We start from the raw sequence: 57671 nt of genomic DNA on the forward strand, positions 1-57671 counted from the left end.
TGGCGGTGGCGGGTCCGCCGTCGGAGACGTACCCGGCTTGGCCGTTGCCGGCGACGGTGGTGATGATGCCGCGGGTGTCCACCTTGCGGATGCGGTTGTTGCTGCAGTCCGCGATGTAGAGGTTTCCGCTGCTGTCCACCTCCACCCCCGCGGGCTGGTAGAGCTTGGTCGCGGTGGCGGGCCCGCCGTCGGAGACGTACCCGGCCTGCCCGTTGCCCGCGACGGTGGTGATGATGCCGCGGCTGTCCACCTTGCGGACGCGGTGGTTGCCCCACTCACCGATGTAGAGGTTCCCCTGGGGGTCGACCGCCACTCCGGTCGGCGTGTTGATCTGGGTGGCGGTGGCGGGTCCGCCGTCGGAGACGTACCCGGCTTGGCCGTTGCCGGCGACGGTGGTGATGATGCCGCGGGTGTCCACCTTGCGGATGCGGTGGTTGTTGATGTCCGCGATGTAGAGGTTGCCCGCGTCGTCGACCGCCACGGCCGAGGGGCCGTTGAGCGGGGTGGCGGTGGCGGGTCCGCCGTCGGAGGTGTACCCGGCCTGCCCGTTGCCCGCGACGGTGGTGATGATGCCCTGCGGGGTCACCCTGCGGACCCGGTGGTTGCTCCGCTCGGCGATGTAGAGATTGCCGTCCTTGTCCAGGGCCACACCGTGCGGCCAGTTGAGCTGGGTGAGGGTGGCGGGCCCGCCGTCGGACACGTACCCGGCCTGCCCGTTGCCCGCCACCGTGGCGATGGCGCCCTGGGCGAGGCCCGCGGGCTGCGGGCCGCTTCCCGGAGTGGTCTCGGTAGCCATGAGAACTCCTGTCGGGGTCAGAGGACCTGGGCTGACAGCTGTACGGGCGCGAGGCGGCCGATGACGGCCTGGCCGTCGTCGGGCCGGGCGCCGGGTGTCGCGTTGGGCAGGGCGCGGATGCCGATGGTGTAGATCAGCGCCGTCTTGTCGGTGGTCCCGGTGTTCAGATGCGGGTTGGAGCTGATGACGAGGGTCCGGTCGCCGTCCTCCAACTGCGCCTCCAAATTCCCGGTCACGTACGGCGTCACGAAGTAGTAGCCGTACGAGGCACTGCCGGTGAAGGCGAAGCCGGTGGGGGCGGTGAGGCGCTGCTCGACGGTGCCGGGGTTGACCGGCTGGTTGCCCAGCGACCGCAGCTCCAGGTTGAACGTGGTGTGCTGGCCCGGTGTGGCCGCGGGGACCGACTCCTGCACCACCCGCAGCGCCGTCTCGTCCTGGACGGTTCCCGAGATGACGCCGGAGAGCTGGACCGGGGTGTGCCGGCCGACGCTCGCCGAGCCGTTGTCGTACCGTCCCGGCAAGGCATCGGTGCGGGCCCGCACCGGAAGGGTGTAGATCACCGAGCCGGTGTCGCTGGTGGTGGTGTTGACGTGCGGGTTGGCGGTGACGAGCAGCGTCCGCCCGCCGTCCAGGACGCTGTGGGACAGGTCCCCGGAGATGACGCCGTGGATGGTCTCGTAGTACGCGTAGGTGGGCCGGCCGGTGAAGACGAACCCGGTCGGTGCGGTGAAGCGCTGGACGATCGTGCCGGGGTTGACCGGCTGTCCGGCGGCCGAGGTGTAGCGCAGGTTCAGGACGGTCTGCTGGCCCGGCGCGACCTGCGGGACGGTGTCCTGGAAGATCGTCAGTGCGGTCTCGTCCGCCACCGGATCGGGCACCACGATCGTGACGGGCAGGGTGTACGCGTTGTCCTTGAGGTTGAGGTCGCCACCGTACTGGATCTCCAGCATGGAGAGGTAGGTGCCGGGCGGGGTGCTCGCCGGTGCGCTCACCCGGAACACGCCGTCCAGCGAGCCCTGTTGGGACAGCAACTGCTGTGCGGAGAAGGTGCGGGTGAGGCGCCGGCCGCTGGTGCCGGGGCCGCCGACGAGGCCGTCGGCCAGGTTCAGGACCACGGTCACGTACTGCCCGTCGGCCGGGTTGGGGCCGCGGTTGCGGATCCGCACGCCCAGGTCGAATTCCTGCTCCCGCTGCACGCGGTAGGGGCTGACGACCTCGCCGTACAGATCGGCGGCCGGCGGGGGCGGCGGCGTCATCTGCGCCACGGCCGTCACGCCGCGCACGCGGTGGTTGTGGCTGTCCGCGATGTACAGGTTGCCGCTCCGGTCCAGGGCGATGCCGTAGGGGTGGAACAGCCGGGTGCCGGCGGCGGGTCCGCCGTCGTCCACGTAACCGGCCTGTCCGTTGCCCGCGACGGTGGTGATGATGCCGTCCGAGGTGACCTTGCGGATGCGGTGGTTGTGCCCGTCACCGATGTACAGGCTCCCGGCCTCGTCCAGCGCCAGGCCCCACGGGTAGTGGAGCCGGGTGCCGAGGGCGGGACCACCGTCGGAGACGTACCCGGCGGTGCCGTTGCCCGCGACGGTGGTGATGATGCCGTTCGGGGTGACCTTGCGGATGCGGTGGTTGTGCCGGTCGGCGATGTACAGGCTGCCCTCGCCGTCCGCCACCAGCCCCATGGGGTAGTGGAGCCGGGTCGAGATCGCGGGCCCGCCGTCGGAGATGTATCCGGCGGTGCCGTTGCCCGCGACGGTGGTGATGATGCCGTTGGGAGTGACCTTGCGGACCCGGTGGTTGCCGTAGTCCGAGATGAAGAGGTTGCCCGAGCGGTCGACGGTCAGTGCGTGGGGGTAGTGGAGCCGGGTGGCGAGGGCCGGTCCGCCGTCGGAGATGTACCCGGCCTCGCCGTTGCCCGCGACGGTGGTGATGATGCCGTTCGGGGTGACCTTGCGGACCCGGTGGTTGTTGGTGTCCGCGATGTAGAGGTTGCCCGCGTCGTCCACGGCCACGTCCGCGGGGTAGTGGAGCCGGGTGGCGAGGGCGGGCCCGCCGTCGGAGATGTATCCGGCGGTGCCGTCCCCGGCGACGGTGGTGATGGTCCCGTTCGGGGTGACCTTGCGGATGCGGTGGTTGTACCGGTCGGCGACGAACAGGTTGCCGTTCTTGTCGACGGCCACCCCATGGGGGTAGTGGGTCCGGGTCAGCGCGCCGTGCCCGCCGTCGGAGATGAATCCGGCCACGCCGTTGCCCGCGACGGTGGCTATCGATCCGTCGAGCAGGCCCGCGGGCTGCGGACCGGCGCCTGTGCTGGATGCGGTGGTCATGAATGCTGCTCCTGTCGTGGATCGGAGGACGTACGGGGACAGCGGTACGGGTGCCGGGCGGCTGACGGCGGTCCGGCCGACGGCGGTCCGGGGGGGCGGTGGCCCGGTGATGGCCGGGCCGGGTGCCGACGGGCTGGATGCCGGGGGCCGGGTGCCGCTGGGCCGGGTGCCGTGCCGGGCAGGGCGTGGACGCCGGCCGTGCGGACCGGCGCGGCGGCGGCAGGGGTCATCGCGTCTCCTCGGCCGGGATGTCGGACGGCCTGGGAGTCAGGCCCAGCAGCCAGCCGCAGGCGGCGGCGCAGCGCCGGGCGGCCCGCCCGTCGCCGTACGGGTTGGGCCGGGGGAAAGGCCGGTTCGGCTTCTTGGTGTCCAGCACGCCCTCGCGGGCGAATTCCTTTTCCGCCGCCGCCACGATCTCCGCCTCGTCCGTACCGACGAGCCGGGCCAGACCGGAATCGATCCCTTCGGTCCGCTCGGTATTGTCCCGGGTCACCAGAATCGGCAGGCCGAAGGCGGCCGCCTCCTCCTGAATTCCGCCGGAGTCGGTGATGGCCAGAACGGACCGGGACAGCAGGCGGGCGAAGGTATCGTACGGAATCGGGCCCGGCAGACGGACATTGGGGCGGCCCCGCAGCGATTCCTCGATCGCGGTACGGACCGAGGGATTCATGTGCGCGGCGACGACGAACGTCACCTCGGGATATTGGCGGCTCAGCGCTGCCACCGCGCGGCCCACCCGCCGGATCGGCTCGCCCCAGTTCTCCCGCCGGTGTGCGGTCACGACGACCAGCGGAGCGGAATCCTGTTCGATTTCGCGGAGTTCGGGTACGGTGCGGTGGCGCGGATTCCGGCTCGCCGTGACGACGGCGTCGATCACGGTGTTCCCCGTCACCACGATCCGGTCGGCCGCCACTCCCTGGGCGAGCAGGTTCCGGCGGGCGGCACGCGTGGGCGCCAGGTGGAGATCGCTCAGCTCGGCGATCATCCGGCGGTGGGCCTCCTCCGGGAACGGGCTGCGCGCGTCGCCGGAGCGCAGCCCCGCCTCCACGTGCACGACAGGGATCTTGGCGAAGAAGGCGGCCATCGCCCCGGCCAGCGCGGACGAGGTGTCTCCCTGGACGAGCACCGCGTGCACGTCGGGTGTGCGCAGCCGGTGGCCGAGCCCGCTCAGCAGTCCGGCGGTCAGCTCGGTGACCGGCCCGGTAGCGGCCGTGCGGCCCGTGATGAGCGGTGGGTCCAGTTCGGCTTCGGGGCGCAGCCCGAAGCAGGCGAGGGTGTCCCGTACCACCGTGCCGTGCTGACCGGTCGCCAGCACGGCCGGCTCGGCCCAGCGCGTCCGCCGCAATTCCCGGACGACCGGGCCGAGTTTGATGGCTTCCGGGCGGGTGCCCACGACAATGGCGATGCGCTGTCGGCCGCTCAATGCCGAGTCGATTTCGTGGCGGGGACGGGAAAAGGGATCAGGCGCATGGAGACACCGTTCATCGCGTCGGTATACGGCAGATTCGCGTAAGGGCGCGGCAACTCATGGACGTTGAACGTGTGACGTGTTACACCTGTGGCAGGCGATGGCGAGGAATACAGGTGGTGTCCGGCACCCCTTCGCGTCCGCTGACGCTAAGCGCCGGGGCATAACGTGGGCAATGGTTCGCGAGTCATGGGATTGGCCGGATCGGGCCAATATGCCTGCTGAGGTAATGGAAAAGCCCAGGTGCGCACGGCCGCCCGTGATTTCCGGTCCCCGGGCCATCGACGCAAAACCGTCTCCACCGGTCACCGGGCGGCGCCCGAGCGCCATGGCAGGGTCTGGCCATAGCCTGCCCGGTGATTCACAGTGGTCACCACCCAGTGGCCACTCCCCACCCTGCCGCTCGCCCCGGCGCCCGATCTGCCGCCTCGACCCGCTGCCCGGCCCGCGTACCCGCCCGCCCGCGCACATCTCGTCCCGCCGCCCGGAGGTGCCGTCCTTCCATGTACCTGGGAACCACCTGGCCGTTGGCGGGTGGCGTGGCGGCGGCACGCGCCGGCACGTCCGGTGGACGGGGTGTCCTCACGGCCGCCATCGGCGCGGCCGTGGTACCGCTGGGTTTCGTCCTGGGCCGGGAGATCCAGCGCAGACTGGGGCGCGACGGCCGCCCGGTTCCCGCACATCTGCCCCCGCCCGGCCGCCCGAACGCGCCGAACCGCCCACGGCCGGCACCCCGCACGCCCGTCAGAGCCGCCGAGGCCCGATACCGCAAGGGGAGACGCCCGGGTGAAACGCGCCCTGCTCAAGACCGTTGACACCATCGGCCACACCGTCATCGGACTGTCCGCCGGCTACCTCGCCCTGGCCATGGGCGCTGGTCTGCTCGAACTGCGCCGCCAGAGGGCCAAGTTACGGGTCCAGGGCGACACCACTTACGGCCGCCCGCACCTCGGCCGCCGCGACCGCCACCACCTCTACGTCCTCGTTCCCTGCCTCAACGAGGAGTCGGTGATCGGCGCCACGGTCAGCGGCCTCCTCGGCCCGCGTACCACTGTCGTGGTCGTCGACGACGGCTCGGAGGATGCCACCGGGGCGGTCGCCGAGCAGGCGGGCGCGGCGGCCCGCGCGGACGGTCAGCAGGGCGAAGTGACCGTACTGCGGCGGGAGCCGCCCAACGCCCGGCAGGGCAAGGGCGAGGCCCTCAACCACGCCATCCGTGTGGTGCGCGAGCGGGTCGCGGCGCGCGGGCAGGACCCCGCACGGACCGTGGTGTGCGTCATGGACGCCGACGGCCGCCTCTCCGACCGGGCGCTGTCCCACGTCCTGCCGCTCTTCGACGACCCACGGGTCGGCGGGGTCCAGCTCGGCGTCCGCATCCGCAACCGCCGGGCCAACTTCCTGACCTGGTTCCAGGACTACCAGTTCTGGGCGATGGCCGCCGTCACGCAGTTCGGCCGCAACCTCACCCAGACCGTCAGTCTCGGGGGCAACGGCCAGTTCACCCGCCTCTCCGCCCTCGACGGCCTCGGCGAACGCCCCTGGTCCCAGTCCCTCACCGAAGACCTCGACCTGGCAATCAGCCTCGCCGTACGCGGCTGGCGGCTGCGCACCACCGCCCATGCCTCCGTCGACCAGCAGGGCGTCAGCGACCTGCGCCGCCTCGTCCGCCAGCGCACCCGCTGGTACCAGGGCCACATGACCGCGATCGGACGCATGGGCGAAATCTGGCGCGCCCCGCGCATGGGGCACCTGGCGGCCCTGGAGATGTTCGCCTACTTGCTGGTTCCCTGGGCACTCGACCTGCCCTGGTCCCTGCTCTTCCAGTACTGCCTGTACTGGTTCCTCCGCAGCCCCGACGTCCTGGTCCTACGCGGCAAACCAGCCACCGCGGTCAACGGCACCTGCCTACGCCTCCCCCTCAACCTCCTGGCCTGGTACCTACTGGCCTTCGCCCCCGCCCTGATCACCTCCTGCGCCTACCTACGCCGCGACAAATCCGTCGGCCTACCCCGCGCCCTGCTCCTGGGCCACTCCTTCGTCGTCATGAACTACATGTCGTTCCTCTGCGCCTGGAGAGCCCTGTTCCGCATGCTGCGCGGACAAACGGGGTGGACGAAGACGAGCCGGGAGGTGGAGGGGGCGGGGGCGAGCGCTGGAGGCGTGCCTTCGGCTGCGTGAGGGAGGGCGTACTGCTGTGACCGGGCGTGGAGTTGAGGTTGGCCGGTCGAGGGGGTTACCCCGCACACGCGGGGACCACGGCGTCAGGCCCGGCAACGACTTCTTCAGCCCGGGGGTTACCCCGCACACGCGGGGACCACCGGAGGAGCGTCTCGGCCGCCTGCTTGATCTCGGGGGTTACCCCGCACACGCGGGGACCACAGGCCGTGACCAGCGCGTTTTTCGGGGGCGGCGGCGTTTTTTACTCACTTCCTTGGAAAGCGGCATATCCGGCATTGACTGACTCCGCTCAAGCAGGTCTCAAATGGGGACCGTCAGGCATCAGGGCCCAGGTTAAGGCGAACCGCCAGGGTTCGCGGCGCGTACCCGTTGACCTCGACTCGCTCCCCGAGGCAGCAGAGACCCCACGCGGCCTCGATCGACGCCGGATTACCGCGCCCTTCGGTGCAACGACCAGATCGCGGCCGAACAGCGGATGCGCGGAGGCACTTCCGGAGGCTCCGCCGCGGTCGTGGCGCTGCCGCACCCGCTGATGGGCGAGCAGACCTGCGCGTGCGTGGTGTTCCGCGACGGCGGACCCGGACCGATGTTGCGTCAGGTGCAGGCGGTCCTGCGGGAGCGCGGGGTCGCCGCGTACAAGCTGCCGGACCGCCTCGTCGCGCTGCCGCGGATGCCGCCCACCCGCGTCGGCAAGATCGACAAGGAGGCGCTGCGGGACGGCCTGACGGACTGAGGGCCGTACGGCACGAAGGACCCGGGGCTTCCGCTCCGGGCCCTTTCCGCGGGTGCGTACGGCGGTGCGGCGGGTCAGGCGGCCTGGGCCAGCAGGCCCTCGACGACCGCCTCCAGCCCCCGGCGGTGGGTGTCCCGGACGGTCAGCTCGTTCCAGCGGGGGCCCAGCGAGGTGATGAGGGGGAACTCCCCGGGGTCCAGACCGGTGATCTGGTCGCGGTGCGGCGGCCGGTCCAGGTGCGCCAGGCGGCGCTCGCGGTTGAAGCGGACGGTCAGTTCACCGACGGTGTAGTACCAGATGACGCGGTAGGCGTAGACAGCGTCCTCGGGGGTCATCCCACTCTCGATGGCGGCGTCCAGGATGTTCTCGACGATCCACATCGCCGAGACGGCGAAGAGGTCGTCGGAGGCGAGGACTTCGACGATCCACGGGCAGTCCACCAGGATGTCGTGCAGGACCTGGGCGGCGGCGAGGAGGCGGGCGCGCGGCTCGGCCGGCAGCTCGGGCCGGGGGAACTTCGCGGCGTGCTCCTCCAGGAGGAGCAGCAGCAGCTCGTCCTTGTCCCGTACGTAGTGGTACAGGGCCATGGGCGTGCTGGACATCTCCTTGGCGAGACGGCGCATGGAGAGGTTCTCCGCGCCCTCCTCGTCCAGAATGCGCTGGGCGGCGGCCAGGATCGCTTCGCGCGCCAGCCGGGGCGGGCGGCCGGTCCTGCCGGTACGTCGGGTTCGGTGCTGCATCCGTCCATCTTCCGTCACGTCCCGGTCCGCGCGTACGGGGCTCCGCACCGCGCACGCGGGGACACCACGGCGCCCGGCGCACCGGCCGCGCGGTCGTCCCGCCCGGCCCGTTCACTGTCCCGTACCCGTCCGGGCGGTTTCTGGACGCCTTCCGGGCCGGTACGGGGAGGCGTCGGCGGGCCCTGTCAGGAGGGCGCCGGGGTCTGCGGTCCGCTCCGGCCCAGGGTGCGGAAGAAGCCGTCGAGCAGCGCTTCGAGACCGGCCTCGTGCGTGTCGCGTGCGGTGAGCACGGGCCAGCGGTCGGCGAGGGCGGACAGCCGGGGGTGGGTCCGCGGCTGGAGTGCGGCCATGGCGTGCGACCGGTAGGGCGGGTGGTCGAGGTGGGCGAGGTGCCGCTCCCGGGTGAGGCGGAGCAGCAGTTCGCCGCCGGTGTAGTGGGCGACGGCGCGGTAGAGCGCGGCGGCCTCCTCAAGGGTGAAGCCGCAGCCGAGCGCCGCCTCCAGGACCGCCTCGGTGACCCACCGGCTGGAGGCGTTCAGCAGCTCCTCGGAGGTCAGGATCTCGCCGAGGAACGGGCATTCGGCCAGGACGTCGTAGTGGAGCTGGGCCGCGGCCGTCAGCCGTTCGCGGGGGTCGTCGGGCAGCGTGGGCCGTGGCTGGTGCCGTGCCTTGGTCTCCAGCAGCAGCCGCAAGAGCTGGTCACGGTCGCGTATGTGGTGGTAGAGCGCCATCGGCGTGATGGACAGCTCCCGTGCCAGCCGCCGCATGGAGAGGCTGCCGTCGCCTTCGGTGTCCACGATCCGCTGGGCCGCCTCGACGATGGCCGGCTGGGACAGCCGGGAGGGGCGTCCGACCTTCTTCCGGCCCGTGGTGACCGGTTCGTCCGACCGCATCCCTACCCGCCTTCCGTGCGCGTCCCGCGGCCGGGGCACAGCGCCTCCGACCTGCACCGGGTGACAACCCAGCGGGTCCCGGCTAGAGTTTTCTTACGCGTATTTGATACGAGTAAGAAAACTCTGGAGGGGCGGATGTCCGAAACGGCCTTGAACAGGGGACAGGCGTTGGTGGCCGTCGCCCTCGCCCAATTCATGGTGACCCTCGACATGACGGTCGTGAACGTGGCGTTACCCGACATGGGAGTCGGGCTGGGCTTTGAGCCCGCCCAGCTCCCCTGGGTGGTCAACATCTACGCCCTGTTCTTCGGCGGCTTCCTGCTCCTGGGGGGCCGGGCGGCGGACCTGTTCGGTCAGCGGCGCGTCCTGCTGTGGGGGACCTGGTCCTTCGCGGTCGCCTCGCTCGCGGGCGGGCTGGCCCAGGAGCCGTGGCACATGATCGCCGCCCGCGCGGTCCAGGGCGTGGGCGCCGCGGTGATGGCGCCGTCCGCGCTGGCCGTCCTCACCCTCACCCAGCGCGAGGGCGAGGAGCGCACCCGGGCGCTCGGCGTGTACGCGGCCGTCGCGGCGGTCGGCGGCGGCGCCGGTGTGCTGGTCGGCGGCCTGCTCACCGAGTACGCCGGCTGGCGCTGGGTGATGCTGGTGAACCTGCCGATGGCGCTCGCGGTCGTCCTGCTGGCCCTGCGCAGCGTCCCGGCCGGCACCTTCGGCAACCGCCGGGGCAAGCTCGACGTGCTCGGCGCCATTCTGGCCACGGGCGGGGTGGGCCTGCTGATCCTCGGCATGGTGCGCACCGAGGAGCTGTCGTGGGCGTCGCCCACCACCGTCGTCACGCTGGCGGCCGCCGTCGTCCTGCTCGTCGCCTTCGTGCTGTGGGAGAAGTACGGCCCGATGACCGACCCGCTGATCCGGCTCGGCCTGCTGGCCAGGCGCAACGTCGCCGGTGCCAACCTGTACATGGCCCTGCTGGCGGCCGGTCAGCTCGCGGTGTTCTACTTCCTGTCGCTGTATCTCCAGCGCATCCTGAAGCTGGGACCGGCCGAGGCGGGCGCCGCCTTCCTGCCCCTGTGCCTGACCGCGATGGTCGCGATCCAGGTCACCACCCGCGTCCTGCGCCGCCAACGGGCCGGAATCAAGACCCTGTTGGTGCCCGCCGGGCTGATCGCCGCCGCCGGGTTCGCCTGGAGCGGTATGGCCGACCCCTCGGGCAGCTACCTGGGTGACGTGCTGCTGCCGTCCCTGCTGGCGGGTCTCGGTGTGGGGATCGCCTTCGTCCCGCTGACGGCCGCCGCCACGGTCGGGCTGCCGCCGCAGGAAGCCGGTACGGCCTCGGCCCTGCTGAACGCCTCGCGGCAGGTCGGCGGCGCGCTCGGCCTCGCGGTGCTGGTGACCGCGGCGACCACGCGCACCGACAGCCGCCTGGCCGCCGGTGTCTCCCCGGACGAAGCGGCGGTCGACGGGTACTCCCTCGGCTTCCTGCTGGCGGGCGGCTTCCTGGTGCTGGCCGCCCTGGTGGCGCTCTTCGTGCTCCCGCGCCGCCCCCGGCCGGCTGCCGCGCCGGCCGCGGCGGCACCGCGGTCCGGTGCCGGGGCTCCGGCCGCGGCCGGTGACGCCGATGCAGGCACCCCGGCTCCGGCCGCGGCCGGTGACACCGATGCCGGGGCCCCCGCTCCGGACGTCGCCGCCGGCGGGATCACCCCGGCGGGGTGAGCAGGTGTCGGCTCCGGCAAGTGCCCGGCGCACCGGAGCCGATGGACGCGGTGGCGGGGGTTCGAATCCCCCGTGCGGCCTCCGCCACCGCGCGTTCACCCCGTACGCTATGAGTTTTCGGGCGCCCGTCGAGTTGGCCGGAAGACTTCGCAGGAAGTCTTCTCCTGTACTTGTTGCTGCTGTCACCTTCACTGGGTGGATTGAGCATCGGTCACTCGGCCTGACAATCAAGGCCGATACGCGCATCTTCAAATCCGAGGTTTGCGATGTTGCGAGAGCGTGCACCGCGAGGGATTACCGACCCCAGGTCAGACGGTGGGTCATGGCAGGTGTCCGTGTGATGGCCCGTTTATCAATTGCTTTACCGGTATTACGTATTCCGGATTGCTGATACCTATTGTCGGCAGCCTTCCGTTGCTTCCTCGCAGGGTGTCGTCTCCCTGTGTCCCCCTCTTTGTGCTGCGTAATTGCCAGTAGGTGGCCGCTGCGTCATTCCTTTGCTGTGCGTGCTTTCTGTCGGTGGGATCACGCGGTTCTGCGCCTGCTGGCCGCGGTTCGGTGCTGCCGTCCGCGGCATTCTCGGCAGCGTTCCTCCTCGGCTCGCATCCGCCTTTTCGGTCAAGCGAAATCGGCCGAGACGGAAACCGGCCACGAACCGCTGGACACCGCGGTGGCAGCGACTGGCCGTTCTCGCTGGCGGTGGCAGAGCGCGTCACATAGCCGACGCTGATCGTGCCCTTGACGGGCTCCTTGACGGTGGCGTCCCCTCGATGACGACCGCGCCCAGCTCCCCGGCCCGGTCCAGGATCAGCGAGTTCAGGTCGGCCCGCCGGGTGCGGAAGGCGTATTCGTGCCCGCCGCCTTCGATCAACGAGAAATTCTACGGCACCTGTTTGCCGCCCCAGACCAGCGTGCCGCCGTATTTCCGCTCGAATCCCCGGGTGTCCATGCGTTCGGTTATGTCCATCTCCTGCATGGGCCGCATGAAGGTCGGGATGAGCGATTCCCGGCTTTGTGGTCGCGTCCAGAAGCCGGAAAGGGAACCTTCGTATCCGGCCGGAACGCGCAGCCAGTGTGCAGGAGCCGTTCTGCAAGGGGTCTACATGTTGTCTGGAGCCTTTCTGGGGCGGAGGAGGCCCGGACTCGGAAACGCCGGGCGACGGCAGGCGCACCACGGGTTCGGTCGCCCTGTTGCCGGATCTGCGGCTGCTGTCCGGGCCCCGTCCGTGATATCGGTGAACGAGGTGAATGGCCGGTGTGCCGGACCTCCGGCGGTGCCGGGCGGTCCGGACGGACGAAGGGCGTCAGCGCATGGAGCAGCCGTGACCAGGGCCTGGGAAGTGGCCGTCGCCGCGCCGGCCCGGCTCGGTGAGGGGCCCACATGGGACGCCGGCGCCGGGCGGCTCATCTGGGTGGACATCCTCTCCGCCCGCGTCCACACCTTCGACCCGGCCACCGGCCGCCGTACCGTGCTGGCCACCGAGCAGCACGTCGGCGCGGCCAAGCCCCGTACCGGGGGCGGACTGGTCGTCAACCTGCGGGACGGCGTGGGCGCCTACGACGCGGCGGGCGCCTTCACATGGCTGTGCCGCGAACCCGTGGCGGGGTGCCGGGGCAACGACGCGGCCGTGGCGCCCGACGGGGCGCTGTGGGCGGGCACGATGGCGTACGACGAGGCGCCGGGCCGCGGCACGCTCACCCGGGTCGCGCCGGACGGCCGGGCCACCCGGGTCCTGTCGGACGTCACGGTGAGCAACGGCACCGGCTGGAGCCCGGACGGCCGGCGGATGTACTACATCGACACGCCCACGCGGCGGGTCGACGTCTTCGACGTCACGGACGACGGACTGGTGACCGGCCGCCGTCCCTTCGTGCGGATCGAGGACCCGGCGGACACGGCGGGCTACCCGGACGGGCTGACGGTGGACGCCGACGGCGGCGTGTGGGTGGCGATGTTCAAGGGCGCGCAGGTGCGGCACTACGGCGCCGACGGCGTACTGGAACGGGTCGTGCCGATGCCGGCCGGCCGCCCCACGGCCTGCGCGTTCGGTGGCACCGCGCTCACCGACCTGTACGTCACCACGGCGCGCGGCGGGCCGGGGCGGTCGCCGCTCGGCGGGTCGTTGCTGGTGGTGCCGGGCGCCGGGCAGGGGCTGGAGCAGCCCGGGTTCGCGGGGTGACACGGGGGGCCTCGGAGGCGGCTGTGCGAGCGGAAGAAAATGAGGGGCGTACGGGTGGGGCGGCCGGGTACACGGAGCGCAGTTGATCCTGGACGGTGGCGAACAAGGAGGCCCCTGATGTTGCTGGCTCACCCTGCTGTACTGCGTGATCTGGTCGAGCAGTACGAGACGCTGCGCGTACTGAACGCGGCGGACGGGAGCCCGGAGGTCCGGCAGCGGATGGACGACGTCGCCTACACCCTGTGCGTCTCCACCGGCACCCGCGACGTCGACACGGCCCTGATCGCGGCCCGGCACCGGCTGCCCGGCGCCCGGGTCCAGGACGATTCCGTGCTCTCCGCCGCACCGGCCCCGGGAGACGCGGTGGCTCCCATCGCGACCGCCGAGGCCGGCAGCGGGACAGCGCTTCCCGCCGCGTGACCGCCCTACGGGCGCGCAGCGCCGGGCCGGAACGCCCGCCGTGCGCGCCACCACCCGACACGCCGGGGCCCCGCCGATCGACGGCGGGGCCCCGGCGCGTTGTCGGCGGCACACCACCCACTCGGCCGAGCCGTCCGGCGTTCCGCACCCCGCCCGGGGCGCGGTGCGGGCGGCCCGAAACGATACTGGGCAGAGCTGCTCAATCCATGATCTCGGGGGCACCCTGGGGAGTCGCCGTAGGGTTGCTGACGGCGCAGGACCCGGTCGGCGAGTCGAAGGGGCGAAGCGATGGACGCACCGGTGCCGGAGTTCACCGAGCGGCCGGAGGACCCGTTCGCGCTGCGCCGGGCCGCTTCGGCGGTGCTCGACGACGAGGGCACCGTCGTGGGCTGGAGCGAGCGCGCCGAGACCCTGCTCGGCCATCCGGCGCGCGAGGCGCTCGGGCAGCGGGCGGACACGTTCCTGCTCGCCGCGGACGGCCGGGCCGCCGCCGCGGAAGCCGCCCTGGTGGCCCGGCGCGAGGCGGGCTGGTCCGGCATCCTGCCCGTCCGGCACCGTGACGGGCAGCGCGTCGAGCTGGGCCTGCGGGTCCGCCCCGTCGAGCGGGGCGACTCCCGGCACGAGTGGTTCGTCGTCGCCGCGCCCGCCGCGGAGGTCGTCCAGTGGGAGATCGACCGCTCGGTCCTGGACGGCCTGTTCCGGCGCTCCCCGATCGGCCTGGCCGTGCACGCCCCCGACCTGAGCATCATCCGCATCAACCGGGCCATCGCGGGCATCAGCCGGCGACCGGCCGCGGCGCACCGGGGTCTGCGCATGGAGGACTTCCTGATCGGCCCGGACGTGGCCACCATCGAGGAGCGGCTGCGCAGGGTGCTGGAGACGGGCGAACCGCTGATCTTCACCGAGCAGTCCTGCCGCCTGCGGGCCGATCCCGGCCATGAACGGGTGGTGTCCGTGTCCGCGTTCCGGATGCGGGACGCCTCCGGCGCGGTGCTCGGCGTCACCCAAATGGTGGAAGACGTCACCGACCGGCACCGGGCCCAGCACCGGCTCGCGGTGCTCAACCGGGCGAGCGCCCGCATCGGGACGACGCTGGACGTGTCCCAGACCGCCCGTGAACTCGCCGAGGTCGCGGTCCCCGACCTGGCCGACGCGGTCTCCGTGGACCTGCTGGAGCCGGTCACCCGTGGCCAGGACCCCACCCGGGGGACGTATGTGCCGGTGCACCGTACGGCCGTACGGTCCGTCGTGCCGGAGGGTCTGGACGTGATGTACCCGGTGGGCGAGGTGTTCCGCTTCGCCCCGGGAACGCCGCAGGCCCGGTGCCTGACCGCGCAGCAGCCGATCCTCGAACCGGAACTGGCCGACAGCCCCGGCTGGTACATCCAGGACCCCGAACGGTCGGAGCGGGCCCTGCGCCTGGGCGCCCACTCGCTGATCGTGGTGCCGCTGGCCGCCCGCGGCCTGGTGCTGGGCCTGGTGAGCCTGTGGCGGGCGAAACGGCCGCAGGCGTTCGAGCAGGACGACCTCGTACTGGCCCAGGAGTTCGTCTCCCGCGCCGCCATCTGCATCGACAACGCCCGCCGCTACACCCAGGAGCACTACGGGGCCCTGACCCTGCAACGCAGCCTGCTGCCGCGCGAGCTGCCCGAACAACTGGCCGTCGAGGTCGCCCACCGCTACCTGCCCGCCGACCCCGCGGCGGGCGTCGGCGGCGACTGGTTCGACGTCATCCCGGTCTCCAGCTCCCGGGTCGCCCTGGTCGTCGGCGACGTCGTCGGGCACGGGCTGCACGCCGCCGCCACGATGGGCCGGCTGCGTACGGCGGTGCACACCCTGGCCAACCTCGACCTCGCGCCCGACGAAGTCCTCTCCCACCTGGACGACCTCGTCAACCGGCTGGCCGAGGAGCAGGAGACGGCCGACGGCGGCCCGCAGAGCCCGCAGGTCATCGGCGCGACCTGCCTGTACGCGGTGTACGACCCGGTCTCCCGCCGCTGCAACATCGCCCGCGCGGGCCACCTGCCGCCCGCCGTGGTCGCTCCCGACGGCCGGATGACCCTGCCCGACCTGCCCGCGGGGCCGCCGCTCGGGCTGGGCGGCCTGCCGTTCGAGTCCGTCGAGATCGAACTCGCCGAGGGCAGCCTGCTGGCCCTCTACACCGACGGGCTGCTGGAGGTACGCGGCCGGGACCTCGACGCCGGGCTGGCGCTGCTCCGCGAAGCGCTGGAGCGGCCCGCACGCGGCCTGGAGGACTGCTGCAAGGCTGCGGTCGACGCACTGCTTCCCGACCACCCCCGGGACGACGTCGCGCTGCTCGTCGCCCGGACGCGTGCGCTGCCTCCGGAGAGTGTCGCCTCGTGGGAGCTGTCCGCCGAGCCGACCGCCGCGGCGGAGGCGCGCGAACTGACGTCCGCCAAGCTGACCGAGTGGGGCCTGGAGGAGCTGGCGTTCACCGCCGAGCTGGTGGTGAGCGAACTGGTCACCAACGCCTACCGGTACGGCGGCACGCCGATCACCCTGCGGCTCATCCGCGACCGCTCACTGATCTGCGAGGTCTCCGACCCCAGCAGCACCGCCCCGCACCTGCGGCGCGCCCACAGCACGGACGAAGGAGGCCGCGGCCTCCTCCTGGTCGCCCAGCTCACGGACCGCTGGGGCGCCCGCCACACCCGCGACGGCAAGACCGTGTGGACGGAACTCCCGCTGCCGTCGCCCGCGGACGACTCGGACGATTCGGGCGGCTGAGAGGGCTGGGGTGGCCGGGGTCGTCTCTGGGGTGGCCGGGACGGGCGACCGAGTGGACCGGGGCGGCTGAAAAACGTCTGTACTTCCGGGCGGGCGGGAGGCAATGTCGTCCCCGTACTTGCCGAAATGGAAAGTGCTTGGCGGCTCGGCAAGGCTGAGCGGTGGGTCCGGATGACGCGGTGCGTGACGGAGGGCAGATCGTGTACGGAGCCGGTGACAGCAGGGGCGCCTTGGACCGGGCCGCCGCGACGGAGAGAGCCGCGCGGGCGCGAAGCGGCTGGTACGCGCGCTATCTGTGGATCTTCGCCGCGGGCCAGTCGGTGCTCGTCCCGATGGCGCTGCTGTGGCACGGGCCTGCCGCCGCGCTGACCTTCACGCTGGCCATGACCGCCCTGGTGACCGGGCTTTCGCTGTACGCCGTCCGGCAGCGGATCGTGCGCCGCGGGTTCGGGGTCCGGCACGGTGTGCTGATCGGCAGTTGGGCCGCGGTCTACTCCGCTTCGATCCTGTTCGGGCAGTTGGTGTTCGTGGACAGTCGTCCGTTCGCGGTCGTGGCGGCGTCGGCGTGCGCCCTGCCACTTGTCGCAGGGGCCGTCCTCGAAAGGCGACGGTCGTCGTGACGGAGGGGAACGCCCAGGCCGGTCCGGGCGGCAGCCACCCCCGGCACGCCCTCGTGCCGCTGCTCAACTCTCCCGTCCGGCTGTCCGTGGTGGCGGCGCTGTCGCCGGTGGACCGGGCCGGGTTCGCCGTGGTGCGCGATCTGGTCGAGGTCACCGACTCCGCCCTCTCCAAGCAGGTCTCCGCGCTGGAAGCGGCGGGCTGGGTGGCCGTGTCCAAGGCCCGGGTCGGCCGCCGTCCCCTGACCCGGCTGGCGCTGACCGCCGAGGGGCGCGCCGTGTACCAGCGGCACCTGGCGGCGCTGCGGGCGATCGCCGAGGGCGACGGAGCGGGGTGTGTTCCGGGTCCGGCCGGAGCTGCCCCGGGCGTAGGCGCCGGGTTCAACGGCGTTGTCAGTGCCTCGTGTCACGATGACGGACATGAACACACCTGAACGCATGTTCCCGCCCATGACCGCCGATGAGCGGACCACCCTGGAAGCCTGGCTCGACTTCTACCGCGCCACCCTCGCCCGGAAGTGCGACGGCCTGACGGAGGAGCAGCTCCGTACGGCGTCGGCGGAGCCCTCCTCGCTCACCCTGCTCGGACTCGTCCAGCACCTGACGGAGGTCGAGCGGACCTGGTTCCGCAGGGTGCTGACCGGGGAGGACGCCCCGACGGTCTTCAGCGCCGACGCCGATGTCCAGCCCGCCGACCGCGGTTTCGGCCTCGAAGCGGACGCCACCTACGCGAAGTCCTGCCTCCTCTGGCAGGCCGAGGTGGAGCACGCCCGGAAGAACTGCGCCGCCCACGCGCTGGAGGACACCGGTCTGTGGCGGGAGAACGAGGTCAGCCTGCGCTGGATCTACTCCCACATGATCGCCGAGTACGCCCGTCACTGCGGTCACGCCGACCTCATACGGGAGCGCATCGACGGCAGTACGGGCGTCTGACCGCCACTGGGCACCGGCAAGCCGGACCCGGGCGAGGAACGGGGCAGCGGGGGAGGGGAGTGGAGGCTGCGACGAGGGGAGGCGGGCACGGGGGCGTCGGGCATCGGGACACCGGGACGGTGAGGCTTCGGGGTCAAAGGTGCGGGCAGGGGCGGGCGGTGAGGCGGGTTTACGTATACCGCGCGGCAGCCGGGACTCAGCAGACTGGCGCGCGAGCACGGGACACCGCGCCACCGGTGCGGTGCGACGGCAGCGGTACCGCACGCCGGCGCGGCCGCCCACCGCACCCCAGGTCACACCGAGCGGAGGGCATCGTGGCGGACGACTCGACGGCACAGGACCGGCAACTGCTGCACGACTACTCCCGGGAGACCCGCGACCCGTACGTCCAGCGTCTGCTCGGGGAGCTGCTCGGCCACGTCAACCGGGCGGAGTTCGAGCGGACGGCGGGCGCGGGCGGCGGCAACACCCGCGACCTCGGCCAGGGGCGGTACACCATCTCCTACGCCCACACCCCGGGCATGTCGCGCGGCGACCACCTCGCGGTGATGGTCCACGAGCTGACCCACGTCGCGGTCGACCAGGCGTACGACTCCCGGATGCTGAACTTCCCGGTGCCACGGCTCTCCGCGGCGGAGGAGGACCGGGTGCGGAACGAGACACCCGGCCGCGAGGAGGACCACCAGAACGCCCGGCTGGGGCGGGTGGACGCGCGGCGCCGTGACGCCTTCGTGGACCTGGTCGTCGGCAATGTGCAGCGGCTGCTGGACGAACTGCCCTCCTCCCGGCTGACGCCCGAGCGGCAGCGGGCGATCCGGACCAAGCTCACCGACCACATGCGGGCCCGCCCGTACCACGAGTACGACGGCGTCCTCTCGCACCTTCTGACCTGGGCCGACCTGGACGGGGCCGACCGGTCCTCGGCCTTCTACCGGAGCCTGACCGCGATGGTGGCCCAGGCGGCCGACTGGCGGGCCGCCGGCGCCGTCACCCCGTCCCGGCGCCGACGCGGCCTCGTCCGCCGGATGGTCGGCGCGCTGGGTCGGTCGCTGCACATCTTCCGCCGCTGAGCGCGCTGTCCGGTCGGACGGAACCGTTGGTGACAGGTGTCCCGAACCTGTGAATCATGACGGTTCGATTGACGTGCCCAGCAGCCCGCGGGGATAAAAGATTGCATCGATATCGGATGCGCTCCGTCCTCGGGAGGTCGTCATGGAAGAACAGGAAGCTCCGCAAACCGTCTACCAACCGCCGATGCTGGTCGAGCTCGGCGAATTCAGTGAAGACACGCTGGGAATCGGCCACTTCTTCTCGGACGGCGCCGGCGGTTACATCGTTGTCTGAATCCGTGCCGGGACCGGGATTCGCGGTGCTGCCGGACACGCCTGCCGGAGCGGCCGCGCGATCGGCTGTCCCGATCGCCGCACCGCAGGTGGTGGCGCACGCGTCCGGGCGCCCCTGGCTGGTCGGCAGGTGGGGCCGTGACCAGTGCGTCACGGCCGCGGCCGGACCGGTACGGGTGGCGGTCATCGGCGTCCGTCCGATGACCGCCGCGCAACTGTCCCGCCTGGCCGCCCAGGTGGGCTCGCCGGCCGACGTGGACCGCCTGGCGGCGGCCCTGCCCGGCGCCTGCCACCTGGGGGTTTCGCTCGACGGGCGGATGCGTCTGCAAGGCAGCGCCACCGGGCTGCGCAGGGTCGTCCATGCCCGGCTGCACGGCACCACGGTGGCCGCCGACCGGGCCGACCTGCTCGCGGCGATGACCAGGGCCCAAGTGGACGAACACGCCCTGGCGGTGCGGGCGGCCTGCAGGGGCGTTCTGCCGTCGCCGCTGAGCGAACAGACCATGTGGAACGGGGTCGTCCCGCTGCCCCCGGGACACTACCTGGCCTGGGACGGGGACCGGACCCGTGAGGGACGGTGGTGGCGTCCCCCGGAACCGCGGGAGCCGCTGGCGGCCGGTGCGCGTGCGGTACGCGCCGCACTGGAGGCCGCGACAAGCCGGCGGCCCGCCGCCGGAGAGGGCCTGAGCAGCGACCTGTCGGGCGGGATGGACTCGACCTCGCTGTGCTTCCTCGCCGCCCGCCACACCCCGGACCTGACGACCGTGCGCTGGGCCGAGGCCGAGGCGGGCAACGACGACCCCGCCTTCGCCTCGCACGCCGCGGACCTCCTCGACCGTGCCGAGCACCTCGTCGTACCGCAGCGGCAATTGCCGAGAATTTTCGACGACCCGCAGGTACTCGCCGACACCGAGCAGCCTTTTCCGTTCACGCGCACGGCTGCCAGATTCCGGCACCTGGGAAATCTGCTCGCCCGGTCGGGTTCCCGGCGGCATCTGGCCGGACACGGCGGCGACGAACTGTTCAGCGCGCTTCCCGGTTATCTGCACAGATTGCTGTGGCGGCACCCGGTCACCGCGATCCGGCACACACGCGGCTGTGCGGCGCTCAAGCGCTGGCCGCTGGGTGCGACGTTCGCCGGACTGCTCCGCCCCGGCGACGTCACGGGGTGGTGGCGCGCACAGGCCGAGCACCTCACCGCACCGCCGCCGCCGCGCCGACGGCCCGTTCTGGGGTGGGGCCTGTGGCCGATGCGGGTGACGCCGTGGGTCACCGACGCCGGCGTCGAGCTGACCCGGGAGGCCCTGCGGCGCACCGCCGACCACGCCGAGACCTGGGCGGACGACCCCGGCCAGCACCAGGCCCTGCTCGTCCTGCGCTCCAGTACGTCCCTCTACCGGCCGTTGGCCCGGATGCTCGTCGGCGCCGGCGTCGAACTGGACATGCCGTACTTCGACGACAGCGTGGTCGAAGCGGTGCTCGGCGTGCGGCTGCACGAGCGGTCCACGCCCTGGCGGTACAAGCCGCTCCTGGCCGACGCCATGCGCGGCATCGTGCCGGACAAGGTGCTGGGCCGGTCCACGAAAGGCGAGTACGGCGAGGACCTGCGCATCGGATTCCGCCACAACCTGCCCGCCGTCCTGGACACGTTCGCCGACTCGGCCCTCGCCGGCCACGGCCTGATCGACACCGACATCCTGCGCGCCCACCTGCTCGCCCCGCAGGCCGACGAGACCACCGTGTTCGCCGTGGAGTCCCTGCTGGGGTGCGAGACCTGGCTGCGCGCCGAACGCAGCGCCCCTGCCTCCGGGAGGCCCGATGCCGCTACGACTGCACCCTGACGTGACGTCCACCGACACCGACGACGGAACCGTCCTGCTGCACCTGGGCACCGGACGGTACTGGCAACTCAACGCCACCGGTGCCACCGTGCTCCGCCACCTGCTCGACGGCGACGACCCCGACCGCATCGCCGCGGCGCTCGCCGCCCGGCACGGCATCGGGACGGACCGGGCCGCCCGCGACGTGCACGCCGTCGTCGGCCGGCTCCGCACCGCGAAGCTGGTGATCACCTCGTGAGCGTGCCCGTCGCCCTGGCCGAACGCCGCGCCCTGCCCGTACACCGCCGGGTGCTGCCGCTGCTGGCGGTCGCCGTCGCCCGCCCGCTGGCCGCGACCACCCCGGCCCGGCTGCGCCGGTTCCTGGAGTTCGCCCGCCGCGGCTCGGCGCCGGCCACCGCCGGACAGGCACTGGCCGCCCGGCAGCAGGTGGTCGCCGTATCCCTGCGCTGCGCCGGACAGGGCTGTCTGCAACGTTCCATCGCCACCGCCCTGCTCTGCCGTGCCCGCGGCACCTGGCCCACCTGGCGTACCGGCGTGCGCACCCACCCCTTCTCCGCCCACGCCTGGGTCGAAGCCGACGGGCAACTCATCGGCGAACCGTATCCCGCAGGCCACTACCGGCCGCTGCTGACCATCGGCCCGCCTCCAGCGGCGGACGAGGAGGCGTCGGCCCGGCAGGCGTGACGCCATCATCTCGGCCAGGAGAGCGGAGGCCGGCCCCAGGTAAAGCCTTGCCCACATTGTCGTAAGTGACGGCCCATCCGGCGCGCTCTCCCGCTCCCGCCGCCACCTGCCGAACTCGCAGCTCAGGACCACTGCCCGCTCCTCGACCCCGGCCATCGGGCGGGGCGTCGGGCGACTCTCCCCGTGTTGCGGCCAGGTTGACGGTGCGGCACCGCGAGGAACACCCTCGTTATATAGGTGCTCGATACAACTGATCCGTGGGAGTGCCGGGCCGCCGGGCAGCGCCATGCCCGAAACGCGGCGCGCGCCACCGGCCGCGCCGTCACCGGCCGGACCGCCGTCGGACGCACTGCCGTCGGCGGCCGGACCGCCGCCGGACCGTCCGCCTCCCCGGACCGGACACAGGAGGACATGGCATGTGTGGCATCACCGGCTGGATTTCCTTCGATCGTGACCTGCGTTCCGAGCAGGAGACCGTCGACGCGATGACGGAGACGATGTCCTGCCGCGGGCCCGACGACCGCGGAACGTGGGTGCAGGGCCCGGCCGCCCTCGGGCACCGCCGCCTCGCGATCATCGACCTGCCGGGCGGCCGCCAGCCGATGACCGCGCAGCAGGCGGACGGCAGCTCCGTGGCCATCGTCTACTCGGGCGAGGCGTACAACTTCCGCGAGCTGCGCGAGGAACTCGTCTCCCGGGGCCACCGGTTCACCACCGAGTCCGACACCGAGGTCGTGCTGCGCGGCTACCTCGAATGGGGCGAGGCGGTCGCCGAGCGGCTCAACGGCATGTACGCGTTCGCCGTCTGGGACGAGCGGCGGCAGCGGCTCGTCATGGTCCGCGACCGCATGGGCATCAAGCCGTTCTACTACTACGAGACCCCCGACGGCGTGCTGTTCGGGTCCGAGCCCAAGGCGATCCTCGCCAACCCGCTCGCCGAGCCCCGCGTGGGCCTCGACGGCGTCCGCGAAATGTTCGCCTTCGTCAAGACGCCCGGCCACGCCGTGTGGGACGGCATGTACGAGGTCGAGCCCGGCACGGTCGTCACCGTCGACCGCGGTGGTCTGCGCCGCCACGTGTACTGGTCGCTGGAGACCCGCGCCCACGAGGACGACCGCGACACCTCCGTGGCCCATGTCCGTACGCTGCTCGACGACATCGTCCGCCGCCAGCTCGTCTCCGACGTCCCGCGCTGCACCTTGCTCTCCGGCGGTCTCGACTCCTCCGCCATGACCGCGCTGGCGGCCCGGCAACTGGGCGAGACGGGGGAGACCGTACGCAGCTTCGCCGTCGACTTCGTCGGCCAGACCGAACACTTCGTGGCCGACGACCTGCGCGCCACCCCGGACACGCCGTACGTCCACGACGTGGCCCGCCTCTCCGGCACCGACCACCAGGACATCGTCCTGGACTCGGACGCGCTGGCCGACCCCGAGGTGCGCGCGAAAGTCATACGGGCGCGCGACATCCCCATGGGCTTCGGCGACATGGACTCCTCGCTCTACCTCCTCTTCAAGGCGATCCGGCAGCACTCGACCGTCGCCCTCTCCGGGGAGTCCGCCGACGAGGTGTTCGGCGGCTACAAGCAGTTCTTCGACGAGCAGGCCCGCCGGGCCGACACCTTCCCCTGGCTCGTCCGCGTCGCCGAGCACTTCGGCGACGACGGCGACATCCTCGTCCCCGCGCTCGCCGACTCGCTCGACCTGCCCTCGTACGTACGGGACGGCTACCGGACCGCGGTCAAGAACGTCCGGCGGCTCGATGACGAGAGCGACTTCGAGTACCGGATGCGCAAGATGAGCTACCTGCACCTGACGCGGTTCGTCCGCATCCTCCTCGACCGCAAGGACCGCGCGAGCATGGCCGTGGGCCTGGAGGTGCGGGTGCCGTTCTGCGACCACCGGCTGGTCGAGTACGTCTACAACACGCCGTGGGCGCTGAAGTCCTTCGACGGGCGCGAGAAGAGCCTGCTGCGCGAGGCCACCGCCGACGTCCTGCCGAAGTCGGTGTACGACCGGGTCAAGAGCCCCTACCCGTCGACGCAGGACCCCAAGTACGCGGTCGCGCTCCAGCAGCAGGCCAAGGAACTGCTGGCACGCTCCTCGCACCCGGTCTTCGAGATCGTGGACCGCAACTGGCTCAAGCGCGCCGCCGAACACGCCGCACCGCAGAGCACCCAGGCGTCCCGGAAGGGCCTCGAAAAGACGCTGGACCTGGCCCAGTGGTTGGACATCTACCAGCCCCGGCTTACCCTTTCCTGACCCGGACAGGGCGCGCGATGGGCTGAACGATGACAATCGGTGACGATGCGGCACTCCAGTTGGTGGTCTCCCTCAACCGGCTGACCCGCAGCCTGCGCAGGGCCGCCGCCGCGGGCGGCATCCAGCCGACACAGCGCGCCGTCCTCGCCATGCTGACGCAGCGTGGCCCCTCCCGGATCGGCGAGATCGCGGCCTGGGTCCCCTGCTCCCAGCCGACCGCCACCGCGGCGGTGCTGGGCCTGGAGACCGCCGGCCTGATCCGCCGCGAACCGGACCCCACGGACGGCCGGGCCAGCCGCGTCCTGGCCACCGACCGCGGCACGGCCGCGCTCGCCGAGGTCGCCCGCGGCGAGGCCGAGGTGCTGGCCAAGCGCCTCGGATCGCTGCGGCCCGACGAGGTCCGCCGGCTCGCCGAGATCGAACCGCTGCTGCGACGCCTGGCCGAGGCGGCGGACTGACCGGTCGGCGGACGGACGGAGCCGGCGCGGTGCGGGCCGCCGGGTGATTCCCCTGGTGAGGCCCGCAGGGCCGGTCGGAGTAGGGGGAATGACCTACCGTGCACACCGTCGTTTTCCAGCCATGATCAGACATAGGACCGTCACAACCCTCGCGGTCACGGCCGCGGCGGCAGCGGTATCGCTCGCCGGCGCGGCCCCCGCGTCGGCAGGCGGCGTCATCGTCCTCGGGTCTCCGTCCCACGACAACACCTGCCGGAACGGGGCGGGCACGGCCGTGCGCGGGGCCGCCACGCACGGCAACGGGAGCGCGGCCGGTCTGCTCGGGCAGATTCCTTTCGGCAGCCCGCTCAACCACTGCGGCGGTGCCGACCTGCCCGGCAACAAGCAGGGCAACGAAGCGCCGGACGACGACCCCGGGCATGAATACATGGCGAATCAGCCGCCCTCCGACACCAGGTACCCCGGTGCGGGCCATGCGGACTTCCTCAAGCTGTTCAGGTAGTCACTGCCGACGGCTCGTTGAGCCACCACTGCCGACGGTTCGGCCGGCCACCGCCGAGCCGGCCGGTCGGGGCGGCCCCGCGGCCCGGACGTGAGTCCGGCCCCGCTCCCCGCCGGCACCCTTCCGTATCGATGGAACACGTTCTACTGTGCCCACGACCCACAACCCGACGGCCCGTCAGGAACTCGCTTCCGCGCCGTGCCGCACCGGCCGTGCGCCGGGGCGCGCACGGGTCACCGCACGATCCGGGCCGGGCACACCAGGAGGGGCCGTGCACCTCGAATACACGCCGGAACAGCAGCGGCTGCGGTCCGAACTGCGGGAGTACTTCGCCGCCCTGACCCCCGACAACGCACACGCCCGGTTCCACGGCGCCGAGGCCGGTGCGCGGGAAGCCACGGGCGCCGGTCCGCAGAAACGGTTCTACCGCGAGACGATCCGGCAGCTCGGTACGGACGGCTGGCTCGGGGTCGGCTGGCCCGAGGAGTACGGCGGCCGGGGCCTGACGCCGATGGAGCAGTTCATCTTCTTCGACGAGGCCGCGCAGGCGGGTGTGCCGCTGCCGCTGATGGCGCTGAACACCGTCGGTCCGACGATCATGCGGTACGGCACCGACGAGCAGAAGGCGTACTTCCTGCCCAGGATCCTGGCCGGGGAGATCGACTTCGCGATCGGCTACAGCGAACCGGAAGCCGGTACGGACCTGGCGTCCCTGAAGACCCGTGCCGTACGCGACGGCGACGGCTACCTCGTCAACGGGCAGAAGATCTGGACCACCAACGGCGACACGGCCGACTGGGTCTGGCTCGCCGTGCGCACCGCCCCCGTCGAGGACGGCGTACCGCCCCACAAGGGCATCAGCCTGCTCCTCGTGCCCACCTCCGACCCCGGCTACTCCTGCACCCGCATCAACACCCTCGCCTCGCACGACACCACCGCCAGCTACTACGAGAACATCCGCGTCCCCCTCACCCGCCGCGTCGGCGAGGAGAACCAGGGCTGGCGCATCATCACCAACCAGCTCAACCACGAACGCGTCACCCTCGCCGCCCACGGCACGATGGCCGTCCGCGCCCTGCACGACGTACAGCGCTGGGCCACCGAGACCAAGCTGGCCGACGGACGGCGCGTCATCGACCTCGGCTGGGTACGCGGCCGGCTGGCCCGTACGCACACCGGACTGGACGCCATGAAGCTGCTGAACTGGCAGATGGTCGACGCCCTCCAGCACGGCACCCTCACCCCGCAGGACGCCTCCGCGGTCAAGGTCCACGGCTCGGAGGCCCGCCGCGACGCGTACGCCTGGCTGATGGAGATCGTCGGCGCGGCAGGCCCCCTGAAGGACGGCTCGGCCGGCGCCGTCCTCCACGGCGAACTGGAACGCGGCTACCGCTCCGCGGTCATCTTCACCTTCGGCGGCGGCAACAACGAGATCCAGCGCGAGATCATCGCGTGGATCGGACTGGGGATGCCGCGGGTGCGGCGGTAGCTGTGCTCAAGAGGCCCTGCTGATGCCGTCTCGGTACGTGGTGTGCCTGGCTCGGCGCGGGGCGAAGGCTCCTGGGGGCCGGGGGGCACCGGGCAAGTGACGCGCGCGGCCGGCCTGGGCCGTAGGTGCTACGGATCGTGACTAGGGCGGGTCGAGTCGGCCACGCCGGGCGAATCGTCGCCCGGCGATCCTCGCGAAGCTCTCGTGGTCGCATCCACAGGGGAGGCCCAGTGCCGACGTTTTCTGTGAAAACGGGGGCGTTGGGTTTCGGCTTTCTCCGAACGCCCCGCAAATGAGGCAGTATTCCACTACGATGTGACGGTCTGGTGAATCCCGGTCCTCCAGTTGCGTAGGAATCGTGGATAGGGATGCGTGGACGCCTCGGCCACGCCCGCGCAGAGACTGAGGGGGCGAGTGGGGTGGGCGAACTGCCCGTAGGAAGAGCCGGCTGAAGCGCCCGGTGCAGAACGAGAGTTACTGGTGCGGACCTCAGGGGGAGTTCCTCGGGTTCCGGTGCGGCGGGTATCAGGCCCGGTACGCGGAGCCCGTCCGGTGGGGTAGAGGGGCAAGCCCGTGGGCAAGGCTGGCAGCCAGGTTTCGGCCGCAGTGCGCAAAGTCATCGAGATCGTGGCCGAGTATCCGGCCGGTGTCGCTCGGGGCGAGCTGGTGAACGCGACGCGACGTCGCAGTGGGATGCCCGAGCAGCGGCTTGCCCGGCTGGTCGGCGAAGCAGTCCAGGCCGGGTTGCTGCGCGAGGAGTTTGATGTGCTCTTCGCTGTCAAAGAGGCCTCCGTCCCAGGGCCGACGACACCGAGTACCCCGGAGCCGGACTCTGCTTCTTCGGCCGGGCAGCACCTGACGAGGGCCGTGCTCATCGATGCGGAGAGCATCGTCCGCACCATCACAGCCGAGCCGTATGTGCAGCGCGATGTCTACGAGGTGGCTGCCCAGCGGTTCGGAGCGGATCAGGGGTGGGTGTCCGCGCGACCGGCCTGGCACCGGTACGTCAACCTCGGTGATGTGGCGGACCAGGTGGTCGAGCCTGCCGTACACACCGCTGTCAGGAAGGAGGGCAGGCCTGCTTCCCAGGTGTGGCGGGAGCTGGCCGCATACACAGCCACCGCAGATGTCGTCGTCGCCTACAACGGGACGGGACTTGACTTCTCACTGATCCGGGAAGCCGCTGAAGCGGCCGGTTGTGAGGATCCCCTCGCAGGGCGACGGACGGTGGACGCGTTGTACCTGGCTCTTGCTCTGTGGCCCACTGCGCCCACGCACCGTCTCCACTTCCTCGCGGCCGACACCGGGGTGAACACCGAAGATCTGCGAGCGCATGTAGCGTTCGACGACGTGCGCTTGCTCGCCCGGCTCCTGGAGCGGGCAGCCGACCAACTCGTCGCTTTGGGTGCCGGGACGAACTCACTCATCGCTGAGGTGTGCCATGACTCGGACGCCTGGCGCCTGCTGTTCGAGCTCGCGTACGGCACGCAGATGCTGCAACGGGAGCGGCGCACCTGGGAGAGGCGGGAGGTGGCCGACCTGCTGGCCGGCACTCTTGCCACGCACCGACCGGTACGCACTTCAGGCACGCGGCGTGCCCCTGTGGAGCTTGCCCCGGAACTGGTCATGAACGACGGCCGGGTGGATCCGACGGCACTGGCCCGGATCGTGCACGGTGCCAGGGTCGAACCACGCCCCGAGCAGCAGCGAATGACCGCTGCGCTGCAGACGTGGACCGAACGCGGTGTGGGAGGCCTGCTCGAAGCGCCCACCGGAACCGGCAAGAGCTACGCCATCCTCGCCGCCGCTCTGGATTTCCTGGCCGCCGATCCACGTCGCACCGCCGTGATAGCGACCTTCACCAAGCAACTGCAGAGCCAGCTCGCTCGCGACATAGCGGATCTGCAGCAAGCTGTTCCCGGGCTGCTCGCCGTCACCGACTTGGTCAAGGGCGCCGTCAATCGTGTGTCGCTGTCCGCACTCAATCAGGCACTCGCCGACTCCACCCGAATTCGTTCCGGCCGGCGTCGCCGTGACGGCTTCACCGCTCACCCGCGCTTCCGTGAACTCGCCGTCTTCCTTGCGCTGCGACTGCGCGCTGCCACCAAGCCCCCGCTGACCTGGACAGCGCGTTCCGTGGATCCGGTCGACGTACCGGCCTTCTTCTCCGACTACGCGGGCCCGCTGCTTCCGCTGTGGCTGGAGTCGCTTTCCCAACGCGACGGCGACTTCAGCGCCGGTTCCGGCAGCAGCCTGGCCTGCCATACCGACACCGTACGCGAGGCAGTGGCCGGGCACCGACTGGTCCTCGCGAACCACGCCCTTGCCTTGGCACACCTCGACGACCTTCAGTCCCTCGGCCGCGACACCCTCCTCGTCCTCGACGAGGCCCACGAGCTGGAGAACGCGGCCACCGCCGCCCTCACCGACCAGATCGACTACCAGGAGCTCGAAGCTCTTCTGACCGACCTTCTCGCCTGGGTCGACGAAAGCAGCAGCGACGACGGCCGAGTGGCTGTCGCCGGCCTCGATCGCCTGCTGGACGACGAGCAGTTACCGCGGCAGGCCGCTCAGGTCCTGGACGCTCAGGTCAAGGGCGTCGGGGTGCGCATCGGCAGCCGTTCGGTCACCTTGATCGGTCCGTACAGCGGCACCGCACACAGCCGCCAGGTCCGCCGCCTCTCCCGCTGCCTCGCACGCAGTGCCCGGGCCGTCGACAGTGCTCGTGCCGAGGTGGAACGGTACCTGACACAGAACTCCGCAACCTTGGAATTGCTCGCCCGGGAAAGGGCGGAGCGCCTCGTCCAGCACGCCGAGGATGTCGCCGACCGGCTAAACCGCCTCACCACGTGCATCGACGCGTTCCTGTCTCCTGCTCCGACGCTGACTGACGCGCTCCCTTCGCGCGTGGTCTATGTCGAAGAGCTGGCGGAACCCGACAGCCATCTGCGCGCTTATCGGTTCCGCATCGCTGCCAGCCCCGTCGATCTGCCAGCTTCCCCTGAGTGGCGTCGTTTCCTCGACTCCTTCGACCGTGTTCAGTACGTCTCCGCGACGCTGCGTGTCGGCGGTGACTGGGAATTCATCCGTGGCCGTCTCGGCCTGTCCCCCTCCCTGCCCCGGCTGTCTCTGCCGTCGCCGTTCGACCTGCGTCGTCAGGCCGAGCTTGTGTGTTTCTCCGACTTTCCTTCGTGGGCGGAGCAGGAGGAAGGGGCCGTTCGTGTCGTCGCACACCAGCTCGCCGGATTCGCCGAGGAGATGGTCGGCAAGCGTCCGGGCGGCGGTGGTTGGGACGGCGGCGCCATGGTCCTCACCACGGCCAAGGCCACGGCTGCGGGTATCGGTGCCCACCTCGTCGAACAGTTCGCCGCCCGCGGGATCACGGTCCCGGTGGCCGAGGCGTTGACGCTCGGCAACGGCCGCGCGTACCAAACCTTCACGGACCAGGAGAGCGGCGGTGGCTTTCTCGTCGGCACCCGAGGGCTGTGGCAGGGCGTCGATGTGTCCGACCCTGCACGGCTGCGACTGGTGTGGATCAACAAGCTGCCGTTCGCGCCGTTCGCTGCGCCGGTGATCGAGGCACGCAGAGCCGCAGTGCGCGAACGTGCCGCCGAGGCGGGCCACCCGGACCCCGACGGTGCCGCCACCGAGCAGTACTACCTGCCCCTCGCAGCGCTCCAATTACGGCAGGCGGTCGGGCGGCTGATCCGCTCGTCCCGCCACCGCGGCGTCATCGTCGTCAGCGACCGCAAGCTGGGCGGACACAGCGCCCTGCGCCGCCTCTACCGCCGCGCCTTCCTCGGCAGTCTCGACGACGGACTGGAGCGTCCCGACCCGCAGACCGGTGAGACCGGGGGCGGCAACGTGACGACCATGGCGGACGGCTGGCAGCGCATATGGACCTTCCTCGCCGGCTCGGGGCTCCTTGACCACACCCGTGCGGCCGAGCTGTGTACAGAAGAGGCACTCGCCCGGCACACTCTGCTACCGTACACGCGCCGTATTCACGCCCTCCGGCTCAGCACTGAGGAGGAGACAGACCTCAGGGTGAAGGGGCTTCTGGCTGATGAGGTCTGTGCCCGAGCGGCCGAGGTCGCCGGTCTGCTGGGCCTGTCCGACGAGCCGGTCGCCCTGAAGCCCGCACAGCTCACTGCGATCAGGGCGGTCGCCCAGGGCCGTAACGTTCTCGGCCTCCTGCCCACCGGGTTCGGCAAGAGCTTCACCTTCCAGCTGCCCGCGCTCCTGCTGCCCGGTGTGACCATCGTCGTGAGCCCCCTCGTCGCGCTCATGCACGACCAGGCACTGGAACTGAACCGGTCCATCGGCGGCGCGGTCCGTGCTCTGATCTCGCCGCTACGTGAGTCCAGCAGCCGCGCAGGCAAGACCGAAGTGGCCGATCAGCTCCTCGGCCGTGCCGAGCACGGCATCCGCCTCGTCTACGTGAGCCCCGAACGACTGTGCCAGAGCCGTTTCCAGACCCTCGTGCGCCGGGCGGCCGAGGCCGGGGTCGTACGGCGCATCGCTATCGACGAGGCGCACACCCTCGTCCAGTGGGAGGACTTCCGGCCGAGCACGCGCCGCATCGGACGGTTCCTCGGCGAAATACGCGATCGGCACGGTGTCGCCGTGACCGCCGTGACAGCCACCGCGAACCGCTCGGTCCACGAAGCACTGCGCACCCGACTGTTCGATGTGGCCTGTGACATCCCGGAGCCGGGCTCTCCCCAAGAGGAGCGGGAGGCCGCGGGCGAAGATGCGAACGGTGGTCTGGTGACCGTGCGGGAGAACCCCATACGTCCCGAGCTCTCCCTGCACCGCCGCACCATGCGCCAACTCGGTCCGAGCGGAGTCACGGGGCTGGTGGAGCAGGTTGTCGATGTGCTTGAGGGGCACGCCATTCTGTACTGCCTCACCGTCAAGGAAGTCAACAGCCTCTACACGCACCTATGTGAGTACCTGGGTGACGCAGCGGTACGCATCATGCGTTTCCACGGCCGGCTCACCGAGGTCGAGAAGGCCGCGACCATGACCGCCTTCCGGGAGGCGCCCCACGAGGACGAAGCCGGTTGTGCCTGTTGTCGTCGTCGCCACCTCGGCCTTCGGCCTCGGCGTCAACCGCCCCGATGTGCGGACCGTGCTGTGCGTCTCACCGCCCCCCGACCTGTCAGCCCTGTACCAGCAGATCGGCCGCGCCGGACGTGACAGCGCGGGCGGGGGAGGTGCCCCGGGCCGGCCGGCCAACGTGGGCCTGGCGCTTGCCACCGGCCGGAGCCTGCGCACCGCACGTTTCATGGCCGGACAGGATCTTCCGGTGCCCGCACTGCGCCGGGCCGCTGAGCTGCTGCTCTCCCTCCCGGACGGCAGCTTCGCCGCTGTCGACGTGGCTGAGCAGCTGATGGCGGAGGAAGTGGCGCGGGGCACGCTGACCGAGAGCGAGCTGTCCGACCGCCATCAACGGGAGCGCCACCAAGCCGCGGTCATGCGGGCGTTCAGCGTCCTCGCCGACCTCGGCACGGTGACCGACCTCGGCGATCATCCGCCGCTGTGTGCCGTCAGGCCCGGCGACATCCCCGGCACCGAACGGCCGGCCGGGTCCACTGCTCAGGAGGGTCAGGTCATCGAAGATGCCGTCGTCCGGGCCGCACTGACCTGGCGTACCCCGCACCGGGTCGACGTCCTGGCACTTGACCGGGAGCTGGCGCGTGACCTTCCGGGCTACCGGGACGTGGCCGACGGCCCCGCGGCCACCTGGGAGCTCCTGATCGATGTGCACGACCGCGGTCTGCTCGATGTTTCGGCCGCGCCCAGCCATCACCTGGTCACCGGCCTGCACGTCCACCGGCGAGCCGTCCCCGCCGGCTATCTCTCCCTCATGACGCGGAGGTCTGCCGGAGTCGCTGAGGAACTCGACCGGCTGCGCGCTTTCTTCGACGCGCCGGACCGTTGCGCCCAGCGGTTCCTTGCCGACTACTTCGGTGTCGGTGACTTACCGGAAGGGAGCTGTGCCCAGGCCGACTGCCGCTGCTCGGCCTGCTGGAACCGGGGGGACTGGCCACGAGGTGAGCACCGCCCCGCTGTCGCCGAAGCGTTCGCCGGGCTGCGCCCGCACGACGGCGGAGGCGCCGACGCCACCCTGCGCGATCATCACGTCGACCGTCAGGTCCACCGGCTTCTCCAGCTCCAGCCGCGCGGCATGCACCCCAGGCGCCTGCTGCACGCACTGCGCGGTGACGAGAGCGCGTACCACGCGGGCGAACGGCGTATGGTGCCGTTGCCCGAGAGCCTGCGCGCCAGCCGCTACTTCGGAGGTCGGGCCGGCATCACCCAGGGGCAGGTGGACGAGAGCCTCTCACGCCTCGCGGCAGCAGGCAGGGCTGAGCAAAACGACAGGGGACTGTGGCACGCACTGTCCGGAAGCCTCGCCGTGCCCCACCGCGCGGTTCTGTCTCGCCCCGCCATCAGCAACCAGCAGGGGGAGCCCCGATGAGCATGCTCGCCATTCCTCCGTCCGCCGTTCCGCCACCTCGGCCCGCACAGTCGGCTCCTGACGTCTGGCGCCCCTACGAGCACGACCCGGTGTTCACGCCTGTGATGGCGCGCTCCCCCAAGGACACTCCACCGGCGGACCTGGTACGGCTACGTCGCTACCTGGAGACCGTGGCGCTCGACCGCTCCGGGCCTCTGCACACCGCTGTCGCCTTCAACGCCGCCTACTTCGGTTACGAACCAGGCGGTGAAGGCTACGGCAACGGTCCCTTCGACCTGGATGTGTTCCCCGTTCTGACCTGGGGCGAGGAGACACCCGCGGTTCCGGTGGGTGCCATGGTCCGGGTCGACACCGGCGGTTCCAGCAAGCTGCTGTACGCGGAGGTGGTCTACAAGGAGGGCCGGCACCCGGAGGCCACCGAGGACGGCCTGGTCTTCCCGGCCTGGGTCTCCGGAGCTCCGGCCGGTGCGTCCGGACCGGGCGAGGTGGCGGAGGCGCGGGCGGGCCTGCGCCGGGAGTTGCTGGTGCCGGACCTGGAGGCGTTCGGCCCCGCCCTCCACCTGGACGAGCCGAAGCTGCGGGCGCTGCTCAACCGGGGGAAGTGGCTGAACGCCGACGCTCATCTGGTCGTTCACGGGCGTTACAGCGGTACCGCTCCGGCCGGTGAGGCCGAGGAGTTCGTCGAGCACCTGCTCACCGTCCAGCGGGAATCACTGCTCCACCCGAATGTGCCGGTCTCGATCGCCCACCTCGCGGCGGGCATCGGCACAGAAGACCTGCGGGCTGCGTTGCTCAACCTGCTCGCAGTGGTCCGGCGCGCCCTGCGAGGCAGCGACGTGTTGCGGTTGTGGCAGGAATACGCGCTGCCGCGGTCCCGGCTCGCCGAGCGGCTTGCCTCCTCCGGAGCACTGGGGCGCGAGGACATGATCGCCCTGTCCCGTTCGGTGACGAACCCGCCCGACACCGGCCGTCGTCGGCACGGACTCGCCACCTCGCACGCCCGCTACCTGCCTGTAGGGCCGGCCTTGCGCGCGATCGGTGGTGCCGCGCCGCTGCTGTCCGGAGTGGGGTATGCGGTCTCGGTCTGCCAGGCCAATCTGGTGATCGCCGACTGTTTGCACAGCGAGTCGGAGGACGGACTCTTCGCGAAGACCGACGTTCGCGTCAGTTTGGACGACGGCTTCGAACAGGGTGGGGTGTGGCGCACCCACCGGCCTGGCTCCGGAGAGGGCGAAACGGGGGACCCGTTGACGCCTGCGGGGCGCGGCTGGCTGGATGCAGTCGCCGGGACAGTACCCGATCGCGCTGCGCAGGCGGGGCCCGCTGCCCCGGACGCCGCATCGGAACCCACCGCGGCGGAGCCCGACCTCGAACCGGTCGATGCGCCACTGCCCGAAGCCGAAGGGCTCGGTCTCTCCCACGGTCTGCGTGTGGACGACAGCGAGATCACCTGGCGTCAGCCGCTGCGGCTCGCTCATCTCCTGGAGGATCGTCTGCCGTTGCGGCCGCTCGTCCTGACGCACCTGCGCGACCACGGATGCGACCTCAGCACAGTACGGCTGGAACTGCTTCACCGCGGTGGTGAACTCGATCCGGACGAGGCCACGCAGGATGTCGCCCTGGTCGGTGACGACGAAGGAGGCGAGCTCACCGATGTCCAGTGGCCCTTCGACTTCTTCCCCGGTCTGTTTCTCACCGTCCAGTGGCCCAGGGGAGGACGTGTCATCCGCGTCTCCACCACCGAGCTGGACCAGCCTGTCGAGATCGACGGCTGCTACATCGGCCATGAGTTCGACCCTCGGGTTCTCACCCGGGACTCCGCACCCGGAAGCGACCGCAGCGTCGACTCCCCGGCCGGGCTCGACCCGCGCCACCTGGTGCTGCGCGCCGTTCGCCGGTGCGGTCTGCTGTCCCTGGACGGACACGCCCTTCTCGATCGCGCGGCGCTGCCACGGGCCGTGTACGGTGACGTCCCGCCCCAGTCCCAGGCCGACGCGCTGGACCAGGCAGCGGAGGAGCTCGTCGCGGAGCGCCGACTGTACGCGGCGACCGGCAGCCGGGACACGCACGGTGTCCCGCACCATCCGGCGCGCGAGAACGAGACCCGTATCCCGTTGGTCGGCTACGACCCGGCGCCAAGGCCCACACGCCGTCGGCCCGCCGGTCACGTCGCCTCCGCCAAGCGCATGCGACCGGAATACTTCGTGCACGGATTCCTCCGGCGCCTGCCGGCCGGCCAAGAGGCCAGCGAGGACCGGCGCATCGCTTACCGGGAGCACTCCCGTCTGCTGGGCAAGGCGGACGGCTGGGAGCTCCCGACCGGCTACACCTACGTCACGGGCCACGCCCGCAGCCGCTGATGCCGACGGTTCCGGACTCGGACCCGTCACTCATCCCAGAGGAGAGCTGACCGCCTGATGGCACCGCACTACCACGACGTGACAGAGTCGCTGCACGTAACTCCCCGGCAGTTGCGCTCACGGCTGAGGAGCTTCGCGGACGCGCTGAACACACTGGAGCATTCCGTATGCGACGCCTTGGACCAACTCTCCGCCGATGATGTGGAGGTGGCGCTCAACGCGCTCACGCCCAAGGGTAAGCAGTACATGCTGCAATCGGTCCGCATTCGCAAGATAGCCCCGCGTCGCGTCGGCAGGACGCTCAGCGAGCAGGTTCTCGTACGAGCCCGCCAGCTCCAGGACGAGAGCGGCCGGGCACACCTGGCCCAGCACCTGACAGAGCGGATCTACGTGGATCTGGTGGACAGCGGCATCACCGCGGAGGGCCGGGAAGCCGAGCCCGCCCGCCCTTTGCGCTGGAGCGCCGCACTGCTGCGGCTCACGGTCTTCTGCCGCATGGCAGCTTCTGTCGAAGGAGCCCATCTGCTGTTGTGGGTGGCCCGGCAGCCCTGGTCCTCCGGCGTGGTCGACCTCACCGCGCTGGAGGCTGCGTGCGGGTACGCCGAGGCCGTCATCGAGGAAGCGGAAGCCCTGCAAGAAGATCCCCACTGCCGCCAAGTGCCCACGACCGAGGGCTCGCCTGTCGAGCGACCTGCTCCGGAACGGGACGAACCCACTCAGGTGGCGTCCTCCGACCCCGCCGCGCTCTACGCTCAAGCGGAAGCAGCGGTGACTGCTGGACGCGAAGCTGCGGAACGGATCCACCGCGCCCTCGATGACGGGCGACCGCCCACCGACACGGATCTTGCCACCCTCAATGCCGTGGCCCCGGCGTTCCAGGCTGCCCGCCGCGGACTGCCCGCCGTGAGCGACGAGGCCCTCCTATGCCTTGCCGACCTCGCGGCCGCAACGGAGGCGCTCAGCGCCGAGCGCACCAGGGATGTCGCCACCCGCACTGCACTGACCCAGCTGGCAGCCGCCACCTGCGCTCCTGACAGTGCGATCGCCGGTCCGCTCGCCGATGCCCGAAGCCGGGCGAGCGCCCTGCTGGCCGAGCAGACGTGGAGTGCCGCGCAACGCGACGAGGCAGGCACCCTGGAACAGCTGGTGCACGTGGTGCTGCTCGGTGCACAGCCGGACACCACCACGGATCTGCGCGCTGCCCAGCGGCGAGTTGCTCAGGCGGCGGCCCAATACTCCGTGCTCCTGCTCCTGGCGGACCAAGTACAGTTGCCCGGCAGGGCGCCGACGGACGGAGCGCAGCTCCGAGAGAGCGCACAAGCCGGCACCGGACCGCAGTCGATGACCACTGCGGCCGAGGAAAGCGGTCCTGCCGTACCGGAAGAAGCGGCCCGTGAGGCCGAGAGTGAGGCTGGCCGGGAGCCTTCGTCCGAGCCCGCGGACGACACGCATGATGCTGCCCATGGCGAGGCCACGACACCGGACCAACAGAGCACGACGCCGCTTGAACAGACCGTTGCCGAGGCGCCCGACAGGAAACGGCCGTCGGAGCCGGAGAATGTGGCACCGCGTTCCGCCGCCCTTCTCACCGGCGGGCCGGCGGAGCAGACCTGCTCGGCGACCGAGCAGACGCCGGGACCGGCGGTGGAGCCGGAGCCGACTGCTCAGCTCCGTGCTGTCGTGCCGCAGCAATGGCCCGGGCAGAAGTCCCGTGCGGCCACCGCTCTGTCGCCCCTACCCATGTCCGGCGCCGCGGCACCTGCTGCTGTGTTCGACCTCGATGCCGTCCTGGCGCGGCTCGTCCGCGAACGCAGGTACGGGCTGGCAGCCCACCTTTCCCGGGCGGCTGAGCGACCCGCCACCGAGGAACGTGCCCTGCGCCTGGCGGGCCTCGCGACGGCCCTGCGGCTGCGGGGCGACCGGGCCTGCTCAGCGGTCGTCGAGACGCTCTTCGACTCCGAGGCGGACTTCGCCGGAGAGGGTGCGGCGCACCTGCTGGTGCTGCCGGCTCTCCTCAGGGCGGCGCTTGTCACGGGGGAGCACATCGTGGGTGCAGCGCTCAAGGAACTGCCGGCACGGTTGCCCGACGCAATGGGGCAGATGGCCGGGGGCGTCGCTCAGCGCACACTCGAGGGCGCCTTGGCCCTCGCACCCCTCAGCGTCGTTCTCGCCGGTGCGCCGGGTGCCGAACAGCGGTTGCGGGAAGCGACCGACGCCTGCCGGGACCTGCTCAGAGCCCCGCACATCCGCTACCACAGAGCCACCAAGCTGGTGGAACGCTGGCTGGAGCGCGGCGGCGTGCTCGGCCCTGCACTGCACGCCATCACGGAAGGGGCGGCCGACGCCGACGACCGGGCCACGGCTCTGCTGCAGGAGATCGGACGACGTTCGGACATCGAAGCCGCGATCGACCGCCTCGACGCCAAGCTGCGCGGCTCCCGCGCGCCGCTGCAGGGAGCCGGGCGGAATGACGTACGGCAGTTCGCCGAGCGGGTCCGCGAGAGCGTGCGCATCTGGCAGCTGGCCCGCCGTGAGGCGGTGACGGCTCGCTCGGCCGAGCAGGGCTGGGCCGTGGAGACGGTTTCCGTGCTGCGCACGCGGCTGCTCGCACTCGGCGACGTCGCGCTCGACGAGCTGGCGGCCGAGGAGCGGCAGACCGATCCGCTCGCCGCCGCGGCTTCCTTCACGGCCCGTAGTGAACTGTCCGCGCTGCTGGGCGAGTTGCGTGAAGAGGTGCAAACTCCGCGGTCCGCCGTGATTGAGGACCCCCGGCGCATCCTCGATGTCGAACTCCTCAAGGTCGGTGCGCCGCACGACGGCGTACCCCGTCTGGAAGACCTGTTGCAGGCGGTCGACGCGGACTGGGAGCGGGCACTCACCCGACAGATCGGGCATGACCACTTCTCAGCGGTCTGTGTCATCGCCCACCTGCACGCCCGGGGCGTCCTGCCCGGTGGTGACGGCTTCGAACTGGACGAGAGCCGCCTCGATCAGTTGCTGGCGAAGGAAGAGCTGCGCAAGCGGCAACTCAGCGAGCGCCGGGCGGAGCTGATCGCCGAGGTCGGGCGGGCGGAGGCCGAGGACGCCGTCACGCCGGAACAGGGGATTCACCTGCGGGAGCTCCTCGCCGACGCTGCCGAGTGCACCGAGTCGGGACAACTGCGTGAACTGATGGACATTCGGCGCAACCTCGACCTTGTCGACGACCTCGTCCCGCAGTACAGGAACCAGGCCACGCAGGAGCTGCGTAAACGGCTCGACACCCTGCCCGGCGCCAGCCCCGAGGAGCGCGAACAGGTCGAGCGTGCCCTGGAGTACGGCAACCTGGGTACGGCCGCCGAGTTGGTCTACTTCCTCGAACTCGACGAGAAGATGCCCGAGATGCGGCTCCAGGAGTCCCGTTTCGAGGAGTTCTTCCCGGAGGTCCCCGCAGCGCTCTCGGACGGTCTGACGCCCGAGGTGATCGAGTCCGTCCGTACTCGTGGCCGACACCCCGGCTGTGCAGTCCTGGACTACTCCGGGCTCTCCGCGGAAGAGGCGGAACGCACCGCGGACGCCCTGCGACGCTGGACCAAGCTGGCCACCACTCGGCAACGCCACGACATCAATCCGCGTGAGGACCTCAGCCCTGCCGTGGCCCTGCTTGGTTACCAGGCACGGGCCCGTCGCCTCGACAAGATGCAGCGCGGCCGTGACTACGGGTTCGCCGAGCTGTACGAAACCACGGTGACCGGCCGTGCCTGGGCGCCCGCCTTCGGTTCGCACATCGCCGACAACGGACGCAAACTGCGCTTGCTGCTGGTGTGGGGACAACCGTCAGCCCGGCGGCTGATGGACCTGGTCGGGCTCGACCCGGACCAGTCCAGCTTGTTGGTGGTGCACTTCGGCACCATGAGCACCGCAGTCCGCGCCGATCTGGCCGTGGCCGCGCAGGGCGCCCGCCCGCTGCTGGTCGTCGACGATGCCGCGCTCGCCTACCTCGCCGCGCACGGGCGCAGAGGTGTCGACGCGGCGACCGAGATCCTGTTGCCGTTCTCTTCCGTCAACCCGTACATCAAGGAGAAGCGGGGCCGCATCGGCTGGGAGATGTTCTACGGGCGCGACACCGAGCGCAAGAGCATCCTGGACCCCGACGGTACGCAGGTGCTCTACGGCGGTCGCGGGCTCGGCAAGTCGGCATTGCTCGCTGACGCCGGTGAGCAGTTCGAGAAGCAGCGTCCGGGTGTGTACCGCAAGCTCTACGTCAATCTGGACCCGCTGAGCATGAGCCGTGCCACGTCCACCGGGGCCGAAGCGGTCTGGCCGGAGCTGGAGCGCCGGCTCGTCGGTGAGGGGATTCTCGCCGAGCCGAAGGGCCAGGCCGCTCGAATGGAGCCGTGGCGCCGGGTCCAGGACGGTATCGAGTACTGGCTCCGCGAGGACCCCGAACGACGGTTGCTGGTCCTGCTGGACGAGTGCGACGGATTCTTCGAGGCCGACGCCGTACGGCGGTGCAGCGAGACCCGCCGGCTGCGTGCGCTTGCGGAACTCTCCGACGCGACCCGGAACCGGGCGAAGGTCGTCTTCGCGGGCCTGCACTCGGTGCAGCGCTTCACCCGGCACGTGCAGAACACGCCGTTCAACCAGATGGCGCAGAACCCCACCGTGGTCGGCCCGCTCAAACCACAGTTCGCTGCCGACCTGCTGCTGTATCCGATGCGGGCGCTCGGTTACGAGTTCGCCGACACCGACCTGGTCAACCGGGTCCTCGGCTTCTGCTCGTACCAGCCCTTCCTGCTGCAGATATTCGGCCACCGGCTGGTGCGTGCGATGCAGGTCAAGCGGCTGAGGGAGCGGAAACAGCCGCCCAACCAGATCGACGGTGACGACATCTCGGCGGTCGAGCAGGACCCTGACCTGCGTGCGGAGATCACCAAGGCGTTCCAGGCCACGCTCGACTTGGACGACTGCTATCGCGTCGTGGCCGACGTGCTCGCCCGCCACGCCCGCGAAAGGGGGCTGCAGACCCGGCTCAGCGACCGGGAGCTGCGCGAGGAGTGCGAGACGTGGTGGCGTGCGGGATTCCACCGTCTGGACAGTGTGAGCTTCCGGGCGTACCTGGAGGAGATGGTCGGTCTGGGTATCCTCGCCCCCAACCATGACGGTGCCGGCTGGCACCTGCGGGGTCCCAACGCCCTGCGAATGATCGGCACCGCTGACGAGATCGAGTCACGGCTGCTGCGTGCCGAGGAAGACTGCCGTCTTCAGGACACCGTCGTACTGGAACGCCGCCCACGGATTCTCCAAGGCGACCGCTCCGCCCCGCTCACTGTCAACCAGATCGACTATGTACGCGGGGACGGCAGCCGCAATCTCGTACGTGTCGTGCTGGGTTCCGAGGCAACGGGTGTCGGCCATGTCGCCGACACGTTGTACCTCACCACCCTTCAGGCGCCCCGCTGGTCACCCGTCGTCACGTGCAGTGCGCATGGCTACCGCAAAGAGCTGCAGGAAACGGTGCAGGACGAGCACCGGCTGGTGGTCAGTGATCTGCGGGCCAAGCCGGTGAAGGTGAACCGTTGTCTCGAGTCCCTCACCGAGGCGCGGGACCTGCTGCCTGACAATGGCACCCGCACTGTCGCTCTGGTGTCCGGTACCAGCCAACTCGGCTTCTGGCACGAGCTTTTCACGAGCCCCGAGACGGCTCTGGCCGACCACGGCGAACTGGTCGTGCTCAAGCGCCTGGACGTCCACGGCGTGCGGGACTGGGCGCAGGACCACGGCCTGTTCGAAACGGAGCAGCGTCTCGAAATGCTGGCTGCCGCGACCGGTGGCTGGCCGCTGCTGCTCGACCGCGCAGCGGAAGAACACGAGCGCTGCCGTGATCAGGACCGCGCGTTGAGGCGTGTCGACGAGGGGTTGAAGAGCGCCGAAGGTGCCGAACGGTTCGTGGAAGCCATCGGTCTGTCGGACGATGAGGGCTTGTGCAAGGCGTACGAGGTGCTCTTGGCGGAGTTCGGGACCGAGTGGAGCGAGTACGAGGACCATCTGACTGCTCTCGCAGTGGCCGACATCGAACCGGAACGGGCAGGGCCGCTGCTCACGTGCCTGGACGCTCTGCAGGTGTTCGACGATGACGGTGGCCGGCGGCGCTTGGAACGGGTGCTGGCGCGGGCTTGGGAGAACGTGCCGTAGCGCGCCGGCGCCGGGCGATGCACGTGTGACCGCGGCGGCTGCGGCCACACACGCATCGCCGACCACGTCTGTCGTGGAAGGCGGGGCGGGCGGCTCCTGCCCAGTGCCTCCTCAGCGCCCTACACCCCGCGCCCCCGCCCCGCCATACTGAACGGGCGGAGCGCCCAGGGGCACCAGGGGGCACCGAGGGGGATCGCGGCGGACGCGGTGGGGACGGGGGCGCGGGCGGGCGATGGTGGAGAGCAGGCTGGTCCAGGGGCGTTACCGGTTGCTCGACCTGATCGGGCGCGGCGGCATGGGCGAGGTGTGGCGGGCGCGGGACGAGTCGCTGGGGCGGCAGGTCGCGGTCAAGTGCCTCAAGCCGCTGGGGCCGCAGCACGATCCGTCGTTCCTGCGGGTGCTGCGGGAGCGCTTCCGGCGGGAGGCGCGGGTAGCGGCGGCCCTTCAGCACCGCGGCATCACGGTCGTCCACGACTTCGGCGAGGACGACGGCATCCTGTTTCTCGTGATGGAGCTGCTCGACGGGCGGAACCTGAGCCAGTTGCTGGAGGACAACCGGCACGATCCGCTGCCCGTACCGGATTTCGCCGACATCGCCGAGCAGGTCGCGGCGGCCCTCGCGTACACCCACGAGCAGGCCATCGTGCACCGTGACCTCAAGCCCGCGAACATCGTGCGGATCGCCGACGGGACGGTGAAGATCTGCGACTTCGGCATCGCCAGGCTGGGGCACGACATCGGCTTCACCGCCCGGCTGACCGGCACCGGCATAGCGATGGGCACACCGCACTACATGTCGCCGGAGCAGATCGGCGCCGGGACGGTCGATCACCGCAGCGATCTGTATTCGCTGGGGTGCGTGCTGTACGAGCTGGCGACGGGGGTGCCGCCGTTCGACCTGGACGATGCCTGGGCGGTGCTCGTCGGCCACCGTGACATGCCGCCGGAGCCGCCGCGCGGCCACCGCCCCGACCTGCCCGAAGCGTACGAGCGCATCGTCCTGGACCTGCTGGCGAAGGACCCCGAGGACCGGCCCCGGGACGCCGCGGAACTGGTGAAACGACTTGTCTCGGCCCGCAGGCCGCCGGAGTACCCCACGGTGGAGGCGACGCTCCCGGCGCGGCCGGACGGGCGCACGCCGACGCGCGCCGCGTACCGCCTGCCGTCCTGGACGCAGGGGATGCGGGGCGGGTCCCCGGCGGGCTCCCGCGTGCCACGGGCGTCCGGTGCCGAGGGCGCCGCCGGGCTCACCGGCTCGTGGACGAGCGGCCTGCCGCCGCTCAGCCGCGACACCCCGGCCCCGTACGTCTCCGAGCGCCCCGCGCCCTCGCCCGGCCACCTCGCCGCGCTGGCCGCCCGCCACAACGCCGGGCTCAGCCTCGGGCGGCTCGGCCGGTGGGCGGAGGCGGGGGAGGTGCACCGCTCGGTCGCCGCCGAACGGGAGCACGCGCTCGGGCCCGACCACCCCGACACCCTCGCCAGCCGGTTCGAGGTGGCCTTCACCCTCGCCCGGTCCGGCCGGCCCGCCGACGCGCTGCGCGAGTACGAGCGGGTGGCCGCCGGGCGCGAACGCAGTCTCGGCCCCGACCACGTGGACACCCTGGCCGCCCGCCAGGAGACGGCGTACGCGCTGGGCCGGCTCGGGCGGCACTTCGAGGCGCACCAGGTGTACGTGTCCGTCCTCGCGGCGCGGGAGCGCACGATGGGCCACGGGCACCCGGACGCGCTGCGCTGCCGGCACAATCTCGCCTTCAACCTCAGCCGTCTCGGCCGCCTGGAGGACGCGTACCGGATGGCGCGCGACGTGGCGTCGGCCCGCGCCCGGGTGCTGGGGGCGCAGCACCCCGACACGCTCGTGACGCGGTACGAAGTGGCGTACCTGCTCGGCCAGTTGGGGCGCTGGGCGGAAGCGTTGCAGACATACCGGGAGGTGGCCGCCGACCGCGCCCAGGCGCTGGGGCCCGGTCATCCGGACACGCTCGCCGCCCGCTACGAGGTCGGCATAAGCCTGGGACGCCTCGGACGCAGCGCCGAGGCGCTGGAGCTGTACCGGGACCTCGTCGACGCCCGTACGGCCGCGCAGGGGCCCGCCGACCCCGAGACGCTGCGCGCCCGGCACGGCCTCGGTGTCAATCTCGGCCGCCTCGGCCGCTGGGAGGAGGCGCTGGCCGAGGCCCGGTCGGTGGCCGCGCTGCGCGAACAGGTGTTGGGCGCCGACCATCCCGACACCCTCGTCAGCCGCCGGGAGATCGCCGTCGCCCTGGGGTGGCTGGGCCGCTGGCCCGACGCGCTGGCCGTCTACCGGCAGGTCGCGGCGGCCCGCGAACGGGTGCTGGGCGCCGACCACCCCGACGCCCTCGCCAGCCGCGGTGACGAGGCCCAGTGCCTGGAGCAACTGGGGCGCTCCGCCGAGGCGGTGGCGCTGTACCGCCGGGTCGCCGCGCTGCGGCAGCGGCGTGCGCCGGGCCGGGGGTGAAGGAGGGCTGCGCCTTCGGTCCCGGCCCGGCGGCCCGCTCGGCTGCCCGAGGCACCGGCCCCGGCGGCCGTTCAGTGCCTTCGGGCACCGGCCCGGCGGCCGGTCAGCGCACCGGGTGCACCCGGTAGAGCACCGTCGCGTGCGCCGGTACCCGTGCGGAGATCTCCCCGTCGGTGTGGGAGGTGCGCTTGGTGACCAGGTCGCGCAGCTCGTACCTGCCCGCCTTCCGCAGACCGGCCGTCTTCGACGTGGTGGACAGCGTCCGCGGCGCGTCGCCCGAGTTGAAGAGCGCGACGGCCCGGTCACCGTTCTGCAGCGGCTTGGACAGGATGTCGTACCCGGGCCCCTGCTGGACCACGCGCCCCTGGACGCCCTTCGGGTCCTGGTCCACGGCGATGACGTCCCGGTTGCCGAGGACCCGCAGCGCGGCCGGTGAGATCTTCGTCAGGTCCGTGCTGGAGATCAGCGGTGCGGCCATCACGGCCCACAGCGCCATCTGGCTCTGGATCTGCCGGGTGGACAGTCCGGAGTCGCCGGCCAGCAGGAAGTCGGGGTCGTTCCAGCGACCCGGCCGCTGGAAGGATGCCAGCTTGGCGTTGTACGCGTAGTTGTACTTGATCGACGACCACTTCCTGGCCCCGCTGTGCTTCTCCACCGCGATGTCGCGGCCCTCCCGCCACAGGTTGCCGACCTGCGAAGACCAGCGGATGACCTGGTGCCAGACCCGGTCGCCGTCGTACTGGAAGTAGGCGGGCGCCGACACCGAGAAGACGATGTCGCGGCCGGTCTTCCGCAGGGCCTGGCTGACCGCCCGGTAGGCATCCTGGTAGGTCCGCTCCTTCGTCTTGCCGGGGGCGGTGGGCAGGTTGCACCCGTCCATCTTCAGGTAGTCGACCTTCCACTTCGCGAAGAGGTCGGCGTCCTGCTGGTAGTGGCCGAAGCTGCCCGGGTACTTCTCGCAGGTCAGCTTGCCGACGTCCTCGTAGATGCCGAACTTCAGTCCCATCCGGTGCAGTTCGCGCCCGACGTACGCCATACCGCGCGGGAACCGGGCCGGGTCCGGGACGAGGTTGCCCCTGGCGTCGCGCTGCTTGAGCATCCAGCAGTCGTCGACGGTGACCGTGTCGTAGCCCTTGGCCGCGAGACCGGACTTCACCAGGGCCCGTGCGTTGCCGAGGATCACCTTCTCGTCGATGTCGCACATGTAGTACGACCAGTTGTTCCAGCCCATCGGGGGTCTCGGGGTGAGGTTCGGGTAGACCGCCGCGGCCCGCGCGCCGGACGGGGGCCCGGCCGGGCCGGGAGCCGTGGGGGTGGCCGCCGCCGGGAGGGCGGCGGCCGCGGACAGGACACCCGCCGCGCACAGGGCGGCGGCGCTCAGGCGGGTCAGGGTGCGCCTCGGGGGACGCGTTGCCGACGAAACGTGCACAGGTCACCTCACGGGGGGACGGAGCAGGCCGATACAACGCATCGTCGGACGTTAGGAACGTAGGAGGAGGGCGGGCAAGGCGCCGCGCTGCGGGGGTCACGGAATTCAGCCGTCCGCACCTGGCGGCGCCGATCACCGCGTGCTACCAAGAGACATGCCGGAACGGACTTCGTACGACGTGGTCATCGTCGGCGGCGGGCACAACGGCCTGGTCGCCGCCGCCTACCTCGCCCGCGCCGGGCGCCGGGTGCTGGTCCTGGAGCGGCTCGGCCACACCGGCGGCGCCGCGGTCTCCGAGCGCGCCTTCCGCGGCGTGGACGCACGGCTGTCCCGCTACTCCTACCTCGTCAGCCTGCTGCCGCCGAAGATCGTGGACGACCTCGGCCTGCGCTTCGCGGTCCGCCGGCGCTCGGTCTCCTCCTACACCCCCGCGGTCCGCGGCGGCCGCCCCACGGGCCTGTACGTGAGCACCGACGAGGCCGCGACCCGCGCCTCGTTCGCCCGGATCACCGGCTCGGAGCGGGAGTACGCGGCCTGGCGGCGGTTCTACGGCATGACCCGGCGGGTCGCTGAACGTGTCTTCCCCACCCTCACCGAACCGCTGCCGACCCGCGCCGCGCTGCGCGCCCGGATCGGCGACGACACGGCCTGGGAGGCGCTGTTCGAGCGGCCGCTCGGCGAGACGGTCGAGTCGGTGTTCGATGACGACCTGGTACGGGGCGTGGTGCTCACGGACGGTTTGATCGGCACGTTCGCGCACGCCCACGACCCGACGCTGGCGCAGAATCGTTGCTTCCTCTACCACGTCATCGGTGGCGGCACCGGCGACTGGGACGTACCGATCGGCGGTATGGGCGCCCTGACCGACGCGCTCGCCGACGCCGCGCGCAAAGCCGGCGCGGAGATCGTCACCGACTGCCCGGTGACCGGCATCGCCACCGACGGCCGCACGGCCGAGGTGACCGGCGCGCACGGTACGGTCGGCGCGCGGCACGTCCTGTTCAACGCCGCCCCGCAGGTCCTCGCCGGGCTCCTCGGCCAGCCGTCCCCGCAGCCCGCCGAGGGCGCCCAGCTCAAGGTCAACATGCTGCTCACCCGGCTGCCCCGGCTGCGGGACACCGGTGTCGACCCGCGGCTGGCCTTCTCCGGAACCTTCCACGTCGCCGAGGGCTACCAGCAACTGGAGACCGCCTACCGGCAGGCGGCCGCCGGCGAACTCCCCGCCGCGCCGCCGTCGGAGATCTACTGCCACTCCCTGACGGATCCCTCCATCCTCGGCTCCGACCTGGTACGCCAGGGCTACCAGACGCTGACCCTCTTCGGCCTGCACACCCCGGCCCGGCTCTTCGCCGAGGACCACGACGGCACCCGGGAGCGCCTGCTCACGGCGACCCTCGCCCAGCTCGACGCCGTACTGGCCGAACCGCTCACCGACTGCCTGGCCGCCGACGCGGACGGCCGCCCGTGCATCGAGGCCCGCACCCCGCTCGACCTGGAACGCGACCTCTGTCTGCCGGGCGGCAACATCTTCCACCGCGAGCTGGCCTTTCCGTACCGGGTGGAGGACAGCGCGGAGGACGGCACGAAAGCCGGCGCGGAGGTGGACGGCACGGCGAACGGCGCGGACGGCCCGGCGGCCCGGTGGGGGGTGCGGACCGCGCACGCCAATGTGCTGCTGTGCGGGGCGGGCGCGGTCCGGGGCGGCGGGGTGAGCGGCGTGCCGGGGCACAACGCCGCCATGGCCGTGCTCGGTCAGGAGTGACGCCCGGGGCCCTCAAGCGGCGCCCGCGGTCCCGCGGCCGGTGACCCCGGCCGCCCGCAGCGCCCCCGCGGCGGCCCGTACGGCGCTGTTGATCGCGATCTCACCGCGCATTCCGGGCGCCGCGACCATGTCCCCCGCCAGGAAGACCCCGTCCCCGCGGTCGATCGCCGGGCGGTCCCGCCAGGTCAGCCCCGGCAGGTCCAGAGCACCGGTACGGCCGCGCGCGGTGCCCTGGCGGTGCCACACCGCGCGGTCGCGCCACCCGGGTACGGTCAGTCCGGCGAAACGTTCCAGCCGCTGTCGTGCGTCGGTCAGGCTCTCCCCGCCGCGTACGGGCATGTCCAACTGGAACAGCGACGTGCCGGGCGGCGCGGTGGTCGGGTCCTGCATCGAGTAGCTCTCGTGGAAGCCGCCCGCGTCGAGATCGAAGGCGAGGAAACGATCCCGCGCGCTGCTGGGCACCGCGAGGTCCAGCAGGACGCAATGACCGCTCTCCCAGCGCAGTGCGGCGTCGGCCAACAGGGCGCGTGCGGAGGAGAGTTCCGTGGCGACGATGGTGGGACGGTCCGGGAGCGCGGTGAGCCGGGAGCCCAGCTCGACGCGTACGCCGAGCTCCCGGGCGCGGCCCGCCAGCCGGTCCACGACCGCCTGCCAGCCTCCGGCCACCCAGCGCACGGTCGGCACGCCGGGCGCGAACACCCGGCGGACCAGCTCCCACACGAACGCCGCCGAGAGCCGCCCGGTGTCCGCGTCGTACGTCACGACGGCGATCGCGTTGGCCGCGGCGCGCGCCGCCTCCTCGCCGAAGTGCCGGGACGCCCAACCGTGGAAGTCCTCGTCCACGGGGGCGGTACGGGACCGGCCCACCGTGATCATCCGCAGGAACCCGGCCGGCGGCCGGAGGGTGCGCCGCCCGTCCCGTACGAAGGAGACCCGCAACAGGTCGCGGGCGGACGGACGGACCGGCCGGCCGGTCAGGCCACGCTCCGCGAGCCAGGTCCAGTGCGGGCCGTCGCAGTAGAAGACGTGCGGCCCCTCGTGGGCGACGTAGGGCGCGGCCGTGGCGCGTCCGCGCCCGCCCAGGGAGCCGTGCGCCTCGTGGAGCGTCACGGCCGCCCCGGCCTCCGCGCAGGCGATGGCGGCCACCAGGCCCGCCGTGCCGCCGCCGATGACGGTGATGTCCGTCCGCATGATGTGCCTCCTGGGTCCGCTGTGCAGGTGTCCGCCCTTCCGGACGGATCGCGCCCGGCGGATGTGACACGGGGGCGCGCTGCCCTTGCGGGAGCTGGCCTGCCCTAACGGGGCCGCGCTGTCCATACGGGAGCCGTGCTGTCCTTACGGGGCCGCGCTGTCCTTACGGGAGCTGCCCTGTCCTTACGGGGGTCGCCCTGCCCTAACGGGAGCTGCGCCGTCTCCTCACAGGAGCTGCGCTGTCTCCTTCCGGGAGCTGCGCCGTCCTCACGGAAGCCGCCCCGCCCTACAGATGTCCCGCTGCCTTTTCCTGACGGGGCATCAGAAAACCCTTCCCCCGGACGCGTCCCTGCGGCATCCTGCCGCCATGCAGACGGAGCTGAGCAACCGGCTGGGAGTCGAGCACGCCGTCTTCGGGTTCACCCCGTTCCCGGCGGTGGCCGCCGCGATCACCCGCGCCGGGGGCTTCGGCGTGCTCGGCGCGGTCCGTTACACGGCCGCCGACGAACTGGCCCGCGACCTGGACTGGATCGAGCGGCACACCGACGGTAAACCGTACGGCCTCGACGTCGTGATGCCCGCGAAAAAGGTCGAGGGTGTCACGGAGGCGGACATCGAGGCGATGATCCCGCCCGAGCACCGCCGCTTCGTCGCGCGGACCCTGGCCGCACACCAGGTGCCCGAACTGCCCCCGGGCGAGGCGTCCGGCTGGCGCATCACCGGCTGGCTGGAGCAGGTCGCCCGCTCCCAGCTCGACGTCGCCTTCGAATACCCGATCAAACTCCTGGCCAACGCGCTCGGCTCACCCCCCGCCGACGTGGTCGAGCGCGCCCACGCGCACGGCGTCCTCGTAGCCGCCCTCGCGGGCAGCCCCCGGCACGCGCGGCACCACCGGGACGCCGGTATCGACATCGTCGTCGCCCAGGGCTACGAGGCCGGCGGCCACACCGGCGAAATCGCCACCATGGTGCTCACCCCCGAAGTCGTCCGTGCGGTCGACCCGCTGCCCGTGCTCGCGGCCGGCGGCATCGGTACGGGCGAACAGGTGGCCGCCGGGCTGGCCCTGGGCGCCCAAGGCGTCTGGCTCGGATCCGTCTGGCTGACCACCGAGGAGGCCGGGCTGCACTCCCGGCGGCTCACCGAGAAACTGCTCGCGGCGGGCTCCGGCGACACCATCCGCTCGCGCGCGCTGACCGGCAAACCCGCCCGGCAGCTCCGTACGGCGTGGACGGACGCCTGGGACGACCCGTCCAGTCCGGCACCGCTGCCCATGCCCCTCCAGGGACTGCTGGTCGCCGAGGCCGTCTCCCGTATCCAGAAGTACGAGGTCGAGCCGCTGCTCGGCACGCCGGTCGGCCAGATCGTCGGGCAGATGAACTCCGAACGCAGTGTGCAGGCGGTCTTCGACGAGCTGACCCGCGGCTTCGAGCGGGCCGTCGACCGTATCGACCGCATCGCCGGGCGCGCGGCCGGGCGTTCGGCCGAGTTCTGACCACCGGCTCCGAGCCGAGGAGGGACACGTATGTCGGCACCCATGGCGTCACCCACCCCGAACGGCTTCTGGGCGCAGGCCGCCGCCGACCCGGGGCGTACGGTCCTGATCGCCCCGGACGGCGAGGAGTGGACCGCCGCCCGGCTGCACGCCGCCTGCAACCGCCTGGTGCACGGCCTGCGCGCCGCGGGCCTGGAGCGGGGCGACGCGTTCGCGGTGGTGCTGCCCAACGGAGTGGAGCTGTTCACCGCCTATCTCGCCGCCACCCAGGCGGGCTTCTACCTCGTACCGGTCAACCACCACGCGGTCGGCCCGGAGATCGCCTGGATCGCCGGGGACGCGGAAGCCAAGGTCCTGATCGCGCACGAACGGTTCGCCGGCGCGGCCCGCGCCGCCGCCGACGAGGCGGGACTGCCACCGCGACACTGCTATTCCGTCGGCGAGGTGCCCGGGTTCCGCCCGTACTCCGCACTCCTCGACGGGCAGCCGGAGACCGCGCCCGACGACCGCACTCTCGGCTGGGTCATGAACTACACCTCCGGCACCACCGGCCGCCCCCGCGGCATCCGCCGCCCGCTCCCCGGGAGGCTGCCCGAGGAGTCCCCGCTCGGCGGCTTCCTCGGCATCTTCGGCATCCGCCCCTTCGGCGGCAACGTGCACCTGGTGTGCTCACCGCTGTACCACACGGCCGTACTCCAATTCGCCGGCGCCTCCCTGCACATCGGGCACCAGGTCGTCCTGATGGACAAGTGGACGCCCGAGGAGATGCTGCGCCTGATCGACACGTACCGCTGCACCCACACGCACATGGTGCCGACCCAGTTCCACCGTCTGCTCGCCCTCCCGGAGGAGGTACGGGCACGCTACGACGTGACCTCGATGCGGCACGCGATCCACGGCGCCGCGCCCTGTCCCGACCACGTCAAACGGGCCATGATCGACTGGTGGGGGAGCTGCGTCGAGGAGTACTACGCGGCGAGCGAGGGCGGCGGCGCCTTCGCCACGGCCGAGGACTGGCTCAAGAAGCCCGGTACGGTCGGCAGGGCCTGGCCCATCAGCGAACTGGCGGTCTTCGACGACGACGGCGAGCGCCTGCCGCCCGGCGAACTGGGCACCGTCTACATGAAGATGACCACCGGCGGCTTCAGCTACCACAAGGACGAGAACAAGACCCGCGAGAACCGCATCGGCGACTTCTTCACCGTCGGCGACCTCGGGCACCTGGACGAGGACGGCTACCTCTTCCTCCGGGACCGCAAGATCGACATGATCATCTCGGGTGGCGTCAACATCTACCCCGCCGAGATCGAGGCCGCCCTGCTCGCCCATCCCGCCGTCGCCGACGCGGCCGCCTTCGGCATCCCGCACGACGACTGGGGCGAGCAGGTCAAGGCCGTCGTCGAACCCGCCGACGGCTACGCGCCGGAGCCGGCGCTCGCCGACGCGATCCTGGCCCACTGCGCGGAGCGGCTGGCGGGCTACAAGTGCCCCAGGTCGGTCGACTTCGTCGCGACCCTGCCCCGCGACCCGAACGGCAAGCTGTACAAGCGGCGGCTCCGTGATCCGTACTGGGCGGGGCGGGGGCGCGTCGTGTAGCCGGGAGCGGCGGTGTCCCCGTGTCCCTGTGCCCATGACCTGTCGGGGGGCGTCCTCGACCTGTCGGGGGGTGTCCTTGACCTGTCGCGGGCCGGGGCACAGGATCGCGCCCATGACGGGAGTACGGACGAACACGGTCGACGGCGTCCTGCGGCGCAGCGCGCGCCGGACACCCGAGCGCACGGCGGTGATCCACGGCGACCGGCTCTGGACCTACCGCGAACTGGACGACGCGGTGACGGCCGCCGCGTACGCCCTGCTGGACACGGGGCTCCGGCCCGGCGACCGGGTCGCCGCGTACGGGCACAACTCCGACGCGTACGTGATCGGCTTCCTGGCCTGCGCCCGCGCGGGCCTGGTGCACGTACCCGTCAACCACCACCTCGTCCGTGACGAACTGCGCTACATCGTCGAACAGTCGGGCAGCACCCTCGTCCTCACCGACCCCGCTCTGGAGCACCGGCTGCCGTCCGGAGCACGCACCATGCCGCTGCGCGACGCCACCGGCTCCCTTCTGGAACGCGCGCGGCAAGGGCCGCCGGAGGGGACAGCGGACCTGCCCGCGGGTGGCTCGGACGACTCGTACGGTCCGTACGGCTCAAGCTCCGACGACCTGGCCCAGCTCCTCTACACCTCCGGCACGACCGGGCTGCCCAAGGGCGCGATGATGACGCACGGCGCGCTGGTGCACGCGTACGCGTCCGCCGTCGCCGCCCTGGATCTCAAGGCCGCCGACCGGCCCGTGCACTGCCTGCCGCTCTACCATTCGGCGCAACTGCACGTCTTCCTGATGCCGTACCTGGCCGTGGGCGCGGTGAACGTCATCCTCGACGCCCCGGACCCGCAGCGGATCTTCGACCTGGTGGAGGCGGGCCGGGCCGACAGCCTCTTCGCGCCGCCCACCGTCTGGATCGGCCTCTCACAGCACCCGGGGTTCGGCACACGGGACCTCAGCGGCCTGCGCAAGGCGTACTACGGCGCCTCCGTCATGCCGGTGCCCGTGCTGGAACGGCTGCGCGCCCGGCTGCCCGGCCTCGCCTTCTACAACTGTTTCGGGCAGAGCGAGATCGGCCCGCTGGCCACCGTCCTGGGGCCGGACGAGCACGAGGGGCGGATGGACTCGTGCGGCCGCCCGGTGCTGTTCGTGGAGGCCCGGGTGGTGGACGAACACGGCACCGAAGTGCCGGACGGCACCCCCGGGGAGATCGTCTACCGCTCGCCCCAACTGTGCTCGGGCTACTGGGACAAGCCGGAGGAGACCGCGGCGGCCTTCCGGGACGGCTGGTTCCGCTCGGGGGACCTGGCGACGCGCGACGCGGCCGGCTGCTTCACCGTCGTCGACCGGGTCAAGGACGTCATCAACTCGGGCGGTGTACTGGTCGCCTCGCGGCAGGTCGAGGACGCGCTGTACGCGCATCCCGCGGTCGCCGAGGTGGCGGTGATCGGGCTGCCGGACGAGCGCTGGATCGAGGCGGTGACCGCCGTGGTCGTACCGCGGGCGGAGGCCGGGGTGCCGGGGGAGGCGGAGCTGATCGCGGTCGCGCGGGAGCGGCTGGCCGGATTCCAGGTGCCCAAGCGGGTGCTGTTCGTCGAGGCGCTCCCGCGCAACGCCAGCGGCAAGATCCTCAAGCGGGAACTCCGGGACCGGTTCCGCTCCGGCGGAGCGTGAGCGGCCGATCGTGTTCCGGGCGGCCGCCGAGGGCGATTGTCAGACCCCCCTGCCATGCTGAGAAGTGCCGGGGGAAAGGCACCGACCGACACCGCGTGTTCCCCGGTGACGAGGGCGTACGTGCTCGCTCGGCGGCCGCCCGCGTCGCGGCACGACGACCGCACGCCGGAGGAGATCACCATGCTCACGACCCAGTACGTCCCAGGCGCGCCGAACTGGCTCGACCTCGGGGCCACCGACATCGACGCGGCCGTCGCGTTCTACGGCGGCGTCTTCGGCTGGACCTTCCGCTCGGCCGGCCCCGACGCCGGTGGGTACGGCTTCTTCCAGCTCGACGGGAAGACCGTCGCCGGGGCCGGACCACTGACCGAGGAGGGCGCGAGGCCGGCCTGGACCGTCCACTTCCACAGCCCCGACGTGGACGCCCTGGCCAAGACCGTGGAGCAGGCCGGCGGTACGGTCCGCTTCGGCCCGTGCGACGTCTTCACCGCCGGCCGGCTGGCCGGGTTCACCGACCCGGCCGGCGCCGAGTTCGCGGTCTGGCAGCCCGGCGACGTCCCGGGGATGGAAGTGGTCGGCGCCTCGAACGCCGTCTGCTGGACCGAGCTCTACACGACCGACCCGGCCGCCGCGAAGAACTTCTACCGCACGGTCTTCGGGTGGGAGACGGCCGACAACGCGATGGGCGAGAACCTGGTCTACACGGTCGCCTCGCCCGCCGGCACCGACCCGAACGGCGACGCGGGCCACGCCGGCATCACGCAACTGCCTCCCGAGAACCTCGCGGCGGGCTCCACGTCGGAGTGGCACCCGTACTTCGCCGTGGAGGACTGCGACGCGACGGCCGCCGCCTCCACGGAACGCGGCGCGACGGCCCTCGTCCCGCCGGTGGACGCCGAAGGCATAGGCAGGCTGGCCATGCTGCGGGATCCGTTCGGCGCTCCGTACGCGCTGCTCACGCCGAGCCCGAGGTAGGGAGACCGGGGGAGGCCGACCAGGGAGGCACCAGGGGAGCGCCGTCAGGCTGGGCCAGAGGCGTGTTCAGGCGGCCCAGCCGCTGGTGTTCGAGTACGACTCGTAGCAATAGCGGGTGTTGCGGTCCCATTCTTCGCCGGTGATGCGTTCGTAGGCCTGGTCCGGTGCGTAGAGCAGGCTCTCGGCCCGGACGAGGTCGGTGGCGAACGGGGTGAAGGTGCGCGGGTCCCGCAGTACGCCTTCGAACACCTCACGGCCGGCGGCGACGACTGCGCAGCGCGTGTAGAGGAACGAGTCACCGGAGAGGCCCAGACCGAGCTCCTTGCGGTCCAGGCGGTAAAGGGCCCAGGACAGGTGCTCGGCGAAGCCGGTGACCACGAACACCGGGGACCGGGCAAGGTGCTCGGTCAGCGCGGCCGCGAGGCGTTCGGAGTCAGGGTCCGGCCCGGTGGGCCTGCATGCGTCGATGAGCTGCCAGAAGGTGTCTTCGTTCATGGCAGTGAGCATGACGCAGGGGTCTGACATTCCGGGGCCGTGGCCACGGTGGCAGGACTGCGCGGCTTCCCGACGGACGGTGCGCCGCCCGCCGGGAAGCTGCGGCTCCGCGTCTCCGGATCTCCGGGCCTCCGGCAGTCGGATGAGAGCGGGCCGACATCTGCTCCTCAGCCGCGGGCGTCCACGATGCGTTTCAGTTTGCCGACGGAGCGTTCCAGGGTCTCCGGGTCGACGATGTCCACGGCGACCGAGACACCGATGCCGTCCTTGACGCCGCGGATGATCCGGCCGACGGCGGCCGTGCGCTCCTCCGGGGTCGCGTCCGGTCGTGCTTCCGCCCGTACGGTCAGGTGGTCCATCCGGCCTTCCCGGGTCAGCCGGAGCTGGAAGTGCGGCGCGACGCCCGGTGTACGCAGCACGATCTCCTCGACCTGGGCGGGGAAGAGGTTCACGCCCCGCAGGATGATCATGTCGTCGCAGCGGCCGGTGATCCTCTCCATCCGGCGGAAGGCGGGCCAGGCGGTGCCGGGCAGCAGCCGGGTCAGGTCCCGGGTGCGGTAGCGGACCACCGGCAGGGCCTCCTTGGTCAGCGAGGTGAACACCAGCTCGCCGTGCTCGCCGTCGGGCAGGGGGACGCCGGTGACCGGATCCACCACTTCCGGATAGAAGTGGTCCTCCCAGATGTGCAGCCCGTCCTTGGTCTCCGCGCACTCCTGCGCGACACCGGGGCCCATCACCTCCGAGAGGCCGTAGATGTCGACCGCGTCGATCGCGAAGCGCTCCTCGATCTCGCGGCGCATCTCCTCCGTCCACGGCTCCGCGCCGAACAGCCCCGTCCTGAGGGAGGTGGTCTTCGGGTCGACGCCCTGCCGTTCGAACTCGTCGAGGAGGGTGAGCAGGTAGGACGGCGTCACCATGATGATCTCGGGGCGGAAGTCCTGGATGATCCGCACCTGCCGCGCGGTCATGCCTCCGGAGGCCGGGACGACCGTACAGCCGAGCCGTTCCGCGCCGTAGTGCGCGCCGAGGCCGCCGGTGAACAGGCCGTACCCGTACGCGATGTGCACCTTGTGGCCGGGCCGGCCGCCCGCCGCGTGGATCGAACGGGCCACGACGTCGGCCCAGACGGCCAGGTCCTGCCCGGTGTAGCCGACGACCGTCGGACGGCCCGTCGTCCCGCTGGAGGCGTGGATGCGGCGGATCTCGTCCTGCGGCACGGCGAACATGCCGAAGGGGTAGTTGGCCCGCAGGTCGTCCTTGACGGTGAAGGGGAAGCGGGAGAGGTCCGCGAGCGACCGGCAGTCCTCGGGGCGGATTCCGGCCCGGTCGAAGGACTGCCGGTAGAAGGGGACGTTCTCGTACGCGTGCCGCAACGAGGCGCGCAGCCGTTCCAGTTGCCGGGCCCGCAGCTCGTCGGCGGACAGTTGCCGCGCGGCGTCGACCGCGCCCGCGTCCGAGTAGGGGCCGAACGTGCCCGTGCCGCCACTCATTTCGTACTCGATCTTCGCGCATCCGGCATGGGTGTCACCGTTCCGTGTCCCGACCGATCAGTCGGTGGCTGAGTGCGCTCCAAGTAATCAGCGGGCGGCGGAACGCGTCAAGGGGCGTGACGAACTCCTGCGCGGGTAGTTTCGAGCGCATGAGTGATGTTCGGAAGGTGCAGGTCGGTGACGTCCGCCTGGCGTACCGGTGCTGGGGTGACGCGGGCGCGCCTCCGGCGGTGCTGCTGCACTGCCTCGGCGAGGACGGTGAGGACTGGCGCGGCGTGGTCGGCCAGCTCGCGGCCACCCACCGGGTGTACGCGCTGGACCTCCGGGGGCACGGGCACAGCGACTGGCCGGGTGAGTACGGCTTCGAGCGGTGGCGCGACGACGTGGCCGGGTTCCTCCGGGAACTGCGGCTCGGACCCGTGGCGCTCGTCGGACACTCCCTCGGCGCGGTCGCCGCGCTGCTGCTGGCCGCCGACCGCCCGGAGCTGGTGGAGCGGCTGGTGCTGGAGGAGGCCGCGCCGCCCCTCCCGGCGGCACCGCCGCAGGAGATCCCGGGCCCGCCACCGGGCCCGCCGGCGTTCGACTGGCAGGCCAAGGTGGCCGTGGTGGCCCAGCGCAACGCGCCGGACCCCGGGTGGTGGGACGGCCTGGCGAAGATCACCGCGCCGACCCTGGTGATCGCCGGCGGCCCCACCAGCCACATCCCGCAGCAGCAGCTCCAGGACATGGCCGCACGCATCCCGGACTGCCGTCTGGTGACGGTCGAGGGGGCGGGGCATCTCGTGCACGAGGAGCGCCCGCTGGAATACCTCGACGCGGTCCGGGCTTTCCTGGTGCCCAACCCCTGAAGATTCCCGGGTGCGGACCGTCGTACGCGCCCACGATCGGCCCAATGCCGCAACGGTGTCCCTTCCCCGTGGTGCGCTGACCGCGCACCCCTCGAAAGGAACATCATGCGTACATCACTTCGTATGACCATCCGTGCGGCGGTCGGTCTGCTGGTCGCCGTGGCCCTGTCCGGCGCGGTACTGCCCGCCGTGGCGCACGCCGACTCGGACGACGGGGCGGGCTCGGGCGCCCGCCCAGCCTCCGGCAGCCACGGAGATTCCGGGGCGCCGTCGAAGAGCGGGTTCCTGTTCCCGGTCGACGGCCTCGCCCAGAACGCCAACGTGGGCGTCACCAGCGTGTCGGACCATGACTGACCGGGCCTGGCCATGACTGACCGGGCCCGACCGGGACCGGCTGGGCCTGATCGGGTCCGGACGGGTCGGACCTGACCGGGACCGGCTGAGCCTGACCGGGGCTGGACGGGTCGGACCTGATCGGGCCGGGGCGTGCCGGGCCCAGCCGGTCTCCGCGCCGACGCCGCCGGCCGCCCGGCCGTATCGTGATCGCCGGGCGGGCGGTGGCGCGATGCCAGGAGGGGGCGGGTATGAGAGCGGAAGAGCGCGCGGGCCAGGGGGCGCGCGGGGAGGACGAGCGGGCGGAGGCCGCGGTCCTTGCGGGGGACGAGCAGGCGTTCGCGCATCTCGCCGAGCGGTACCGGCACGAACTGCGCGTGCACTGCTACCGGATGCTCGGGTCGTTCGACGACGCGGAAGACCTCGTACAGGAAGCCCTGCTGCGGGCCTGGCGCAAGAGGGCGGGCTTCGAGGGGCGGGGGACGTTCCGGGCCTGGCTGTACCGGATCGCGACCCACGCCTGTCTGGACGCGCTGTCCAGCCCGGCCCGCACCAGGGAGATCGCGGTGGCGGTCG

Annotated in this window: 38 protein-coding genes and 3 pseudogenes (1 of these 41 running past the window's edge); 31 read left to right on the forward strand and 10 right to left on the reverse strand. The window is 71.6% G+C overall.

The window, feature by feature from the left end:
* The 3 genes and pseudogenes from AB0A97_RS28230 to wecB all read right to left on the reverse strand — a co-directional run.
* A pseudogene (locus tag AB0A97_RS28230) lies at positions 1–796 on the reverse strand (hypothetical protein); the annotation flags it as partial.
* A 17-nt stretch (positions 797–813) separates the two neighbouring features.
* The gene (locus AB0A97_RS28235) at positions 814–3120 is read right to left on the reverse strand and encodes an NHL repeat-containing protein (RefSeq protein ID WP_361155093.1); all 2307 of its coding nucleotides are present in this window, start codon (positions 3118–3120) and stop codon (positions 814–816) included.
* A gap of 226 nt (positions 3121–3346) precedes the next feature.
* Entirely contained in the window at positions 3347–4543 is a 1197-nt protein-coding gene (gene wecB / locus AB0A97_RS28240) for a UDP-N-acetylglucosamine 2-epimerase (non-hydrolyzing) (RefSeq protein WP_361155094.1), read from the reverse strand.
* Positions 4544–5374: 831 nt separating this feature from the next.
* Here wecB and AB0A97_RS28245 point away from each other — a divergent pair.
* Positions 5375–6766, forward strand: a complete 1392-nt coding sequence (locus tag AB0A97_RS28245; protein WP_361155095.1) for a glycosyltransferase — start codon at positions 5375–5377, stop codon at positions 6764–6766.
* Between the two features lie 475 nt (positions 6767–7241).
* Positions 7242–7499 (forward strand): hypothetical protein, encoded by a 258-nt coding sequence (locus AB0A97_RS28250; RefSeq protein WP_361155097.1) that lies wholly within the window; start codon positions 7242–7244, stop codon positions 7497–7499.
* Between the two features lie 74 nt (positions 7500–7573).
* Here AB0A97_RS28250 and AB0A97_RS28255 read toward each other — a convergent pair whose 3' ends face one another.
* Positions 7574–8239 carry a TetR/AcrR family transcriptional regulator gene (locus AB0A97_RS28255; protein ID WP_361155098.1) on the reverse strand — a complete coding sequence of 222 codons (666 nt, stop codon included), beginning with the start codon at positions 8237–8239 and terminating at the stop codon, positions 7574–7576.
* Positions 8240–8424: 185 nt separating this feature from the next.
* Positions 8425–9132 (reverse strand): TetR/AcrR family transcriptional regulator C-terminal domain-containing protein, encoded by a 708-nt coding sequence (locus AB0A97_RS28260; protein ID WP_361155100.1) that lies wholly within the window; start codon positions 9130–9132, stop codon positions 8425–8427.
* A gap of 135 nt (positions 9133–9267) precedes the next feature.
* Between AB0A97_RS28260 and AB0A97_RS28265 the strand changes: the two genes are divergently transcribed.
* Entirely contained in the window at positions 9268–10842 is a 1575-nt protein-coding gene (locus AB0A97_RS28265; protein ID WP_361155102.1) for an MFS transporter, read from the forward strand.
* Between the two features lie 712 nt (positions 10843–11554).
* Here AB0A97_RS28265 and AB0A97_RS28270 read toward each other — a convergent pair.
* The gene (locus AB0A97_RS28270; RefSeq protein WP_361155104.1) at positions 11555–11713 is read right to left on the reverse strand and encodes a hypothetical protein; all 159 of its coding nucleotides are present in this window, start codon (positions 11711–11713) and stop codon (positions 11555–11557) included.
* A 451-nt stretch (positions 11714–12164) separates the two neighbouring features.
* On the opposite strand from AB0A97_RS28270, the gene AB0A97_RS28275 reads away from it, so the two are divergent.
* The 20 genes and pseudogenes from AB0A97_RS28275 (at position 12165) to AB0A97_RS28370 (ending at position 43815) form a co-directional block, all read left to right on the forward strand.
* On the forward strand, positions 12165–13022 hold the full coding sequence (locus tag AB0A97_RS28275; RefSeq protein ID WP_361155105.1) for an SMP-30/gluconolactonase/LRE family protein: 858 nt from the start codon (positions 12165–12167) through the stop codon (positions 13020–13022).
* Between the two features lie 117 nt (positions 13023–13139).
* Entirely contained in the window at positions 13140–13442 is a 303-nt protein-coding gene (locus tag AB0A97_RS28280; RefSeq protein ID WP_361155106.1) for a DUF5133 domain-containing protein, read from the forward strand.
* Positions 13443–13730: 288 nt separating this feature from the next.
* Positions 13731–16190 carry a SpoIIE family protein phosphatase gene (locus AB0A97_RS28285; protein ID WP_361155107.1) on the forward strand — a complete coding sequence of 820 codons (2460 nt, stop codon included), beginning with the start codon at positions 13731–13733 and terminating at the stop codon, positions 16188–16190.
* 179 nt (positions 16191–16369) lie between these two features.
* The gene (locus AB0A97_RS28290) at positions 16370–16810 is read left to right on the forward strand and encodes a hypothetical protein (RefSeq protein ID WP_361155108.1); all 441 of its coding nucleotides are present in this window, start codon (positions 16370–16372) and stop codon (positions 16808–16810) included.
* Positions 16807–17241, forward strand: coding sequence for a transcriptional regulator (locus tag AB0A97_RS28295; protein ID WP_361155110.1), 435 nt, complete (start codon positions 16807–16809; stop codon positions 17239–17241). The genes AB0A97_RS28290 and AB0A97_RS28295 overlap by 4 nt, the downstream gene beginning before the upstream one ends.
* Positions 17228–17740, forward strand: coding sequence for a DinB family protein (locus AB0A97_RS28300; protein ID WP_361155112.1), 513 nt, complete (start codon positions 17228–17230; stop codon positions 17738–17740). The genes AB0A97_RS28295 and AB0A97_RS28300 overlap by 14 nt, the downstream gene beginning before the upstream one ends.
* 314 nt (positions 17741–18054) lie before the next feature.
* Positions 18055–18810: a hypothetical protein gene (locus tag AB0A97_RS28305; protein WP_361155113.1), complete on the forward strand. Its 756-nt coding sequence runs from the start codon at positions 18055–18057 to the stop codon at positions 18808–18810.
* Positions 18811–18952: 142 nt separating this feature from the next.
* Complete coding sequence (locus AB0A97_RS28310) at positions 18953–19084, forward strand: lasso RiPP family leader peptide-containing protein (protein ID WP_361155115.1); 132 nt, start codon at positions 18953–18955, stop codon at positions 19082–19084.
* A 4-nt stretch (positions 19085–19088) separates the two neighbouring features.
* Positions 19089–20924, forward strand: a complete 1836-nt coding sequence (locus tag AB0A97_RS28315; protein ID WP_361155116.1) for a lasso peptide isopeptide bond-forming cyclase — start codon at positions 19089–19091, stop codon at positions 20922–20924.
* Complete coding sequence (locus AB0A97_RS28320) at positions 20902–21162, forward strand: lasso peptide biosynthesis PqqD family chaperone (RefSeq protein ID WP_361155117.1); 261 nt, start codon at positions 20902–20904, stop codon at positions 21160–21162. Before AB0A97_RS28315 ends, AB0A97_RS28320 begins: the two co-directional genes overlap by 23 nt.
* On the forward strand, positions 21159–21608 hold the full coding sequence (locus AB0A97_RS28325) for a lasso peptide biosynthesis B2 protein (RefSeq protein ID WP_361155119.1): 450 nt from the start codon (positions 21159–21161) through the stop codon (positions 21606–21608). The genes AB0A97_RS28320 and AB0A97_RS28325 overlap by 4 nt, the downstream gene beginning before the upstream one ends.
* A 416-nt stretch (positions 21609–22024) precedes the next feature.
* Positions 22025–23869 carry an asparagine synthase (glutamine-hydrolyzing) gene (gene asnB, locus AB0A97_RS28330; RefSeq protein ID WP_361155121.1) on the forward strand — a complete coding sequence of 615 codons (1845 nt, stop codon included), beginning with the start codon at positions 22025–22027 and terminating at the stop codon, positions 23867–23869.
* Positions 23870–23898: 29 nt separating this feature from the next.
* On the forward strand, positions 23899–24327 hold the full coding sequence (locus tag AB0A97_RS28335; protein ID WP_361155123.1) for a MarR family transcriptional regulator: 429 nt from the start codon (positions 23899–23901) through the stop codon (positions 24325–24327).
* Positions 24328–24448: 121 nt separating this feature from the next.
* Positions 24449–24829, forward strand: coding sequence for a hypothetical protein (locus AB0A97_RS28340; RefSeq protein ID WP_361155125.1), 381 nt, complete (start codon positions 24449–24451; stop codon positions 24827–24829).
* A 271-nt stretch (positions 24830–25100) separates the two neighbouring features.
* Positions 25101–26318 (forward strand): acyl-CoA dehydrogenase family protein, encoded by a 1218-nt coding sequence (locus AB0A97_RS28345; protein ID WP_361155126.1) that lies wholly within the window; start codon positions 25101–25103, stop codon positions 26316–26318.
* Between the two features lie 1626 nt (positions 26319–27944).
* A pseudogene (locus tag AB0A97_RS28350) lies at positions 27945–30974 on the forward strand (DEAD/DEAH box helicase); the annotation flags it as partial.
* Positions 30975–31395: 421 nt separating this feature from the next.
* A pseudogene (locus AB0A97_RS28355) lies at positions 31396–31521 on the forward strand (helicase-related protein); the annotation flags it as partial.
* Positions 31522–32801: 1280 nt separating this feature from the next.
* The gene (locus AB0A97_RS28360) at positions 32802–35165 is read left to right on the forward strand and encodes a hypothetical protein (RefSeq protein ID WP_361155127.1); all 2364 of its coding nucleotides are present in this window, start codon (positions 32802–32804) and stop codon (positions 35163–35165) included.
* 57 nt (positions 35166–35222) lie between these two features.
* Positions 35223–41339, forward strand: coding sequence for a hypothetical protein (locus AB0A97_RS28365; protein WP_361155129.1), 6117 nt, complete (start codon positions 35223–35225; stop codon positions 41337–41339).
* A gap of 232 nt (positions 41340–41571) precedes the next feature.
* Positions 41572–43815 (forward strand): serine/threonine-protein kinase, encoded by a 2244-nt coding sequence (locus AB0A97_RS28370; RefSeq protein WP_361155131.1) that lies wholly within the window; start codon positions 41572–41574, stop codon positions 43813–43815.
* A gap of 103 nt (positions 43816–43918) precedes the next feature.
* Here the strand turns inward: AB0A97_RS28370 and AB0A97_RS28375 are convergent, their stop codons facing one another.
* Positions 43919–45244 (reverse strand): glycoside hydrolase family 27 protein, encoded by a 1326-nt coding sequence (locus tag AB0A97_RS28375; RefSeq protein WP_361155133.1) that lies wholly within the window; start codon positions 45242–45244, stop codon positions 43919–43921.
* Positions 45245–45398: 154 nt separating this feature from the next.
* Here AB0A97_RS28375 and AB0A97_RS28380 point away from each other — a divergent pair, with 154 nt between their 5' ends.
* A complete protein-coding gene (locus tag AB0A97_RS28380) occupies positions 45399–47006 on the forward strand; it encodes an NAD(P)/FAD-dependent oxidoreductase (protein WP_361155135.1) in 1608 nt (535 codons plus the stop codon).
* A 12-nt stretch (positions 47007–47018) separates the two neighbouring features.
* On the opposite strand, the gene AB0A97_RS28385 is transcribed toward AB0A97_RS28380, so the two are convergent.
* Positions 47019–48197 carry an FAD-dependent oxidoreductase gene (locus AB0A97_RS28385; RefSeq protein WP_361155136.1) on the reverse strand — a complete coding sequence of 393 codons (1179 nt, stop codon included), beginning with the start codon at positions 48195–48197 and terminating at the stop codon, positions 47019–47021.
* 367 nt (positions 48198–48564) lie between these two features.
* Between AB0A97_RS28385 and AB0A97_RS28390 the strand changes: the two genes are divergently transcribed.
* The 4 genes from AB0A97_RS28390 (at position 48565) to AB0A97_RS28405 (ending at position 53929) form a co-directional block, all read left to right on the forward strand.
* Complete coding sequence (locus AB0A97_RS28390; protein WP_361155138.1) at positions 48565–49689, forward strand: nitronate monooxygenase family protein; 1125 nt, start codon at positions 48565–48567, stop codon at positions 49687–49689.
* Between the two features lie 30 nt (positions 49690–49719).
* Complete coding sequence (locus tag AB0A97_RS28395) at positions 49720–51285, forward strand: acyl-CoA synthetase (protein WP_361155140.1); 1566 nt, start codon at positions 49720–49722, stop codon at positions 51283–51285.
* Positions 51286–51397: 112 nt separating this feature from the next.
* Positions 51398–52954 carry an acyl-CoA synthetase gene (locus tag AB0A97_RS28400; RefSeq protein ID WP_361155142.1) on the forward strand — a complete coding sequence of 519 codons (1557 nt, stop codon included), beginning with the start codon at positions 51398–51400 and terminating at the stop codon, positions 52952–52954.
* A gap of 180 nt (positions 52955–53134) precedes the next feature.
* Entirely contained in the window at positions 53135–53929 is a 795-nt protein-coding gene (locus tag AB0A97_RS28405) for a VOC family protein (protein WP_361155144.1), read from the forward strand.
* A gap of 66 nt (positions 53930–53995) precedes the next feature.
* Here AB0A97_RS28405 and AB0A97_RS28410 read toward each other — a convergent pair whose 3' ends face one another.
* Positions 53996–54424: a DUF4240 domain-containing protein gene (locus AB0A97_RS28410; protein WP_361155145.1), complete on the reverse strand. Its 429-nt coding sequence runs from the start codon at positions 54422–54424 to the stop codon at positions 53996–53998.
* Positions 54425–54591: 167 nt separating this feature from the next.
* On the reverse strand, positions 54592–55914 hold the full coding sequence (gene paaK / locus AB0A97_RS28415) for a phenylacetate--CoA ligase PaaK (RefSeq protein WP_361155147.1): 1323 nt from the start codon (positions 55912–55914) through the stop codon (positions 54592–54594).
* Between the two features lie 149 nt (positions 55915–56063).
* On the opposite strand from paaK, the gene AB0A97_RS28420 reads away from it, so the two are divergent.
* The 3 genes from AB0A97_RS28420 to AB0A97_RS28430 all read left to right on the forward strand — a co-directional run.
* Positions 56064–56762 (forward strand): alpha/beta hydrolase, encoded by a 699-nt coding sequence (locus tag AB0A97_RS28420; RefSeq protein ID WP_361155149.1) that lies wholly within the window; start codon positions 56064–56066, stop codon positions 56760–56762.
* Positions 56763–56867: 105 nt separating this feature from the next.
* Positions 56868–57116, forward strand: coding sequence for a hypothetical protein (locus AB0A97_RS28425; protein ID WP_361155151.1), 249 nt, complete (start codon positions 56868–56870; stop codon positions 57114–57116).
* A gap of 230 nt (positions 57117–57346) precedes the next feature.
* A protein-coding gene (locus AB0A97_RS28430; protein ID WP_361155152.1) for an RNA polymerase subunit sigma-70 crosses the window boundary here: on the forward strand, positions 57347–57671 show its beginning. 764 nt of this gene lie beyond the right edge of the window; 325 of the gene's 1089 nt are visible here — the first part of the coding sequence; the start codon lies at positions 57347–57349; the stop codon falls past the right edge of the window.

It is taken from the genome of Streptomyces sp. NPDC045470 (assembly GCF_040646595.1).
Lineage (GTDB): Bacteria > Actinomycetota > Actinomycetes > Streptomycetales > Streptomycetaceae > Streptomyces.

Excerpts from the sequence above, each read along its gene's own strand:
- AB0A97_RS28235 (WP_361155093.1), bottom strand. The coding sequence starts at position 3,120 with ATGACCACCGCATCCAGCACAGGCGCCGGTCCGCAGCCCGCGGGCCTG.
- AB0A97_RS28250 (WP_361155097.1), top strand. The coding sequence starts at position 7,242 with ATGCGCGGAGGCACTTCCGGAGGCTCCGCCGCGGTCGTGGCGCTGCCG.
- AB0A97_RS28255 (WP_361155098.1), bottom strand. The coding sequence starts at position 8,239 with ATGCAGCACCGAACCCGACGTACCGGCAGGACCGGCCGCCCGCCCCGG.
- AB0A97_RS28260 (WP_361155100.1), bottom strand. The coding sequence starts at position 9,132 with ATGCGGTCGGACGAACCGGTCACCACGGGCCGGAAGAAGGTCGGACGC.
- AB0A97_RS28265 (WP_361155102.1), top strand. The coding sequence starts at position 9,268 with ATGTCCGAAACGGCCTTGAACAGGGGACAGGCGTTGGTGGCCGTCGCC.
- AB0A97_RS28280 (WP_361155106.1), top strand. The coding sequence starts at position 13,140 with ATGTTGCTGGCTCACCCTGCTGTACTGCGTGATCTGGTCGAGCAGTAC.
- AB0A97_RS28285 (WP_361155107.1), top strand. The coding sequence starts at position 13,731 with ATGGACGCACCGGTGCCGGAGTTCACCGAGCGGCCGGAGGACCCGTTC.
- AB0A97_RS28300 (WP_361155112.1), top strand. The coding sequence starts at position 17,228 with ATGAACACACCTGAACGCATGTTCCCGCCCATGACCGCCGATGAGCGG.
- AB0A97_RS28310 (WP_361155115.1), top strand. The coding sequence starts at position 18,953 with ATGGAAGAACAGGAAGCTCCGCAAACCGTCTACCAACCGCCGATGCTG.
- AB0A97_RS28320 (WP_361155117.1), top strand. The coding sequence starts at position 20,902 with ATGCCGCTACGACTGCACCCTGACGTGACGTCCACCGACACCGACGAC.
- asnB (WP_361155121.1), top strand. The coding sequence starts at position 22,025 with ATGTGTGGCATCACCGGCTGGATTTCCTTCGATCGTGACCTGCGTTCC.
- AB0A97_RS28335 (WP_361155123.1), top strand. The coding sequence starts at position 23,899 with ATGACAATCGGTGACGATGCGGCACTCCAGTTGGTGGTCTCCCTCAAC.
- AB0A97_RS28340 (WP_361155125.1), top strand. The coding sequence starts at position 24,449 with ATGATCAGACATAGGACCGTCACAACCCTCGCGGTCACGGCCGCGGCG.
- AB0A97_RS28360 (WP_361155127.1), top strand. The coding sequence starts at position 32,802 with ATGAGCATGCTCGCCATTCCTCCGTCCGCCGTTCCGCCACCTCGGCCC.
- AB0A97_RS28365 (WP_361155129.1), top strand. The coding sequence starts at position 35,223 with ATGGCACCGCACTACCACGACGTGACAGAGTCGCTGCACGTAACTCCC.
- AB0A97_RS28370 (WP_361155131.1), top strand. The coding sequence starts at position 41,572 with ATGGTGGAGAGCAGGCTGGTCCAGGGGCGTTACCGGTTGCTCGACCTG.
- AB0A97_RS28380 (WP_361155135.1), top strand. The coding sequence starts at position 45,399 with ATGCCGGAACGGACTTCGTACGACGTGGTCATCGTCGGCGGCGGGCAC.
- AB0A97_RS28385 (WP_361155136.1), bottom strand. The coding sequence starts at position 48,197 with ATGCGGACGGACATCACCGTCATCGGCGGCGGCACGGCGGGCCTGGTG.
- AB0A97_RS28390 (WP_361155138.1), top strand. The coding sequence starts at position 48,565 with ATGCAGACGGAGCTGAGCAACCGGCTGGGAGTCGAGCACGCCGTCTTC.
- AB0A97_RS28395 (WP_361155140.1), top strand. The coding sequence starts at position 49,720 with ATGTCGGCACCCATGGCGTCACCCACCCCGAACGGCTTCTGGGCGCAG.
- AB0A97_RS28400 (WP_361155142.1), top strand. The coding sequence starts at position 51,398 with ATGACGGGAGTACGGACGAACACGGTCGACGGCGTCCTGCGGCGCAGC.
- AB0A97_RS28405 (WP_361155144.1), top strand. The coding sequence starts at position 53,135 with ATGCTCACGACCCAGTACGTCCCAGGCGCGCCGAACTGGCTCGACCTC.
- AB0A97_RS28410 (WP_361155145.1), bottom strand. The coding sequence starts at position 54,424 with ATGAACGAAGACACCTTCTGGCAGCTCATCGACGCATGCAGGCCCACC.
- paaK (WP_361155147.1), bottom strand. The coding sequence starts at position 55,914 with ATGAGTGGCGGCACGGGCACGTTCGGCCCCTACTCGGACGCGGGCGCG.
- AB0A97_RS28420 (WP_361155149.1), top strand. The coding sequence starts at position 56,064 with ATGAGTGATGTTCGGAAGGTGCAGGTCGGTGACGTCCGCCTGGCGTAC.
- AB0A97_RS28425 (WP_361155151.1), top strand. The coding sequence starts at position 56,868 with ATGCGTACATCACTTCGTATGACCATCCGTGCGGCGGTCGGTCTGCTG.